General features: G+C 62.0%; 43 protein-coding genes, 1 pseudogene and 1 riboswitch (2 of these 45 cut by a window edge). Of the genes and pseudogenes, 21 read left to right on the plus strand and 23 right to left on the minus strand.

From position 1 onward, the window contains the following. Positions 1 to 834: the 3' portion of a DMT family transporter gene (locus tag B2S33_RS17975; protein WP_288650761.1), read on the plus strand. The gene continues 60 nt to the left of window position 1, outside the view; only the last 834 of its 894 coding nucleotides appear in the window; its start codon lies off the left edge, out of view; its stop codon occupies positions 832 to 834. Positions 835 to 877: 43 nt separating this feature from the next. Here the strand turns inward: B2S33_RS17975 and B2S33_RS17980 are convergent, their stop codons facing one another. Together B2S33_RS17980 and B2S33_RS17985 are read right to left on the minus strand one after the other, a co-directional pair. Further along, positions 878 to 1,597 (minus strand): TorF family putative porin, encoded by a 720-nt coding sequence (locus B2S33_RS17980; RefSeq protein ID WP_023535690.1) that lies wholly within the window; start codon positions 1,595 to 1,597, stop codon positions 878 to 880. Between the two features lie 162 nt (positions 1,598 to 1,759). Further along, complete coding sequence (locus B2S33_RS17985) at positions 1,760 to 2,800, minus strand: branched-chain amino acid aminotransferase (protein ID WP_255212319.1); 1,041 nt, start codon at positions 2,798 to 2,800, stop codon at positions 1,760 to 1,762. A gap of 232 nt (positions 2,801 to 3,032) precedes the next feature. Beyond that, positions 3,033 to 3,245, plus strand: a riboswitch (cobalamin riboswitch). A gap of 100 nt (positions 3,246 to 3,345) precedes the next feature. On the opposite strand from B2S33_RS17985, the gene cobW reads away from it, so the two are divergent. The 4 genes from cobW to B2S33_RS18005 all read left to right on the plus strand — a co-directional run bounded on the left by cobW (position 3,346) and on the right by B2S33_RS18005 (position 9,855). Then, positions 3,346 to 4,413: a cobalamin biosynthesis protein CobW gene (cobW, locus tag B2S33_RS17990; RefSeq protein WP_145280023.1), complete on the plus strand. Its 1,068-nt coding sequence runs from the start codon at positions 3,346 to 3,348 to the stop codon at positions 4,411 to 4,413. A gap of 3 nt (positions 4,414 to 4,416) precedes the next feature. Then, the gene (cobN, locus tag B2S33_RS17995; protein ID WP_288650763.1) at positions 4,417 to 8,178 is read left to right on the plus strand and encodes a cobaltochelatase subunit CobN; all 3,762 of its coding nucleotides are present in this window, start codon (positions 4,417 to 4,419) and stop codon (positions 8,176 to 8,178) included. A 1-nt stretch (position 8,179) separates the two neighbouring features. Further along, the gene (locus B2S33_RS18000) at positions 8,180 to 9,190 is read left to right on the plus strand and encodes an ATP-binding protein (RefSeq protein ID WP_027914905.1); all 1,011 of its coding nucleotides are present in this window, start codon (positions 8,180 to 8,182) and stop codon (positions 9,188 to 9,190) included. Positions 9,191 to 9,309: 119 nt separating this feature from the next. Next, positions 9,310 to 9,855, plus strand: coding sequence for a vWA domain-containing protein (locus B2S33_RS18005; protein WP_241015289.1), 546 nt, complete (start codon positions 9,310 to 9,312; stop codon positions 9,853 to 9,855). Between the two features lie 101 nt (positions 9,856 to 9,956). Here the strand turns inward: B2S33_RS18005 and B2S33_RS18010 are convergent, their stop codons facing one another. Next, a complete protein-coding gene (locus B2S33_RS18010; RefSeq protein WP_023535558.1) occupies positions 9,957 to 10,223 on the minus strand; it encodes a hypothetical protein in 267 nt (88 codons plus the stop codon). 341 nt (positions 10,224 to 10,564) lie between these two features. On the opposite strand from B2S33_RS18010, the gene B2S33_RS18015 reads away from it, so the two are divergent. Then, positions 10,565 to 11,887 carry a sigma-54 dependent transcriptional regulator gene (locus B2S33_RS18015; RefSeq protein WP_027914907.1) on the plus strand — a complete coding sequence of 441 codons (1,323 nt, stop codon included), beginning with the start codon at positions 10,565 to 10,567 and terminating at the stop codon, positions 11,885 to 11,887. Between the two features lie 25 nt (positions 11,888 to 11,912). Here the strand turns inward: B2S33_RS18015 and B2S33_RS18020 are convergent, their stop codons facing one another. Next, positions 11,913 to 13,913, minus strand: coding sequence for a peptidase U32 family protein (locus B2S33_RS18020; RefSeq protein WP_140174248.1), 2,001 nt, complete (start codon positions 13,911 to 13,913; stop codon positions 11,913 to 11,915). Positions 13,914 to 14,121: 208 nt separating this feature from the next. Between B2S33_RS18020 and B2S33_RS18025 the strand changes: the two are divergent. Both B2S33_RS18025 and B2S33_RS18030 read left to right on the plus strand, forming a co-directional pair. Next, a pseudogene (locus tag B2S33_RS18025) lies at positions 14,122 to 14,355 on the plus strand (hypothetical protein); the annotation flags it as partial. 105 nt (positions 14,356 to 14,460) lie between these two features. After that, a complete protein-coding gene (locus tag B2S33_RS18030) occupies positions 14,461 to 14,898 on the plus strand; it encodes a hypothetical protein (RefSeq protein ID WP_028687480.1) in 438 nt (145 codons plus the stop codon). A gap of 145 nt (positions 14,899 to 15,043) precedes the next feature. Here B2S33_RS18030 and B2S33_RS18035 read toward each other — a convergent pair whose 3' ends face one another. After that, complete coding sequence (locus B2S33_RS18035; RefSeq protein ID WP_027914909.1) at positions 15,044 to 15,424, minus strand: RidA family protein; 381 nt, start codon at positions 15,422 to 15,424, stop codon at positions 15,044 to 15,046. Positions 15,425 to 15,550: 126 nt separating this feature from the next. Here B2S33_RS18035 and B2S33_RS18040 point away from each other — a divergent pair, with 126 nt between their 5' ends. Together B2S33_RS18040 and B2S33_RS18045 are read left to right on the plus strand one after the other, a co-directional pair. After that, complete coding sequence (locus tag B2S33_RS18040) at positions 15,551 to 16,264, plus strand: tRNA (adenine(22)-N(1))-methyltransferase (protein ID WP_028687479.1); 714 nt, start codon at positions 15,551 to 15,553, stop codon at positions 16,262 to 16,264. A 5-nt stretch (positions 16,265 to 16,269) separates the two neighbouring features. Further along, the gene (locus B2S33_RS18045; RefSeq protein WP_028687478.1) at positions 16,270 to 17,202 is read left to right on the plus strand and encodes a LysR family transcriptional regulator; all 933 of its coding nucleotides are present in this window, start codon (positions 16,270 to 16,272) and stop codon (positions 17,200 to 17,202) included. A 49-nt stretch (positions 17,203 to 17,251) separates the two neighbouring features. Here the strand turns inward: B2S33_RS18045 and B2S33_RS18050 are convergent, their stop codons facing one another. Beyond that, entirely contained in the window at positions 17,252 to 18,403 is a 1,152-nt protein-coding gene (locus B2S33_RS18050; protein WP_027914912.1) for an acyl-CoA dehydrogenase family protein, read from the minus strand. A 16-nt stretch (positions 18,404 to 18,419) separates the two neighbouring features. Further along, a complete protein-coding gene (locus B2S33_RS18055) occupies positions 18,420 to 19,490 on the minus strand; it encodes an enoyl-CoA hydratase/isomerase family protein (RefSeq protein WP_125922297.1) in 1,071 nt (356 codons plus the stop codon). A 551-nt stretch (positions 19,491 to 20,041) separates the two neighbouring features. Between B2S33_RS18055 and B2S33_RS18060 the strand changes: the two genes are divergently transcribed. Next, a complete protein-coding gene (locus B2S33_RS18060) occupies positions 20,042 to 20,347 on the plus strand; it encodes a DUF3077 domain-containing protein (RefSeq protein ID WP_080992850.1) in 306 nt (101 codons plus the stop codon). A gap of 171 nt (positions 20,348 to 20,518) precedes the next feature. On the opposite strand, the gene mobA is transcribed toward B2S33_RS18060, so the two are convergent. From mobA to B2S33_RS18075, 3 genes are all read right to left on the minus strand, one after another. Continuing rightward, entirely contained in the window at positions 20,519 to 21,094 is a 576-nt protein-coding gene (mobA, locus tag B2S33_RS18065; RefSeq protein WP_132578795.1) for a molybdenum cofactor guanylyltransferase MobA, read from the minus strand. A 61-nt stretch (positions 21,095 to 21,155) separates the two neighbouring features. Next, on the minus strand, positions 21,156 to 24,284 hold the full coding sequence (locus B2S33_RS18070; RefSeq protein WP_110606434.1) for an efflux RND transporter permease subunit: 3,129 nt from the start codon (positions 24,282 to 24,284) through the stop codon (positions 21,156 to 21,158). An 11-nt stretch (positions 24,285 to 24,295) separates the two neighbouring features. Then, positions 24,296 to 25,471 carry an efflux RND transporter periplasmic adaptor subunit gene (locus tag B2S33_RS18075; RefSeq protein WP_288650765.1) on the minus strand — a complete coding sequence of 392 codons (1,176 nt, stop codon included), beginning with the start codon at positions 25,469 to 25,471 and terminating at the stop codon, positions 24,296 to 24,298. 208 nt (positions 25,472 to 25,679) lie between these two features. On the opposite strand from B2S33_RS18075, the gene B2S33_RS18080 reads away from it, so the two are divergent. From B2S33_RS18080 to ilvA, 4 genes are all read left to right on the plus strand, one after another. Continuing rightward, positions 25,680 to 26,375 (plus strand): response regulator transcription factor, encoded by a 696-nt coding sequence (locus B2S33_RS18080; protein ID WP_049696125.1) that lies wholly within the window; start codon positions 25,680 to 25,682, stop codon positions 26,373 to 26,375. A gap of 6 nt (positions 26,376 to 26,381) precedes the next feature. Then, positions 26,382 to 27,689: an ATP-binding protein gene (locus tag B2S33_RS18085; protein ID WP_288650766.1), complete on the plus strand. Its 1,308-nt coding sequence runs from the start codon at positions 26,382 to 26,384 to the stop codon at positions 27,687 to 27,689. Positions 27,690 to 27,770: 81 nt separating this feature from the next. Next, positions 27,771 to 28,202: a PACE efflux transporter gene (locus tag B2S33_RS18090; RefSeq protein ID WP_023535716.1), complete on the plus strand. Its 432-nt coding sequence runs from the start codon at positions 27,771 to 27,773 to the stop codon at positions 28,200 to 28,202. Positions 28,203 to 28,380: 178 nt separating this feature from the next. Further along, complete coding sequence (gene ilvA / locus B2S33_RS18095) at positions 28,381 to 29,940, plus strand: threonine ammonia-lyase, biosynthetic (RefSeq protein ID WP_288650768.1); 1,560 nt, start codon at positions 28,381 to 28,383, stop codon at positions 29,938 to 29,940. 9 nt (positions 29,941 to 29,949) lie between these two features. On the opposite strand, the gene B2S33_RS18100 is transcribed toward ilvA, so the two are convergent. From B2S33_RS18100 to B2S33_RS18110, 3 genes are all read right to left on the minus strand, one after another. After that, on the minus strand, positions 29,950 to 31,131 hold the full coding sequence (locus tag B2S33_RS18100; RefSeq protein ID WP_027914920.1) for a hypothetical protein: 1,182 nt from the start codon (positions 31,129 to 31,131) through the stop codon (positions 29,950 to 29,952). 58 nt (positions 31,132 to 31,189) lie between these two features. Continuing rightward, positions 31,190 to 32,809 carry an NADP-dependent glyceraldehyde-3-phosphate dehydrogenase gene (locus tag B2S33_RS18105; RefSeq protein ID WP_027914921.1) on the minus strand — a complete coding sequence of 540 codons (1,620 nt, stop codon included), beginning with the start codon at positions 32,807 to 32,809 and terminating at the stop codon, positions 31,190 to 31,192. Positions 32,810 to 32,950: 141 nt separating this feature from the next. Further along, positions 32,951 to 36,760 carry a dermonecrotic toxin domain-containing protein gene (locus B2S33_RS18110; RefSeq protein WP_288650769.1) on the minus strand — a complete coding sequence of 1,270 codons (3,810 nt, stop codon included), beginning with the start codon at positions 36,758 to 36,760 and terminating at the stop codon, positions 32,951 to 32,953. A 314-nt stretch (positions 36,761 to 37,074) separates the two neighbouring features. Between B2S33_RS18110 and B2S33_RS18115 the strand changes: the two genes are divergently transcribed. The 3 genes from B2S33_RS18115 (at position 37,075) to B2S33_RS18125 (ending at position 40,248) form a co-directional block, all read left to right on the plus strand. Next, positions 37,075 to 38,226: a hypothetical protein gene (locus B2S33_RS18115; RefSeq protein WP_288650770.1), complete on the plus strand. Its 1,152-nt coding sequence runs from the start codon at positions 37,075 to 37,077 to the stop codon at positions 38,224 to 38,226. Positions 38,227 to 38,292: 66 nt separating this feature from the next. After that, positions 38,293 to 39,423 carry a glycosyltransferase 61 family protein gene (locus tag B2S33_RS18120; RefSeq protein WP_027914924.1) on the plus strand — a complete coding sequence of 377 codons (1,131 nt, stop codon included), beginning with the start codon at positions 38,293 to 38,295 and terminating at the stop codon, positions 39,421 to 39,423. Between the two features lie 36 nt (positions 39,424 to 39,459). Continuing rightward, positions 39,460 to 40,248, plus strand: coding sequence for a helix-turn-helix transcriptional regulator (locus tag B2S33_RS18125; RefSeq protein ID WP_027914925.1), 789 nt, complete (start codon positions 39,460 to 39,462; stop codon positions 40,246 to 40,248). Here the strand turns inward: B2S33_RS18125 and B2S33_RS18130 are convergent. Next, a complete protein-coding gene (locus B2S33_RS18130; RefSeq protein ID WP_027914926.1) occupies positions 40,241 to 40,822 on the minus strand; it encodes a LysE family translocator in 582 nt (193 codons plus the stop codon). The genes B2S33_RS18125 and B2S33_RS18130 overlap by 8 nt on opposite strands. Positions 40,823 to 41,107: 285 nt before the next feature. Here B2S33_RS18130 and B2S33_RS18135 point away from each other — a divergent pair, with 285 nt between their 5' ends. Further along, positions 41,108 to 42,679: a TerC family protein gene (locus B2S33_RS18135; protein ID WP_288650772.1), complete on the plus strand. Its 1,572-nt coding sequence runs from the start codon at positions 41,108 to 41,110 to the stop codon at positions 42,677 to 42,679. Here B2S33_RS18135 and rarD read toward each other — a convergent pair. Further along, complete coding sequence (gene rarD, locus B2S33_RS18140) at positions 42,642 to 43,529, minus strand: EamA family transporter RarD (protein WP_027914928.1); 888 nt, start codon at positions 43,527 to 43,529, stop codon at positions 42,642 to 42,644. The two genes, B2S33_RS18135 and rarD, sit on opposite strands and share 38 nt — an antisense overlap. 33 nt (positions 43,530 to 43,562) lie before the next feature. Then, positions 43,563 to 45,149 carry an EAL domain-containing protein gene (locus B2S33_RS18145; RefSeq protein ID WP_110606439.1) on the minus strand — a complete coding sequence of 529 codons (1,587 nt, stop codon included), beginning with the start codon at positions 45,147 to 45,149 and terminating at the stop codon, positions 43,563 to 43,565. A 295-nt stretch (positions 45,150 to 45,444) separates the two neighbouring features. On the opposite strand from B2S33_RS18145, the gene hppD reads away from it, so the two are divergent. Further along, positions 45,445 to 46,521, plus strand: coding sequence for a 4-hydroxyphenylpyruvate dioxygenase (gene hppD / locus B2S33_RS18150; protein WP_027914930.1), 1,077 nt, complete (start codon positions 45,445 to 45,447; stop codon positions 46,519 to 46,521). 15 nt (positions 46,522 to 46,536) lie between these two features. Here hppD and B2S33_RS18155 read toward each other — a convergent pair whose 3' ends face one another. After that, positions 46,537 to 47,349, minus strand: a complete 813-nt coding sequence (locus B2S33_RS18155) for a CSS-motif domain-containing protein (RefSeq protein ID WP_027914931.1) — start codon at positions 47,347 to 47,349, stop codon at positions 46,537 to 46,539. 473 nt (positions 47,350 to 47,822) lie between these two features. On the opposite strand from B2S33_RS18155, the gene B2S33_RS18160 reads away from it, so the two are divergent. Next, complete coding sequence (locus tag B2S33_RS18160) at positions 47,823 to 49,715, plus strand: hybrid sensor histidine kinase/response regulator (protein ID WP_080992871.1); 1,893 nt, start codon at positions 47,823 to 47,825, stop codon at positions 49,713 to 49,715. Between the two features lie 18 nt (positions 49,716 to 49,733). Here B2S33_RS18160 and B2S33_RS18165 read toward each other — a convergent pair whose 3' ends face one another. From B2S33_RS18165 to B2S33_RS18190, 6 genes are all read right to left on the minus strand, one after another. After that, on the minus strand, positions 49,734 to 50,789 hold the full coding sequence (locus B2S33_RS18165; protein WP_027914932.1) for a hypothetical protein: 1,056 nt from the start codon (positions 50,787 to 50,789) through the stop codon (positions 49,734 to 49,736). Between the two features lie 188 nt (positions 50,790 to 50,977). Then, positions 50,978 to 52,393 (minus strand): efflux transporter outer membrane subunit, encoded by a 1,416-nt coding sequence (locus B2S33_RS18170; protein ID WP_027914933.1) that lies wholly within the window; start codon positions 52,391 to 52,393, stop codon positions 50,978 to 50,980. Continuing rightward, on the minus strand, positions 52,390 to 55,569 hold the full coding sequence (locus tag B2S33_RS18175) for an efflux RND transporter permease subunit (RefSeq protein ID WP_059183975.1): 3,180 nt from the start codon (positions 55,567 to 55,569) through the stop codon (positions 52,390 to 52,392). The genes B2S33_RS18170 and B2S33_RS18175 overlap by 4 nt, the downstream gene beginning before the upstream one ends. 12 nt (positions 55,570 to 55,581) lie before the next feature. Continuing rightward, positions 55,582 to 56,823: a multidrug efflux RND transporter periplasmic adaptor subunit MexE gene (mexE, locus tag B2S33_RS18180; protein ID WP_288650774.1), complete on the minus strand. Its 1,242-nt coding sequence runs from the start codon at positions 56,821 to 56,823 to the stop codon at positions 55,582 to 55,584. Between the two features lie 166 nt (positions 56,824 to 56,989). Further along, positions 56,990 to 57,277, minus strand: a complete 288-nt coding sequence (locus B2S33_RS18185; protein ID WP_027914936.1) for a hypothetical protein — start codon at positions 57,275 to 57,277, stop codon at positions 56,990 to 56,992. Positions 57,278 to 57,362: 85 nt separating this feature from the next. After that, positions 57,363 to 57,671, minus strand: the end of a protein-coding gene (locus tag B2S33_RS18190) for a GntP family permease (RefSeq protein ID WP_027914937.1). It continues 1,044 nt past the right edge of the window; only the last 309 of its 1,353 coding nucleotides appear in the window; its start codon lies beyond the right edge, outside the window; the stop codon is at positions 57,363 to 57,365.

Here is a 57,671-nt window from a genome sequence, read left to right on the forward strand (position 1 = left end):
ATGTTCAGCTTGATGGCCTTCGCCGCCAATTCGGTACTTTGCCGGCTGGCGCTCAAGGATGGCGCCGTCGACGCCATCACCTTCACCGCACTGCGCCTGGGCAGCGGCGCCTTGTGCCTGTGGTGGCTGGTGCGGCTGCGCAACCCCTGTTCAGGGGCTGCCGGCAGTTGGAGAGGCGGTCTGGCTTTGTTTTGCTACGCCTTTCTGTTCTCCATTGCCTACCTTGATTTGAGCGCGGGCGTAGGGGCATTGCTCTTGTTCGGTGCCGTTCAGCTGACCATGTTCGGCGTGGCGGCGGTGCGTGGAGAACGGATCAGCCTGCGCGCGTTGTCAGGCATGCTGATGGCTTTTTCAGGCCTGGTCGTTTTGCTGCTGCCTGGCAGCCACGCACCTACACTGACGAGCGCCTTGCTGATGGTAGTCGCGGGCATGGCATGGGGTCTCTATACCTTGCTGGGTCAGGGGTCGCCTCGGCCGCTGGCGGACACGGCAGGCAACTTCATTCGCAGCGTGCCCTTCCTGGCGTTGTGCACGCCGCTGATCGCTCTGGGTGCCGAGCTACGGTTCTCGATGGCCGGCGTGTTCTTCGCGGTGTGCTCTGGGATGCTGGCATCGGCGGCAGGTTATGCCGTCTGGTACAGCGTGGTGCGGCGCATCACCGCTCAACAGGCTGCCACGTTGCAACTGAGCGTCCCGGTGATCGCCGCGCTGGGTGGGGTGTGGGTGATCGGTGAGGCGCTGTCGCTACGTGCCATGGGTGCCTGCGCGATAGTGCTGGGTGGGGTGGCTATCGCTGTAACGGCTCCCCGTCTACAGGCACCGACACAGGCTTGAGGTGGCCCAATGGTCGGCAAAGCCTGAGCATGAGCAGGCTTGCCTAGAAGAAACTGCGCTGGGCCTTGAGTGTCACCACGCTCTCGCAATAGGTGTTGATCCCCGAATAAGCATCGCAGCCGCCACCGGTCAGGTTCGAGTCGCTGTAGATGAGGTTCAGGTCCAGGCCCAACCAGGGGCGCGACAGCTGCATGGACCAGTCGGAGAAACCGTTGACCTGGCTGCCGTCGCCAATCGTGAACGGGGTGCCGAGCCGATGATGTGCAAGCTTGACCGTCAGGTCGGCGTTGAGCAGGGGGACCTGCCCGAAATCGGCGTACAAGGTGCCGATCCGGTTGCTTGGATTGTCACGCAATGCCCCGCCGAAGCGGCTGCCCATGATCGAAATCCCCCCATACAGCGCATGGCTCTCTGCGCCTGCGATGTTGGGTTGGCTGTAGTGGATGACGCCGATCTCGTAACCCAAGGTACTGTCGAAGTGATGCTTGTAGCCCACGTAGTTGTCGACCCGCAGGGTGGACCCTGGCGCCACGCCCATGCTGGGTGTGTACTGCCCTACGTACCACCCGCTGGTGTGACTGAAGTCCAGGCCGCCGTGAAAGGCGCCGGTAGCGGCTGGGGAAATAAGCCCCTGGGCCATGCTGCGGGTAGGGGTCGTACTGAGGGTAAAGTCGAAGTCGCCCACTTCACGTTTGATCTGCTGGGCCAGGAGCGTGGGGCTGAACAGCAGGGCCGCGCTCAGCACTAGAAGGGGCCTGGTCATGGTCGGCTTCCTGAAGGGCTTGCAGTAGAGCCTTGAAGGATACCGGGCCTGGCCCCAGGAGGAAACCTCATGGCCTGCTCAAGTACGCAATTGCCTGTCGCGACGTGCAAAAAAAGCGCGCTCCCTGAGGAGCGCGCCTTGGACATTGCGCAGCTTCGGTGATCAGGCCACTTTCACGATCCAGCCTGCCGGCGCTTCAATGTCGCCGCTCTGAATGCCGGTCAGCTCGTTGTAGAGCTTCTGGGTAACGGGGCCGACCTTCTCAAGGTCGTGGAACACATGCAGCTTGCCGTTATACTCGATGCCGCCGATGGGGGTGATCACCGCCGCGGTACCGCAGGCACCTGCCTCGATGAAGCGATCCAGCTGGCTGATTTCCACATCCCCTTCGATGACAGTCAGGCCCAGGCGAGACTGCGCCAGCTCCATCAGGGACAAGCGGGTGATGCCGGGCAGTACCGAAGCCGACTTGGGCGTCACGAATTCGTTATTGGCCGTGATGCCGAAGAAGTTGGCCGAGCCCACTTCCTCGATCTTGGTATGGGTCAACGGGTCGAGGTAGATGGCATCGGCGAAGTTGGCCTTTTTCGCCTCATAGCCTGGCTGCAGGCTGGCCGCATAGTTGCCACCGACCTTGGCAGCGCCGGTACCTTGCGGGGCAGCCCGGTCGAAGCTGGAGATCTGGAAGTTGTGGGGCTTCATGCCGCCTTTGAAGTACGAGCCTACCGGGATGGCGAAGATGGAAAAGATGAACTCCGGCGCGGTGCGCACGCCAATGTTGTCACCCGTGCCGATGACGAATGGGCGCAGGTACAGGGCGCCTTTGCCATGGGGTGGCACGAAGCGCTCGTTGGCCTTGACGACCTGCTTGCAGGCTTCGATGAACACATCTGTAGGCACGTGGGGCATCAGTAGGCGCGCGCAGCTGCGCTGCATGCGGGCAGCATTCTGGTCGGGGCGGAACAGGTTGATCGAGCCATCCTTGCAACGGTAGGCCTTCATGCCTTCGAAGCACTGCTGGCCGTAATGCAGGGCCGTGGAGCCTTCGCTGATATGCAGCACGTTGTCTTCGGTCAGGGTGCCTTCATCCCACGCGCCATCGCGCCAGACAGACAGATAGCGTTTATCGGTCTTGATGTAGTCGAAGCCGAGCTTGTCCCAGTTAATGCTTTCGTTGCTCATGACACCCTCGTTGTCTTGCAAGTGCCCACGTTGGGGCTGCTGTTATATGCGCACACGCCACCTTAATACATCTTCGTCGGATCGGAAATGTCCTATCACTACTTGGTACCCGGCCCCGCAAGGTGCAAGTAGCTGTCGAGTCTTAGCGCATCGAGCTGCACCTGGTCGTGATACGCACTCTGTGCGAATCAGAAGATGCTCGCCGCGGCGCCCCCACAGCCTCGACAACGGTTGACCACCCGGCAGCCACTGCGTAGCCTTGGCCGTTCGAGGTTCTTCGGCCAGGCCGGAGCTAAGACGGGAACGCGGTTCAAGCCGCGGCTGCCCCCGCAACTGTAGGCACCATCGATGAGTCGACACTGCCACTGCGCCAGGCGCGGGAAGGCGTCTTCTCCCAAGCCCGGTCCTGATGACCGTGCCTGGCGCAGGTGCAAGCCAGGAGACCTGCCTCGCAACGTTTTCGACTTTAAACCGGGCGGGGTGATCCGGTGGCGAACATGCCCGGCCAGTCTGGTCGACGGCACTCGTCCTGCATGCCCGCGCCATTCTGCCAAGGGCACTGCAACATGAAAACACTGGCCAAGCTCCCCGTTACCATCGTCACCGGCTTCCTGGGCTCGGGCAAGACCACCCTGTTGCGCCACATGCTCGACAATGCCCAAGGGCGACGCATCGCCGTGATCGTCAACGAATTCGGCGAGCTGGGCATTGATGGCGACATCCTCAAGCAGTGCAGCATCGGTTGCACCGAAGAAGAGGCCAATGGCCGCGTGTACGAACTGGCCAACGGTTGCCTGTGCTGCACCGTCCAGGAAGAGTTCTTCCCGGTGATGCGCGAACTGGTGGCGCGCCGCGGCGACCTGGACCATATTCTGATCGAAACCAGCGGCCTGGCTCTGCCTAAGCCACTGGTCCAAGCCTTCCAGTGGCCTGAGATCCGCACTGCCTGCACCGTCGATGCGGTGATCACCGTGGTCGACAGCCCTGCCGTTGCCGCAGGCACTTTCGCCGCCTACCCGGACCAAGTCGACGCCCAGCGCAAGCTGGACCCGAACCTGGACCACGAGTCCCCCCTGCACGAGCTGTTCGCTGACCAACTGGCCAGCGCCGACCTGGTCGTGTTGAACAAAGCCGATCTGATTGACGCCGACGGCCTGGCCAAGGTACGTGCCGAGGTCGCTGAAGAGCTGCCAGCGGCCGTCAAAGTTATCGAAGCCAGCAGTGGCAAATTGCCGCTGGAGGTGTTGCTGGGCCTGGGCGCCGAGTCCGAGCAGCACATCGATGCCCGCCCGACCCACCACGATGCCCATCACGACGGCGATGACCATGACGATCATGACCATGATGCCTTCGATTCCATCTCCATCGACCTGCCCGAATCCGATGAGCGAGTGCTGATCGAGGCGCTCAACCAACTGGTGGTCGAGTACGGCATCCTGCGCGTCAAAGGATTCGCCGCCATTGCCGGCAAGCCGATGCGCTTGCTCATCCAGGGGGTAGGCACGCGCTTTGACAAGCACTTCGACCGCGCCTGGCGTGCCGAAGAATCGCGCATCACACGCCTGGTGCTGATCGGTCAGGACCTTGACCCTGCCCAGCTCGAAGCGCGTCTGCGCCAGGCCTTGGGCGCCTGACCCATGCACCTGCTGCGGACCCAGCCCGGCGGCTTCGTGCCGGACGACAGCATCGCCGACCTCGGCCAGACCCCTGCCGAACTGGTCATCCTCTGCAGCGGTGATTCGCACCTGGCCCTGCTCGCCGACAGCGCCGAGCAACTGCCCGGCGACTTCCCAAGCCTGCGCCTGGCCAACCCCATGCAGGTGCAGAACCACGCCTCGGTCGACCTTTATGTCGATCAGGTCTTGCAGCATGCCAAGGTCATCCTGGTGTCGCTGCACGGCGGCGTGGGGTACTGGCGCTACGGCGTGGAACAGTTGGTCACGCTCGCCGCGCGCGGCGTGCACGTGATCCTGGTGCCGGGCGACGACCGTCCCGACCCGGAACTGACCGGGCTCGGGTCCGTGCAGGGGGCGCAAGCCGAGCAGTTGTGGCACTACCTGCGCCAAGGTGGCAAGGCCAACGCACTCAACCTGTTCTATTACCTTGCCAGTCAGTGGCTGGACCGTGACTATTGCTGGTCCGAGCCGCGGGCGTTGCCCCGCACCTCGGTCTACCACCCTCAGGTGGGCAGTGGGGCGCTGGAGGACTGGTTCCCACACTGGGATACCGATTATCCGGTGGCGCCAATACTGTTTTATCGTTCGCACCTGCAGGCGGCGAACACGGCCTTCATCGATGTGTTCTGCCAGCGCCTGCAGGCAGCAGGTTTGAATCCGTTGCCCATTGCGGTGGCCAGCCTGAAGGAAAGCGCCTGCCTGGAACAGGTTGAGGCATGGCTCGACATTGTCGGCGCCGAGGTGGTGCTCAATACCACCGGTTTTGCCCTGTCCAGCCCTGAGCGTCCTAACCTGCGCCCGCTAAGACGAGACATCCCTGTGTTGCAGGCCATTTGTGCGCAGGACAACCAGCCGGGTTGGGAGGCCAGCGAGCAGGGCTTGGGCGCACGTGACCTGGCCATGCACATTGTGCTGCCCGAACTGGACGGGCGCATCATCACACGGCCGGTCAGCTTCAAGGACATGGCCTGGCACAGCGAGCGCAGCCAATCGGATGTGGTGTGCTACCGCGCGCACCCCGAGCGCATGGATTTTGTGGCCGAGCTGGCACGGCGCTGGGTGACCCTGGCGCGCCAGCCCAATGCGCACAAACGCGTGGCGTTGATTCTGGCCAACTACCCCACGCGCGATGGGCGCATCGGCAATGGCGTTGGCCTGGACACGCCGGCTGCGGCGCTCAATATCTTGCGTGCGCTGCGCACTGAAGGGTACCCGGTCAGCGAGCTGCCCGAGAGTGGCACCCAGCTGATCCATCACTTGCTGGGCGGTGTGACCAACGACCTGGACCACATCGATCAACGGCCGTGCGCCCAGAGCATGAGCCTGGTCGATTACCAGGCAGCATTCGACCGCCTGCCGGCCGCCAACCGCCAAGCGGTACTGGAACGCTGGGGGCCACCCGAGCAGGACCCGATGTTCCGCGAGGGCCGCCTGATGGTGGCAGGGGTGCGCATGGGGATGACCTTCGTCGGCATCCAGCCAGCACGTGGTTATCAGCTAGACCCCAGCGCCGTTTATCACGACCCGGACCTGGTGCCACCCCATGGGTACCTGGCGTTCTATTTCTGGCTACGGCATGGGTATGCCGCCGATGCCGTCATCCATGTCGGCAAGCACGGCAACCTGGAATGGCTGCCGGGCAAAGGGGTAGGGCTGTCCGATACGTGCTGGCCGGATGCGCTGCTCGGCCCGCTGCCCAACATCTATCCGTTCATCGTCAACGATCCGGGTGAGGGCGCGCAGGCCAAGCGGCGCACGCAAGCGGTGATCATCGATCACCTGATGCCGCCGCTGACCCGCGCCGAGACCTATGGCCCGCTGCGCCACCTGGAGCAATTGGCCGATGAATTCTACGAAGCACAGCTGCTTGATCCGCGTCGCGCCCGGGAGCTGCAACGCGACATCCTCGAACTGGTCAGGACCCATCACATCGACCGGGAATTGCAGCTCGAAGGGCAGCTTGACGATGCAACCGTCTGGTTGCCACGCCTGGACACCTACCTGTGCGACCTCAAGGAGTCGCAGATCCGCGATGGCTTGCATGTATTCGGCCAGTCGCCCGAGGGCCGGTTGCGCCTGGACACGCTGCTGGCACTGCTGCGTGTCGAGCGTGGTGATGGCCGTGGCGGCAATGCGAGTGTGTTGCGCGCCCTGGCCAAGGCACTGGTCCCCGGCTTCGATCCGCTCGACTGCAACCTTGGGCAACCCTGGGAAGGCCCACGGCCGCTGCTACTGATGAACATCAGCGACCAGGCCTGGCGCACGGCCGGCGATACGCGCGAGCGCCTCGAACTGCTGGCATTGCAGGTTATTGAGGGTGCGCTCGACGGCTCGCTGCCAGCGTTGGAGGTGGAACTTGGAGCGCCCGTCCAGGCCGTTGTCGATCATCTGCTCGCTACAGTGGCGCCGAGCCTGGACGCCTGCGGCGCCGCCGAGATGAATGGGCTGCTTGCAGCGCTAGCTGGGCGCTTCGTGCCGGCCGGTCCTAGCGGCGCACCCAGCCGTGGGCGGCTTGACGTGCTGCCCACAGGCCGCAATTTCTACACCGTCGACGTGCGTAACTTGCCGACCACGACAGCGTGGCGGCTAGGCTTTACGTCGGCCAACCTGATACTCGAACGTCATTTGCAAGATCATGGTGACCACTTGCGTCAGCTCGGGCTGTCGGTGTGGGGAACCGCGACCATGCGTACCGGTGGGGACGACATTGCCCAGGCCATGGCGCTGATGGGCGTGCGCCCAGTGTGGGCCACCGGCAGCCAGCGGGTCGACGATTTCGAGATACTGCCACTCAGCCTGCTGGATCGTCCGCGGGTGGACGTGACGCTGCGGGTGTCGGGTTTCTTCCGGGACGCCTTTGGCAGCCTGATCCGCCTGTTCGATGCTGCCGTCCAGGCCGTGGCCGGACTTGATGAGCCCGATGATCTTAATCCGTTGGCTGCGCGCGTGCGCGGTGAGCGTCTGGCCTTGCAGCAGCAGGGCCTAGACGCTGAGCAGGCGGCTCGACAGGCCGGTTGGCGCGTCTTCGGCGCCAAGCCCGGTGCCTATGGGGCTGGCATCCAGAATGCGATTGATGGGCGGCTGTGGCAGACCCGTGAAGACCTGGCCGAGGTCTACCTGAACCATGGCAGCTATGCCTATGGCGCCCAGGACGAGGGGACGCCGGCCAGGGCGCAGTTCGTCGAGCGCCTGAGCAAGGTGCAGGCAGTGCTGCAAAATCAGGACAACCACGAACATGACGTGCTGGATTCCAACGATTACTACCAGTTCCAGGGCGGCATGCTGGCGGCCACCGAAACGCTGGCCGGCGCGTCCGTCGCCAGTTACCACGGCGACCACAGCCAGGTGGACCGACCGCGCATCCGTACATTGAAGGAAGAACTCAACCGCGTGATCCGCGCGCGCGCGCTGAACCCCAAGTGGATCGATGGCGTCAAACGCCACGGCTACAAAGGGGCGTTCGAGATGGCGGCGACGGTCGACAACCTGTTCGCCTTCGACGCCACGACGCACCTGATCGACGATCACCATTACCAGTCGCTGGCCGATGCCTACGTGCTGGACCCGGCGACCCGCGACTTCATGCGCGAGCACAACCCGCAGGCGCTGCGCGACCTCACCGAGCGGCTGATCGAGGCGCAGCAACGCGGCCTCTGGCAGTCCCCCGGCGAGTACCGCGATGCCCTGGAAGAACAGCTGCTTGATGGCGAGGAACAGGCTTGAAATGAACGACGCTGCACAATTTCCCCTGGCCGCCGTAGTGGGCGCCGACGATTTGAAGTTGGCCCTGTGCCTGACGGCCATCGATCCCAGGATCGGCGGGGTGCTCATCGAAGGCCCGCGTGGCATGGCCAAGAGCACCCTGGCCCGCGGCCTGGCTGACCTGCTGGGCGATGGACCTTTCGTGACCTTGCCGCTGGGCGCCAGTGAAGAGCGCGTGGTGGGCACACTCGATTTGGATGCCGCACTCGGGCAGGGCAAGGCGCAGTTCTCCCCCGGCGTGCTGGCCCAGGCCAATGGTGGCGTGCTCTATGTCGATGAAGTCAACCTGCTGCCGGACACCTTGGTCGACCTGTTGCTCGATGTCGCCGCCAGTGGTACCAACCGCATCGAACGCGACGGCATTTCTCATCGTCACGATGCCCGCTTCGTCTTGATCGGGACCATGAACCCCGAGGAAGGCGAGTTGCGCCCCCAGCTACTCGACCGCTTCGGTCTGAATGTGGCGCTCGACGGTCTACCCGCGCCTGATGCACGGCAACAGATCATCCGGCGCCGGCTGGCCTTCGACCACGACCCCCTGGCGTTTTGTGCCCAGTGGGCACCGGCCCAGGAGGCCTTGCGCAAGCGCTGTCAGGCAGCGCGCCAGGCGCTGGACGACATTGCACTGGATGACCGGACCTTGGCCAGCATCACCGAACGCTGCTTCGCCGCTGGAGTCGATGGGCTGCGGGCCGATCTGGTGTGGCTGCGCGCGGCCCGCGCCCACTGCGCATGGCGCGGGGCGGCGGCCATCGAGGCGGCAGATATCGATGCGGTGGAAGATTTTGCCTTGCGCCATCGCAGGCAATCGCCCGCCCAGGCTACTGCGCCCGCAGCGCCCGAGCAGCCGCAGTCACAGACCGGCAACAGCTCGGCCGAGAAGGGCGGGCAGGGGGACTGGGGGGCTTTGGCCCCGCAGCCTGTGGCAAGCGGGCCAAGGCGTGAGGTGCCGAACTGGGCAAAAAAGCCCTGAGCATCCGTCAGCCGGCCAAGACGACGGGTGCGCAAGCAGGCAAGGGCGCGCGCTCAGGTGCAAGCCGCGGTCGAGCCCAGGCAGCCAGTGCTGGCCGGGTCGCCTGGTTACAAAGCCTATTGAAGGGCCGGCCCAGGCACCGCGACGATTTATGCTGGCACACCCGCAGGGGCGCACCGGCCCAGCTATGGCTGATCATCGTCGATGCCTCCGCTTCGACACGTCGTCATCAGGCGCTCGCGCACACCAAAGGACTATTGGCCACGTTATTCGACCATGCCTACCGCCAGCGGGCACGGCTGGCTTTATTGACGGCAAGTGGCAGTGCCCCACAATGGCAGCGCCATGGACTCAAAGCTTCGGCGGCGCTGCAACCCTGGCTGCAGGCGCTGGGCGCGGGAGGCGGCACGCCGTTGCTGCCGGCGCTGGAGCAAGCAAGGCAGTGGCTGGGCGCTCGGCGCAAGGCCCATCCTAACGAGGAAGTACGCTGCCTGGTGTTCACCGACGGCCGCCTGCAGCAATGGGGTACCGTCGAGCCCTTGCCGTGCTGCACATTGCTGGTGGACATGGAACTGACACCGGTCCGCCTGGGCCGTGCTCGCCTTCTGGCACAGCAATTGGCAGCGGACTATCAACACCTGCTAAGTTTCGAAGCGGTGAAGTAGCAGCGGTGTGGTGCGGCAATAAGTCGCACGCAAGAAGGGTAAACAGGGACGGCTGGAAGTGCATGTGCGTGGCAGAGCACGCACATGTCGAAGCTGTTCATTTACTTGGGCATCGACCACGGCTGCAGGTGGTAGCCTTTTTCACAAAGTTCAGCGCGTACTTCTTCGATCAGGTTAAGCCACTGGGCTTTGTCAGAATAAGTTTGCGAGGTTACCTGCTTGCTGCCGATGCGGGCGCTGGTACGGTCGATGACCGCCAGGCTCAGGTCGCCAGTGCCGTTGGGGGCGTCCCAGGCCACGCAATGGAAGGGTTCGAAGGCGTGGTCGGCGATCAGCAGTGCTTCGTTGACACGGAGCGGGGCATTCATGGTTCGGTCTCTCTGTGGTCCCAAACATTCAAGTGACGTCCGCGTTGCTTCAAGGTCGCCTCATGTATCGCGAAATGCAGCGCGGGGTTATGTGTACTGATGCTCGACAACCGGCATCGAGTCACATGGGTACAGCAAAATAATCAACGATTATTCATTTTTCGTTCTAACGCGCCCCATGTGAGGACGTTACCCATCGAAAATTCCCCCGCCAAGTTACGAAAAGCCGTATTGGCAGACAAACGGTCATAGGCACCGTCAACTTCATTGCTACTGTTATTCGGGCGCCACAACTTACTGTTTTACTTCAAGAAACCAACACTTGGCGCCAAGGATCGGTCATGCAACAAACCGCAGTGCAACGCCGCCTGCTCATCGTCGATCCTTGTGACGATTGCCAGCGCCTGACGCCTGGCTTGCTAGAGGCTGGGTGGGATGTCGACAGCTGCACCTTGGCGCAGGCATTGGAACATCGCTGCGATGTAGGCGTATTGCGCCTGGATGAGGCGCATCTCAAACACCCGGACGTGGTCAAGGACATGATCAAGCGCAGCAACACCGAGTGGATCGCGGTACTGAGCGCCGAACAACTGCGCTCCCCGGCCTTCGGGGATTTCGTCTGTGAATGGTTTTTTGATTTCCATACCTTGCCCTTCGATGAGTCGCGGGTACAGGTCACCCTGGGCCGGGCCTTTGGCATGGCGCGGCTGCGTGGCAAGGGCACGGTCAAGGCGCTCGACACCCAAGACGAGTTGCTGGGCGAGAGCCGGCCGATTCGAGAGTTGCGCAAACTGCTGGGTAAGCTGGCACCGACCGAGTCGCCTGTGCTGATCCGCGGCGAAAGCGGCACGGGGAAGGAGCTGGTGGCGCGTACGCTACACCGCCAATCGCAGCGTAGTGGCCAGCCGTTCGTGGCGATCAACTGCGGGGCCATCCCCGAGCACTTGATTCAGTCCGAACTGTTCGGGCACGAAAAGGGCGCATTTACAGGTGCCCATCAACGCAAGATCGGTCGCATCGAAGCGGCTAACGGCGGCACGCTGTTTCTCGATGAAATAGGCGACCTGCCGCTGGAGTTGCAGGCCAACCTGCTGCGCTTTCTCCAGGAAAAGCACATTGAGCGGGTGGGGGGCAGTCAGCCAGTACCGGTGGATGTGCGGGTGTTAGCCGCCACCCACGTGGATTTGGAGAGGGCCATCGAGCAGGGCCGCTTCCGGGAAGACCTGTACTACCGCCTGAACGTGCTGCAGGTGGTGACCGCTCCGTTACGCGACCGCCATGGCGATTTGCCGATGCTGGCCAACCATTTTGCCCATTTCTACAGCCTGGAAACCGGCAGGCGGCCTCGCTCCTTCAGTGAGCATGCGCTAACGGCAATGGGGCAGCACGATTGGCCCGGTAACGTGCGTGAATTGGCCAACCGGGTGCGCCGCGGGCTGGTGCTTGCCGAAGGGCGTCAGATCGAGGCCAAGGACCTGGGTTTGCAGCCATTTGCGCAACAGCCGCCGCTGGGCACCCTGGAAGAGTACAAGCACAAGGCCGAGCGCCAGGCGTTGTGCGATGTGCTGGACCGTCACAGCGACAACCTCAGCGTTGCAGCCAAGGTGCTGGGCATCTCACGGCCGACCTTCTACCGTTTGTTGCACAAGCACCAGATTCGCTGAAGGCGCAGGCGGCGTACGACGCGCCTCAGTGAGGCGCGCGGACGATGGTCTTGAGCAGATCTTCCGGGCTGATGTGGCCGACGACCTGGGCCACAGCGCTGCCAGGGGTCGGCAAGTCGATGATGTGGTTCTTCATCTTGCCGATCACATGCATCTCGCAGGGTTTACAGTCGAACTTCAGGGTCAGTACTTCATCCCCTTGAACCAGCTGCATCGGCGCCACCTTGGTGCGCACTCCGGTCACCCCTTTGGCCTGTTTGGGGCACAGGTTGAAGGAGAAGCGTAGGCAGTGCTTGGTGATCATCACCGGCACCTCACCATGCTCCTCATGGGCTTCATACGCCGCGTCGATCAACTGCACCCCATGGCGGTGATAGAAATCCCGGGCTTTCTGGTTGTAGACGTTGGCCAGGAACGACAGGTGCGACTCGGGATACACCGGCGGCGGCGAGGTTTCCGGCTTGCGCCGGCCATGGGGGTGCGCCTGGATGCGTTGCTCGGTCAGCGTCTCGATGGCCTGCCGGCGCAGGGCCTTGAGCTGCGAGTTGGGAATAAAGAACGCCTGGGGGGCATCCAACTCGATGCTGTCGGCGTGGTAGAGCGTGGTGCCGAGTTGGCCAAGCAGGTCATGCAGCTGGTCCAGTGCTTGCTCTGGCTTGTTCGCCGGGCCGAATGGGCCATCCAGGGCGACTTGCACATGCACGCCTTCCTCGCTGGTCACGTTCAGGGTCAAGCGCTCCTCGCGTAATACCGCCTGCCAACGTACGCCGATGCGGCGCTCGGCCGAGGTCCGTTGCAGGGCCTGCTGCCAGTTGTGGTCCAGATTGCGCGAAAGCGGATGGTTTGGCCTTAGCTTGTGCAGCCCGGCAGGCATCTCGTTCGGTTCCACCCGGTAGCGCCAGCGTTTTTGGCCATCTTCTTCGAACTCGCCGCGTGCCTCGGCGATGTTGGCCCTGAACCCCACCACTTCGCGCTTGACCAGCACATTGAGGCCATCGCCGTTGGTCAAGGGTACGTCGGTGACGACCTGCAGGTCGCGCTTGCCCACTTTCTCCACCACACCCACCGGCAGGCCGGTGAACGTAGGGGAGTCGAAGGCGCCGATATCGACCTTGCGGTCAGTCACGAAGTAGTCGGTGCTGCCGCGGTGGAAGGTTTTGTCCGGGTCCGGTACGAAGAAGTGCGCGGTACGGCCGCTGGAAGCGCGGGCCAGGGCAGGGCGGTCTTCCAGGATGGCGTCGAGCTCCTTGCGGTAATGGGCCGTGATGTTCTTCACATAGCCCATGTCCTTGTAGCGCCCCTCGATCTTGAACGAGCGCACGCCGGCATCGACCAGGTCGCGCAGGTTGGCGGTCTGGTTGTTGTCCTTCATCGACAGCAGGTGCTTTTCGAACGCCACCACCCGACCTTGGTCGTCCTTGAGCGTGTAGGGCAGTCGGCACGCCTGGGAGCAGTCGCCCCGGTTGGCGCTGCGACCGGTCTGGGCGTGGGAGATGTTGCATTGCCCGGAGAATGCCACGCACAGCGCACCATGGATGAAGAACTCGATGGCGGCGTCGGTTTCGGCGGCGATCGCACGGATTTGCTGCAGGTTCAGCTCGCGTGCAAGTACCAGCTGAGAAAAGCCGGCCTGGTCGAGAAACTTGGCCCGCTCCAGGGTACGAATGTCGGTCTGGGTACTGGCATGCAGCTCGATGGGTGGAATGTCGAGTTCCATGACCCCCAGGTCCTGCACGATCAGCGCATCGACGCCGGCGTCGTACAGCTGGTGAATCAGCGCGCGCGCCGGCTCCAGCTCGTTGTCATGCAAGATGGTATTGATGGTGGTGAACACGCGCGCATGGTAGCGATGGGCGAATTCGACCAACTCGGCGATATCGCCCACCTCGTTGCAGGCGTTATGACGGGCGCCAAAGCTAGGGCCGCCGATATAGATGGCATCGGCGCCATGCAGGATGGCCTCGCGGGCGATGGCCACGTCGCGGGCAGGGCTGAGCAGTTCCAGGTGATGCTTGGGAAGGGACATGTCGTTATGGTTTCGGCTGTCACGGTATAGCCGGGCATTGTACCGACGATTCGGCCGGGCGACACCATCGGGCTGCGCTGGTCGGATGAATGCCTCTTGTCAGGCTGCGCCTGTGTTTCAACGACCTGGTATTTATGGCAGTTGCCTACAGTAGGCTCTCTGGACAGAGTAGGGCTGACAAGTCCATTGATGCAGGGAGGTGTATAACATGCTCAGGCCGGCATCCGCTTCAGGGCGTTGTCGCTTAACCCTTGTCACGCCTACGGCCTATACCCCGTATGGCTATAGCGCCATCGCACGCCTTTCCCAAACGGGTTACGTTGGGGCGGTACAGGAGGGGCTGCGGGGCTGTTATGGGTTTGGCCAGGGCTATAGATACCTCAACAGTGTCATGATGAGATTTGAAACACCCGATTCGTTGAGTCCGTTCGACCAGGGCGGCCTCAACGCCTATGCGTATTGCGCAGGCGATCCAGTCAATCACGTCGACCCAACTGGACACCTATTGGAAAGATTGAAGTTTTGGAAGCGGCCCAGATCTGCTCCCATGACGCCGTTAAAGCCGGAGATCGATTTTGGATTGGCGCAGGCCAGAGCACAACTCAAGCACACGCTCGGTATTTTACTGCGCCCAGAGAAAAGCAATGATTTGCGCAGTAATTTCATGGCTACATTGCGCGATAAACGCTTTAGAGAGCCCGCAGCGCAAGCGCTTGGTACCGACTGGCTCAATCGTCTTGAATCCAATCAGAAGGTTTGGGAATTTTTTGCTTCCGGAGAGTACCTGGACAGGCACTTCACCCGAATTCTGAAGCCTGATGCTGCCATCATCACCCGCTACATTGCAACAGAAGCTACCCTTGCGGCCTCTGGAATCGGACCAGAATCTTTTGCCAAACAGCTGAAATCTTTTCGAGTCGCTTCAATGGCACAGCTCGACCGTTCCGTTTTGCTTGAACTCAAAAAAATCAGACAGCAGCTTTAGCTCATGGTCCTGCACTGATTCTGTCGGCCCAGACAAGGGCCGGCGGCGGCGTGGCATGGCTACCATAGGGCGAGGGTTGAGCACGACCACTGCGAGCCGCCGCCAACGTGCGGCATTGAGACACCTGCCAGCAGGCGGCTAAGCGTCACTTCTTGGCCGCCATTGCCGTTACTTCCACGCGCATGCCCTCGAACGCGAGCGCCGCCACGCCTACGGCAGCGCGCACCGGCCAGGGTTTAGTGAAGAAACGTTGATAGACCCGGTTGAAGGCGGCGCGGTCGGCCATATCGGTCAGGTAGATGGTCAGGTGCAGCACCCGGTCCATGCCGCTGCCGGCTTTCTCCAGGGCATCCTTCAAGGCCTGCAACGTGCATTCGCTCTGCTCGACGATATCTCCCAACGCCAGGCTACCGTCAGGGTGTACCGGGACTTGAGTGGTCACCAGCATCCCGTTGTATTCGGCGACATCGGAGGAAATTGATTCTGGGTCGCTGTCCGGGGTGTAGACGATATCTGCATGTGCCATGAGGTCTGCCTTGCGGGGTAGAAAAGCCTCAAGCCTACGCGAGCGGCCTGCGCCGGTCGAGAGGCCGGTTTTTTGCAAAGCGCGGCATTCGCGGTCAGAATCGCCGCCATTGCAGAGAGGCTTACCGTGAACGAACACACCTTGTCCATGCGCCTGGAGCGCGTGGCCACCCATGTGCCTGAAGGCGCTCGTCTGGCTGATATTGGCTCTGATCATGGCTACCTGCCCGTGGCGTTGATGCTTCGCGAGCGCATTGAGTACGCAGTGGCCGGGGAGGTCGCCAACACCCCCTTCGCGGCCGCTCAACGCAATGTGCGCAAGCAGGGGCTGGAGCGGCGCATTGCCGTGCGCTTAGCCGATGGGCTGACAGTCATCGCGCCTGATGACCGCATCACGGTCGTCAGCCTGTGCGGCATGGGCGGCGAAACCATCTGCGAGATTCTCGAAGCGGGCAGGGCACACCTGGCGGGTGTCGAGCGCCTGGTACTGCAACCCAATGGCGCCGAGCCGCAGGTGCGTCAGTGGCTGATGAGCAATGGCTACCGTATCGTCGCCGAAGATGTTCTGCGCGAGCATCGCTTCGACTACGAAATCATCGTGGCCGAACCCGGTTATGTGGCCTACAACCCTCAGCAGTTGTATTTCGGCCCCCTGTTGATGCAGGACCATGGCCAGGCATTTCACGTAAAGTGGCAACGCATGCTTGGGCAAAAGAAGCAGACCCTTGCCAACTTCGCCCAGGCCCGCGTTGCCGTACCGCCGGCCAAGGTCGCAGACTTCGAACAACAGGTGGACTGGATCACCCGGCTGCTGGCCGAACGCCCCCACACCGAGGACTAGCCTTCATGGACATGTTGCAGGCCATGCGTACCTTCGTGCGGGTGGTGGAGTGCGGTAGCTTTGCCGCGGCGGCCAACGCGCTGGACATCTCCGCTGCTCAAGTCTCGCGCATCGTGGCGGAGCTGGAGAATCAGCTGCAAACCCGATTGCTGCACCGCACCACCCGACGCTTGCGCATGAGCGAGGCCGGGGAGCGGTTTCTTGAGCGCGCACGGCAGATACTGCTATTGACCGACGAGGCAGTGGGAGAGGCGCGGGGTGCTCACCTCACGCCCCGTGGCCGGCTACGCGTGCACTGTCCGCATGGGCTTGGATTGCTGTTGATGCCGTTGGTGGCGGGCTACAACGCGCTTTGTCCCGACGTGGTCATCGAGCTTACGCTTTCCCAGCGCAACCCTGACCCGCTCGCTGAAGGGCACGATGTGGTCATCACCGTGGACCAGGCATTGCCGGACTCACAGTTGATTGCCGTCCCCTTGGGCACGATTTTCAGTATTGCCTGTGCCGCTCCCGGCTACCTGGATGAAAAAGGCGTTCCTGCCCGCCCGGACGATCTACACCAGCATCGCTGCCTGCGCATGGCCTACCCGCTGTACGAGGGTGACTGGGTGTTTCCGCAGGCAGGTGGGGATTGCGTCATTGCACCGCAGGACAGCTTCATGACCAACGTGGCGGACGCCATGCTGGTCGCCAGCGAGCTGGGCATGGGTATTGGTCTGCTGCCGTTCTACACCGCCAGCCAAGCCATGGAGCAAGGGCGCCTGTACCGGGTGCTGGCCGACTACAGGCTGCGGGAAAACGCCTTGTATGCGATTTATCCCTCGCGGCATTACCTGGACGCCAAGGTCCGAACCTGGATCGACTACCTCAAGGAACGACTGCCGCCCATTTTCGCCACCCACGCCCGCCTGGTCGAAGACCCCCGTTATTGCCGCTGACGGCAGCGGGGCACAAGCTCACGCCGCTGCAGGCCAGGTAGGCCGGGCCTTACAGCGCGTAGTGTTTCAGCTCACGTGCGATCAACATCCGCTGAATTTCGCTCGACCCTTCATAGATCTGGGTGATTCGCGCATCACGATAGTGTCGCTCGACGGGATAATCCTCAAGGTAGCCGTAGCCACCGTGGACCTGGATGGCCATCGAACACACCCGCTCAGCCATTTCCGAGGCAAACAGCTTGGCCTGTGACGCCTCGGACAGGCAGGGCCTGCCGGCGCTGCGCAGGCGCGCGGCATGCAGGATCAGCAAGCGAGCCGCATTGATCTGCACCTGCATGTCAGCCAACAAGTTCGCAATGCTCTGGTGTTCGTGGATCGGCTTGCCGAACTGGACACGTTCCCGGGCATAGCCCAGCGCCGCTTCGAAGGCAGCCCGGGCGATGCCCAGAGCCTGGGCGGCGATGCCGATTCGGCCGCCTTCGAGATTGGACAAAGCGATCGCTAGGCCTTTACCGCGCTCGCCCAGCAAGTTGCCAGCCGGAATCCGGCATTGGTCGAGTGTGACGGCGCAGGTATCGGACGCGCGAATCCCCATCTTATGTTCGGTACGATCGACCTTGAAGCCGGGGTTGTCTGTCGGTACCAGAAACGCCGACAGCCCTTTCTTGCCAAGGTCAGGATCGGTCACGGCGAACACGACGGCCAGCCCGGCGCGACGGGCATTGCTGACGAACTGCTTGCTGCCGTTGATCACCCACTGCCCGTCGATCAACTCGGCGCGGGTGCGCAGGTTATGGGCCTCGGATCCTGCCTGGGGCTCGGTCAGGCAGAAGCAGCCAATCACCTCGCCACTGGCCAGCCGCGGCAGCCAGTGCTGCTGCTGTTCGGGGCTACCGTAGGCCAACAACGGGCCGCACCCCACCGAGTTGTGGATGCTCATCAAGGCCCCGGTGGCGCCACACCCGACTGAAATCTCTTCCACCGCCAGCGCATAGGCCACGTAGTCGGTATAGCTGCCGCCGAAGGCCTCGGGGACCACCATGCCCAGCAAGCCAAGCTCACCCATGCTGCGCACGACGGCGTCATCGATCCAGCCGGCCTTTTCCCACGCCTGGGCATGGGGGGCGATCTCGCCGCGGGCGAAGTCGCGGGCCATGTCACGGATCATGATCTGCTCTTCGCTCAGTTCCACGTCTTGCATCTGCTTGCTCCCGGGCTCACAGGCCTTCGAAGAATTGGTCGACCCGCTGGCGGTCCAGCCCCTGCAATGTAGGGGGGTTCCAGCGCGGCTGCTTGTCCTTGTCGATGATCAGGGCGCGCACCCCCTCGATGATGTCGCCGTGCTGGAACCACTGGCGATCCAGGTGCAACTCCATGGCGAAGCACTCTTCCAGGCTCAACTGTCGGCCGCGTCGTAACATCTGCAACGTCACGGCCATGGCCAGTGGGGATCGGGTTTCCAACAGCTCTGCAGTGGCAACGGCCCAGGCATGGCTGTCGCCGATGCTGACGGCACGCAACTGCTCGACGATGGCTGCCATATCGGGCAGGGCGAAGAAGTGATCGATCGCTGGGCGCAGCGCAGCCAGTGGTGGCGCTTCCAGCGCCTGTGTGCCCAGGCGCGCCAGCAGGTTCTGCAAATCCTTGAGCGGATTGTCATTGAGGGATAACTGGTCCAGCTCGCGATCAAGGGTTTCGATCTTGTCGCTCGTCACATACCAGTTGGCCAGGCCGCAATACAGGGCATCGGCCGCCTGGACCTGTGTGCCGGTGACGCCGAGGTAGGTCCCCAGCTCGCCCGGCAGGCGGGACAGGAAGTAGCTGCCCCCCACGTCGGGGAAATAGCCGATGCCCACCTCTGGCATGCCCAAGCGGCTGCGCTCGGTGACCACCCGCAGCTCGCAGCCCTGCGCCAAGCCCATGCCCCCGCCGAGGGTAAAGCCGTCCATGAGCACCAGGATAGGCTTGCGGTAGCGGTGTATCAGCAAGTCCAGGGCATACTCTTCGGCGAAGAAAACCGCGTGCAGGTCGTCACCGGCTTTGTAGCTGTCATGCAGCGAGCGGATGTCACCACCGGCGCAGAAGCCCTTCGGCCCTTCGCCGCGCAGTACGACGGCGCGGATGTTCGGATCACCGGCCCACGCGTCCAGGTGCTTGCGCAAGCTGCGCACCATGTCCAAGGTCAGGGCGTTCAACCCAGCGGGGCGGTTGAGACGCAGGTGGCCGATCTGGTTGCGAACCTCGCTCAGAATGTGTTCGGTAACCGGCGTCTGAATAAGCGCTGTCATTGCGGTCTCCCTGCTTGTTATTGATTTTCCATGTGAAATCTGGAGTTCGCTGGAGGATCGCTGGATCCTGGCATGCGAATTTGCCTAGTACAATCGACAATTGTGCAGGGGCATCGTGCATTTTTGCGCCGATACCCGTTGCGTTGCCAGTCAGCGTGAATGGGAACTGCACGCTGATGGGTCACAGGCGTTCACTGTAGCGCGAACCAGGCGCCAGTAGGCGTTATCGGCGCCCTGCTAAGACACTTACAAGTGTTTCAAGCGGGGCTTTTGGCTTGAAAGCACCGTGGGAGAGGGTTAGTCTTCGCGGGCTGCTGTCAATCCAGCAGTCGGGTTTGGTAGCCCGAATTGATCAAGGCGCACAAAGCGCCCGCTTTCGCTATGGTTGGCGCATTTTTTGTGGTCGGCTGTATCGTTTTATGGCGGCTGTGCGTAGGGCGCCTCTGTGCGCGCCGGTTTCCTTGATTCCCGGTCTACCAACCTGCGCATAGCCGTCACCATTTCGTTTGGTAGCGATTGATGGCGGCTTCTGATGAATCAAGGAGCACACCATGACAAAAGGGTTACCTGATCCTCCTGCCAGTCTCACAACCGCGCCCACATCCTTCTCTACCTGCGAAAGCAGCCATCCGCCTTTGTTTTCGGTACGTCCGGGCGTCGATCTCGAAGACGCGCTCGTGCACTTGTCCACGCTGTTGCGTGGCGCCTATGCCGCTAATCTAAAGGCCATGGAGTTGGCCAATGGGACCTGTTTCGACCTGTTGCTGGGCAATGACCATGGACTGGAATCGGCGACCGCAGTAGTGGAGGCTTTGTTGAATGGGTTGGAGGCTCGGCGGCTGGTAGCTGACCGCTAGTCGAAGACGGCGGGGTGCGCCTAGGCAGTGGCGGAGTCCACTGCCTGGCTCCGCCCTGGGTGGTTAGCGAACTCCCAGGCTCAACGCGGTATCGCCGGGTCTGCGCTGCGAAGCTAGATTCCTATGGCCCTGGCGCGCCTTTAGTATCGAAAAAAATCGACAGCCCCCTTGTCAGCCCTCAAGCCACTGCGGGCTGTTGAAATTATTCAGCCGGCAATCCTCTTCAGCGCAATCAACCGCCGCCACGGGCGCGCCGAGCAAGGCTCTCTGCAAACTGCGCTCCCCAGCATTCCAGGCCTGTTCAAGCAGCGGCAGGATGGCGCGGGGCAGCACGCTGAACATCGGTTGCCAATACCCACCCTGGCGGACCATCGCGGCACTGTTCGCCGCCAAGGCGGCGCGCCGCAGGTCGTTGACCAGCACCTGATCGACCCGCGGCGCATCACAGGCGAGCACCACCACCCAGTCGTGCCGCGCTACCGCCAACCCGGCAAGCACGCCAGCCAGTGGGCCAGGGAAGCCGGCCTCGGCATCACACACGCAGTGCTCGGCGTACCGCTGGTATATCTGCTGATTGCGATTGCACGAAACGATCAGGTCATCACTGAGGCCCCGAACCACCGCATGCACGTGGGCAATCAGAGGGCGGCCTTGCCAGTCGATCAGCCCTTTATCGCGCCCGCCCATGCGTTGGCCACGGCCGCCGGCGAGCATGAGGACAGAGCAAAGGGGCAGGGTAGCAGGCATGAAAAAGGGTTCCTGGCAGTCAGTGCCAGAAACCCTCCCATTTCACGTTCCGCTTGTCCAGTCAGTGACTGCGCGGGGCTGGCTCGTCGCCAGGTTCCTGTGGCCGCCGGCGCCGGGACAAACGCATCACCACGACGAAGAATACCGGCACGAACACCACCGCCAGCGTGGCGCTCAACATGCCGCCAATGACCCCTGTACCGATGGCCTGCTGGCTTGCCGAACTGGCACCGGTGGCGATGGCCAGTGGCACCACCCCAAGGATGAACGCCAGGGACGTCATCACGATGGGCCGCAGGCGCAAGCGGGCAGCCTCGATGGCAGCCTGGGTGGCATCCATGCCCTGGTCCATCAGGCTTTTGGCAAACTCGATGATCAGAATGGCATTCTTTGCCGACAGCCCGATCAAGGTGATCAGCCCGACCTTGAAGAACACGTCGTTGGGCATGCCACGCAGCGTGACTGCCAGGACCGCGCCCAGAATCCCCAGGGGTACCACCAGCAGCACCGCCGTGGGGATCGACCAGCTTTCATACAACGCCGCCAGGCAGAGGAACACCACCAGCAGCGACAGGGCCATCAGCACCGGCGCTTGACTGCCCGAGAGCCTTTCCTGCAGCGACAACCCAGTCCATTCCAGCCCAACACCAGCCGGCAGCTGCGCCACGATTCGCTCGATCTCGGCCATGGCTTGCCCCGAGCTTTGCCCGGCCGTCGGCTCACCAGAAATGGACACCGCCGGGTAACCGTTGTAGCGCGTCAACTGGACCGGGCCGCTAACCCATCTGGGCTGGACGAAGGCGCCAAGCGGCACCATCTTGCCGGCGCTGTTGCGCACATGAATCTTCAGCAAGTCCTCCACCTGGCTGCGCTGATCGCCCTCGGCCTGCACCACCACCCGCTGCATGCGGCCCTGGTTGGGAAAGTCATTGACGTAGCTCGAACCCACCGCCACGTCCAGCACTGAGCCGATATCGGCGAACGAGACGCCCAACGCATTGGCCTGACGGCGATCGATCTCCAGCTCCACTTGTGGGCTTTCGGCCAACGATGCCTCGCGCACGTTTGTCAGTACCGCGCTCTTGCTCGCCTTGGCCAGCAGTTCATCACGGGCAGCCATGAGTTGGGCGTGACCAAGCCCGCCCCGGTCCTGCAGGCGGAATTCGAAGCCAGTGGACTCGCCAAGCCCGTCAATCGGTGGTGGCAGTACGGCGAAGGCGATGGCGTCCTTGAGTTGCGTGAATGCCATGTTCGCGCGATCGGCAATGGACTGGGCACTGTCCTCAGCGTCACGCTCGGACCAGTCCTTGAGGGTCGTGAAGGCCAGCGCCGCATTCTGGCCACTGCCGGAGAAGCTGAAACCCAGAATCACCGTGGTATTGCCCACGCCAGGCTCATCGCCGTTGTGCGCCTCGATGTGAGCCGCCACCTGCTCGGTGCGCATGCGGCTGGCGCCAGGCGGCAGCTGGATATCGGTGATGGTGTAACCCTGGTCCTCGGTCGGCAGGAAGGCCGTGGGCAGCTGACTGAAGCCGTAGCCCAGCACGCCCAGCAGCACGGCGTACACCAACAGGTAGAGCCCGCTGCGACGCAGTGCCTGCGACACCCAGCCCTCATAGCCCTTGCTCATGCCCTCGAAGCGCCGATTGAACCAACCGAAGAAACCGCCGCGCTGATGGTGCGCACCTGGGTTCACAGGCTTGAGCAAGGTGGCGCACAACGCCGGCGTCAGGCTCAGGGCAAGGAAGGCCGAGAACAGGATGGAAACGGCCATGGACACCGAGAACTGCTGGTAGATCACGCCGACCGAGCCCTTCATGAAGGCCATGGGCAGGAAGACGGCCACCAGCACCAGCGTGATACCGATGATCGCCCCGCTGATCTGGCCCATGGCCTTGCGTGTGGCCTCACGCGGCGCCAGACCCTCTTCGGCCATGATTCGCTCGACGTTCTCGACCACCACGATGGCGTCGTCCACCAAAATACCAATGGCCAGGACCATGCCGAACAGGGTCAGCACATTGACCGAGAAGCCCAGCATCAGCATCACGCCGAAGGTGCCCATCAGCGCCACGGGCACCACGAGTGTGGGAATCAACGTGTAACGCAGGTTCTGCAGGAACAGAAACATCACCGCGAACACCAGCACCATTGCCTCGAACAGCGTGCTGATGACCTGCTGTATGGAGACTTTGACGAACGGCGAGGTGTCGTAGGGAATGTCGTACTTCACGCCTTCCGGGAAATAGCGCGCCAAGTCCTTCATCTTGGCGCGCACCAGCGTGGCCGTTTCCATGGCGTTGGCACCCGGGGCCAGCTGCACACTGAATGCGGTGGCCGGCTTGCCGTTCAAGCGCGTGCCGTACTGGTACTCCTGCGCACCGATTTCTACCCGGGCCACATCACCGATGGTCACCACCGAACCGTCGGTATTGGCTCGCAGCACGATCGCCGCAAACGCTTCTGGTGTGGTCAGCTGGCCCTTGACCACCACATTGGCGGTGATCTCCTGGGTAGCGGGGCTAGGCTGGTCGCCGATGCTGCCGGGCGCCACCTGCGCGTTCTGTGCGGTGATGGCTTCGGCCACGTCGTTGGGGGTGAGATTGAGGCCGACCAGCTTGGCCGGGTCGATCCAGATGCGCATGGCGCGCTCGGAGCCATACAGCTGGGCTTTGCCGACCCCTTTGATGCGCCGGATCTCGTTCATCACGTTGCGCGCCAGAATGTCGGACAACGCGGTCTCGTCGAACTTGCCATCCTCGGAGGTGAGCGTGCCCAGCAGCAGGAAACCAGTGGACACCTTTTCAACCTGCAAGCCTTGTTGGGTGACCGGGCGTGGCAGGCGCGACTCGACCACTTTCAAGCGGTTCTGCACGTCAACCTGTGCCAGGTCTGGCACGGTGCCCGGCTCGAAGGTGGCGGTGATGGTGGCGCTGCCCAGGCTGCTTTGCGACTCGAAGTACAGCAAGTTGTCGGCGCCGTTGAGTTCCTGCTCGATGAGGCTGACCACACTTTCATCCATGGTAGCCGCCGAGGCGCCAGGGTATACGGCGTAAATTTCCACCTGCGGCGGCGCCACGTTGGGGTACTGCGCCACGGGCAGTTGAGGAATGGCCAAGGCGCCAGCCAGCAGGATGAACAGCGCCACCACCCAAGCGAAAATGGGGCGGTCAATGAAAAATTGCGGCATCGATCAGGCCCTCACTGGCCGGTGTGCTGGGTGGCGGAGGTGGCCTCGGGGGCGGGGTCGATCTGCACGCGTTCGCCTGCCTTGGCATGTTGCAGGCCTTCGACCACCACCTGGTCACCGGCAGCGAGGCCTTCGCGTACTACCCAGCGGTCGCCCTGTACGCTGCCCAGAACCACTTGCCGTTCGCTGACCTGCGATTGGCCATCCACGACCAGTACCTTCGGCACGCCTGCGCTGTCACGCAGGATCGCCCGTTGCGGCACACTCAGCCCTTGCGGTTGCACGGCCTGGGCCAGGCGCACGCGCACATAGCTGCCCGGCAGCAAGTCGAGGTTCGGGTTGGGGAACTCGCTGCGCAGGGTGATCTGGTTGGTAGAGGGGTCGACCTGGATGTCGGAGAACAACAGCTTGCCGGGCAGCGGGTAGGCACTGCCGTCGTCCTCGATCAAGGTGACACTGGCCTGGTCTGCGTCGACCCGTTGCAGCTGGCCAGCACGCAAAGCCTTGCGCAGCGCCGTGATCTCACGGGTCGACTGGGTGACGTCGACATGAATGGGGTCCAGTTGCTCGATGGTCGCCAGTGGCGTGGCTTCGTTCTGCCCGACCAATGCGCCTTCTGTCACCTGGGCACGGCCAATGCGCCCGGCGATGGGAGCGGTCACAGTGGCGTATCCCAGGTTCAGACGGGCCCGTTGCACAGCCGCCTTGGCCTCGGCCACTGCTGCGTTGGCTTGCAGCAGGCTGGCCTTGGCATTGTCGTATTCCTGGCCGCTGACGGCTTTGTCATTGACCAGCTCGCGGTAGCGCTGCTCCTGCAGGCGAGCCTGATAACGGGTAGCGTCGGCTCTGGCCAGTGCCGCCTGGGCGCTGTCCAGGTCGGCCTTGAAGGGTGCGGGGTCGATCTGAAACAACACATCGCCCTGCTTGACGTCGCTACCCTCGCGGTACACCCGTTTGAGCACTACGCCGGCCACCCGAGCCCGCACCTGGGCGGTACGCGGCGCCAGAATGCGGCCGTTGAGCTCGCTGGTGATGGCCAGCGGTTGCAGTTGCAGCGTTTCGATCCGCACTTGCGGGGCCGGGGCTTGCTGCTCGGGTTCGTCGCTAGCGCTGCAGCCGCCCAGGCCAAAGCCTACAAGCGCCAGAAGCGCCATGCGGCGCAGGGTAACAGTGAGTGTGTCGGACATTGGGATCTTCCGCTGATGATCTGCGCTATGCTACGGCACCCGGGTCATGGTTGGCTGTTAACAGCTGTACGGGGAGTGTGAAAAAGTGTGAAGCGATGGGTTGTGCACCACGATGTTTCTATAAGCTTGCGTCACTAGAACGCAGCGCTTACGAGGCAACACCGAGCCGGTGCGCTGCAAGTCCCTCCACCTGCCTGCCAAGCCACCCATGCCCACTATACTTCTGGTCGAAGACGACAGCGCCCTGGCCGAGCTGATCGCCAGTTACCTGCAACGCAACGAATTCGTCGTCCGGGTCATCGCCCGGGGTGACCATGTGCTGGACGAGTATTGCCGCGACAAACCCGACTTGGTGATTCTTGACCTGATGCTCCCAGGGCTGGACGGCCTGCAGGTGTGTCGCCAATTGCGTCAGCAGTCCCAATGCCTGCCGATCCTGATGCTCACCGCCCGCGATGACAGCCATGACCAGGTGCTGGGGCTGGAAATGGGGGCCGACGACTACGTCACCAAACCGTGCGAGCCACGGGTGTTGCTGGCCCGGGTGCGCACCTTGCTGCGCCGCAGCGCTAACGAACCCAGGCTGGACCATGACCTGATCGTGGTAGGTGGGTTATGCATCGACCTGGCCGAACGCACCGTCACCTGGCGCGGCGAGCCTGTCGAACTGTCGGGCGGGGAATTCAACCTGTTGGTCGTGCTGGCGCGCAATGCCGGGGTCGTGCTCAATCGCGATCGCATTCTTCAACAGTTGCGCGGTATCGAGTTCAACGGCACCGACCGCTCGGTGGACGTGGCCATTTCCAAGCTGCGCCGCAAGTTCGACGACAACGCAGGCGAAGCACGCAAGATCAAGACGGTCTGGGGCAAAGGTTATCTGTTCAGCCGTGTCGAGTGGGAGTGAGCTGCGATGTTCAAGATCCTGGTGCGGCTGTATCTGCTGATCATCGTGGCGTATGCCGGTGCCTTGCTGTTCATCCCCGACACCATCGTGGGGCTGTTTCAGGAACGCTTCATGGCCTACAACCTCAGCCAGACCAAAGGCGTGCAGTCGCTGATCGTACGTCAGTTCCATCAGGCGCCTCAGGCCCAGTGGCCTGCCGTGGCGAAAGCGCTGGCCGACGACTTTGCACCCTTGCAGGTCCAGCTGCTGCCCATCGACCAGGCCCACTTGAATGAAACGGAGCGCGCGCGGCTGGCGCAAGGGGAGTCGGCAGTGCGCCTGGCCCAATGGGGCTACTACGAAACCCTGCTGGCGCCGTTGGACAGCCACTGGCTGGTACGCTTGGATTCGCCGCCTGATCCCTTGGACATCAACGTCCTGTCATGGGGCGTGACGGTGTTGATCGGGGCCGCGATGCTGGGTTGCCTGTTGCTTTGGGTATGGCCGCACTGGCGTGACCTGGAGCGCCTGAAGGAAACCGCTCGGCGTCTGGGGCAGGGGCAGATGTCCGAGCGCACGCATATCTCGGTGCATTCGAACATCGGCGAACTGGCCAGGGTATTCGACACCATGGCTAGCGACCTTGAGCGCCATGTCAATCAGCAGCGCGAGCTGCTCAATGCCGTATCTCACGAGCTGCGCACGCCCCTGACGCGCCTGGATTTCGGCTTGGTGCTGCTCTTCGACGAAGTGCCTGCGGCCAGCCGCAAGCGCTTGCTGGAGCTGGTCGGGCATGTGCGAGAGCTGGATGAATTGGTGTTGGAGTTGTTGTCCTACAGCCGGTTGTACAATGCCGACCAGGCGCGCGAACGAGTGGAGGTGTCGTTGCTCGAGCTGGTGGACAGCGTGCTAGGCGGCTTTGCCGAGGAGTTGGACGGGCGGGGCATCCAGTGGGAGGTGCATGCCGACGCCGAGTTGCCGCGCTTCGTGCTCGATCCGCGCCTGACGGCCCGAGCGGTGCAGAATCTGGTGCGCAACGCCATGCGCTACTGTGAGCAGCGCCTGGTACTGCGCTTGCGCCTGGAGCCCGACGGGGCTTGCTCGCTGACGGTGGAGGATGATGGCATTGGTATCCCTGTCGAGGAGCGTGAGCGAATCTTCCAGCCGTTCTATCGCCTGGATCGCAGCCGGGACCGCAGCACGGGTGGATTCGGCTTGGGGCTGGCGATCAGCCGGCGGGCCATTGAGGGGCAGGGCGGGACCCTGACGGTCGCCCAGTCCCCATTGGGCGGTGCGCAATTTCGTATCCGCTTGCCCGCCGGGCAGGTGACCTGAAGGCTGATGCCTGGTAGTAAGCCTCTTCTTTTAACCGGCGGGATCTTGTAGCGTGTCGGGTCGTCATTCAGGGAGCTGAACATGCAAGGCAAGGCCCGCAAGATCGTCCAGGCCATTCTCTACGAGGCCATCGCCGTGGCGTGTGTTGCCCCTGCCCTGGAACTTGCGTTCGGGGCGGGGATGGCGCAGTCCACTGTGCTGTCGGTATTGATGTCAGGCGTCGCGATGAGCTGGAACATGCTCTACAACTGGGTGTTCGAGCGCTGGGAGGCGCGCCAGCCTCAGCGCAAGCGCACGCTGTTGCGCCGCTTGCTGCATGCGCTTGGCTTCGAGGGTGGCCTGGTGGTGATCCTGCTCCCGCTGGTGGCTTATTGGTTGCAAGTCAGCCTGCTGGCAGCGCTCTTGACCAATCTGGCCCTGTTCGCTTTTTTCTTCGTCTACGCCTTCGTGTTCCAGTGGGGCTTCGACAAGGTATTCGACGTGCCGTTGTCGGCGCAGCAGGCCAAGTGTTGACGCGCGACCAAGCCTCGGGCTAACGTTCGGCACATGAACCGCTATCAGCCTGCCTTCGCCAGCATTATTACCGCCATCATCAGATTGGCGGGCTAGCGCGAGCATGCACCAAACCCGCCCTGGAGGCGGGTTTTTCCATCTGACTCCTGGGCACCGTTAACCGGCCAAGGAGTCGATGATGTCCAACCTGTGTTGCGCCCCGCGAGCAATCACCCCTGAGCAACTGCTGTCCGAGCAGGTTCGGCGAATTTTGGCAGCGCCCGTGTATGACCTGGCCATCGAAACGCCGTTACAAGAGGCCGGTGGGTTGTCCGATAGGCTGGGTAATCGGGTACTGCTTAAACGCGAAGACCTGCAACCCACATTCTCGTTCAAGATCCGTGGGGCGTACACGCGATTGTCGAGGTTGACCACCCGTCAGCGTCAGGCCGGTGTAGTGACCGCTTCGGCGGGCAACCATGCCCAGGGCGTGGCCATGGCCGCCGCGCATCTGGGCATGACGGCCACGATCGTCATGCCGTCCACGACGCCTTCGCTCAAGGTCCAGGGCGTGCGCGCCCGCGGTGGCCAGGTGGTGCTGCACGGTGACAGCTTCCCTCATGCCCTGGCACATGCCTTGAAGCTGGCCGAGCTGGAAGGAGCCACCTTCGTGCCACCCTTCGATGACCCGGATGTGATTGCCGGTCAAGGTACGGTCGGCATGGAGATCCTCAGGCAGTGTCCTGGGCCGCTACAGGCTGTCTTCGTTCCGGTAGGCGGAGGTGGCTTGATTGCCGGAATCGCGGCCTACATCAAGTACCTGCGCCCCGAGGTCAGGGTGATCGGTGTGGAGCCTGAGGATGCCAACTGCCTGCAGGCCGCCCTGCAGGCTGGCGAGCGGGTGGTGCTCCCGCATGTCGGCACCTTCGCCGACGGGGTGGCCGTGGCCCAGGTGGGCGCCCACTGCTTCGAGCTATGCCGGCATTTTGTGGACGAGGTGCTGACTGTAAGCAGCGACGCGTTGTGTGCCGCGATCAAGGACATCTACGATGACACCCGCTCGATCACCGAGCCCTCGGGGGCCCTGGCGGTCGCGGGCATGAAGCAGTATGTGGACCGCGAGGGCGTTCGCGGGAAGACGCTGGTGGCCATCGATTCTGGGGCCAACATCAACTTCGATCGGCTGCGCCATGTGGCAGAGCGCGCCGAACTGGGTGAACAGCGCGAAGCGGTGATCGCGGTGACCATCCCCGACCAGCCTGGGAGCTTCCGGGCGTTCTGCCAAGCGTTGGGCAAGCGCCAGGTCACGGAATTCAACTACCGCTGCCAGCCGGGCAAACCTGCAAGGCTGTTCGTGGGTGTGCAAACGCACCCATTGCAGGATCCACGCGATCATCTGTTGAACGGTTTGCAGGCTCAAGGCTATGAGGTTGTGGACCTGACCGACAATGAGCTGGCCAAGCTGCATGTGCGCCATACCGTGGGTGGGCCTTTGGCGCCTGGAAGTAACGAGCAGGTGCTGCGTTTCGAGTTTCCAGAGCGCCCCGGGGCACTGCCGGCGTTTCTGGAGCGCCTGGGCCAGCGCTGGAACATCAGCCTGTTCCATTACCGCAACCACGGTGCAGCCCATGCGCGGGTGTTCGCTGGGCTGCAGGTGCCTGCCGATGAGCGTGCCGGGTTATCTTCGGCGCTGGACCAGATGGGTTATCGCTACTGGGACGAAACGGATAACCCGGCTTATCGCCTGTTCCTCGGCTGAGGCGGCGGATCACCGCTCGCGCATGAAGAAACCGGCCACGAACTTGCGGAAGGTTTCAGGGCTCTTGAAGTCGGCATACCGTTTGAAGTTCTCGGTATCCGGCTCGGGCCCGATGGGTTGTTCGAGCAGCGAAATGGACAGTACACGGTCTTGGTCGGACGTCATCACCAGTTCATCCATGAGCTGCCCGCCGACCACCGGGCGGCGCATCTGCACCTTGACGCCCTTGCTGGCCATCCAGTCCACCAGCGATACCAATGCCTTGAGCGGCTCGCGCTCTTCATCGCGATAGACCGGAAACAGATGGCCGCGCGACAGCACCGGTACGCTGGCCACGTGGATCAGTTCATAGAAGTGACTGCCGGGAGTCGTAGGCGAATAGAGTGCCAGCGTCAGCAACGGGCCGCAGGTGCGCTGACCACCCCAGTACAGATGATGGCCCTGGAAATCGAAACCCTCTTCACTGCGGTAGTGAAAGACCTTGCGGCCCTTGATCTGGTCGATGCAGTCGAGCAGTAGTCCATGACGACGATGGTTGCCAAAGATCGTTGCTTCACGCAGACGGGCCTTGAGCATCATCATGTGCTTCATGTCCAGGCGCGTTTCCAGGTAGTTGCTGGCCGGCACCCGTTCCACCAGCGGATAGCGACTGGCCACGGCGCGCAGTTGAGCGAATTGCCCGGTCAGGTCCTGCTTCAAATGCGTGGCGTAGAGGTTGAGGCCGCTGGTCTCGATCCACGTCAACAACAAGGCCAGCAAACGCTGTTGTTCGCGGCGCTCGCCTGGCTCGTTGGTGCTTGCGCTTGCCCCCGTGCGGAAGTCGCCGATCAGCCGCAGCGGTGTGTCGGGAGGCAGCCAGGCCACCGGCTGAACAGGTGCCTGAGCACGCTCGGCCGCTTCCTGTTCATCCTTGGTGAAGGGGCAGCCCGGCGCATGTTCGGCCGTGCCTGGGTTGTTCTTGAGAAACAACGTACCGGTGTTGCCATTGAGGGTGACATTGAGCACAGGCAGGGCGTCGGTGCGGCAGTCGCAGGCCAGCCATTGATTGGCGTTGCGCACCTTCATCAGCATCTGGTTGGCCTGCAGCAGGCGGGGCCCGGTCAAGCCGCCGGTGGCAAATTCCACCAGCAGCGCGTCTTCGGCGGGCGTCAGGCTGCGCACCTGGGCGGCGGTCTTGTCGATGATACGCATTGAGCGGCTCCGTGCTATGAGCTTCAAGCTTCCAGCAAAGCGGTGCCGCTTTCAACCGTCAGAAGATGTAGTCGGTAGTCAGGAAACTCGACCGTCGATTACGGATGATGTCACTGAACAAGGCCTTGTTGTCGTCCTGGAAGCGCGTGGCCACCAGGGTGCGTATGGAAAAGACCCGCAGGGCATCGTGCACCGACAGGGTGCCCTCGGCGCTGTTTTTGCGGCCATTGAACGGATAGGTGTCCGGGCCTCGCTGGCATTGGGTGTTGATGTTGATGCGACCGACCTGGTTGGCGAAGATGTCGATCAGGCTGCCGACGGTGGCAGGGTCGCTGCCGAACAGGCTCAACTGCTGGCCATAGTCCGAGTCCAGGACGTAGTCGATGACCGTCTGCAGATCGCGGTAGGGGACGATCGGCACGACTGGCCCGAACTGTTCTTCCTGGTACACGCGCATCTGCGCCGACACCGGATACAACAGGGCGGGGTAGAAGAACGAACCCCGGCTGCGGCCCCCGTGCTCGTTGATCACCCGTGCTCCCTTGGCGGTCGCATCGTGCACCAGGCCGTCGAGGTAATCGATCTTCCCGGGTTCGGGCAGCGGTGTCAGGGTGACGCCAGGCTCCCAGGGCATGCCCGGCTTGAGGGTGGCGAGCTTGCGCGTGAATTTGTCCAGAAATGCATCGGCCACATCTTCATGGACGAACAGAATCTTGAGCGCCGTGCAACGCTGGCCGTTGAACGACAGGGCGCCCGTCAGAGCCTGGTCGACGGCGTTGTCCAAGTCGACCTGAGGCAACACAATGCCGGGGTTCTTCGCGTCCAGGCCCAGTGCCGCGCGCAGCCGATGTGGTCGTGGGTGCAGCTTTTTGAGGTCGCTGGCAGCCTTGTGGGTGCCGATGAAGGCGAAGACGTCGATCTTGCCGCTGGCCATCACTGCGCTGACGGTCTCACGCCCCTTGCCGTAGATGACATTGATGACACCGGGCGGGAAGCTGTCGCGGAAGGCTTCGAGCAGCGGGCGGATCAGCAAAACGCCGAACTTGGCGGGCTTGAACACCACGGTGTTGCCCATGATCAAGGCCGGTATCAGGGTGGTGAAGGTTTCGTTGAGAGGGTAGTTGTACGGGCCCATGCACAGCGCCACGCCCAACGGCGCGCGGCGTATCTGGCCCAGGGTGCCCTGTTCGAGTTCGAAGCGGCTGGAGCGTCTGTCCAGGTCCTTGAGGGCATTGATGGTTTCAGTGATGTAGTCGCAGGTGCGGTCGAATTCCTTTTCCGAATCCGCAAGGTTCTTGCCGATTTCCCACATCAGTAGCTTGACCACGGCCTGGCGCTGCTCGCGCATGCGCGCCAGGAAGGCCTCCACATGGCCGATGCGCTCTGCCACGCGCATGTTCGGCCATGCACCGCGCCCCTTGTCATAAGCTTGAACCGCAGCATCCAGTGCGGTCATGGCCGTGTCGGCGTCCAGCAGCGGTGCGTGGCCCAGCACCACCTGTTGCTCCTGGCCGTTGTCCTTTAGCCAAATGGGGCTACGGACTGTGGCCAACGGCCCGTCCCAATGGCGCAGTTCACCGCCCACGAGGTAGTCACGTTGTTCAAGGGGAGCGCCCAGTTGCCACGCTGGAGGTACGTCGGCGGCGTTGGGGTAAAGGTTGTCGAGCAAGGATTCCATGAAACTGTACCTCACAGTGGCCGGGAAGGGTTTAGCACAGTGAAACGGTTCAGCGACGAGCATGCGCCTGAGGCGACCAGAATACCAGCGCACAGCAAGCGCTTGAGCAGTGCGCCGGTCGCCCGGCGCCTGATCAGGGTGTCACAGGTCGAGCTCGAACAATCTCTCTGCTGGTTGTTCCAACAGGGCCTGCCGGTCTGGCCCTGCGTTATCGATCACAGACAGCCGACGCCAGAACTCCCGGCGCGCTCGTTCGGGGTAGGTGAGGAAAGGATCGTCGTCCAGCAGCGCCCTGAGGTCGCGCCGATATTGCAATGGCAAGCGGCGCCACAGGCTGTATTCATGCGGGCCTGCAAGTTCGAAGAATTCAGTGTAGTCGCCCTCGTTCACTAACAGATCCACGTCATGAATCTCATTGTACGTTTCGATCTGACTCAGTATCGGCTCTGCCAGCCAACTGCTTTCCATGGACAGGGTGTCAGCTACGGGAATGGGCAAAGTGAAGTCCTCGGGTAACTGCACGAACTGGTTGTTCGTCAGGTCAACGGCGAGCGGCTCCGTTAATTGCGCCAACCCCTGTGGCAACTCGGTCAGCGAGCATCCCGACAGGAACAGCGATCTGATGTCGGGATGCAGGCGCAGATCGGGCGCGACCAGCAGCGGGTTTTCACTCAGATCAAGTACGGCCAGGCCGGGGTATCGTTGCAGGGTAATTTGATCCGTAGGGTCCCAGGTAATCCGGTTGCGGTCCACATCCAGCCAGCGCAGGCGCTGACCGAAGGCCAGGCGAGGCAGGTGGTCGAAGCGGCAATCGCTGAGCAGTAACCGCGTGAGGTTCGGGAGTCGCTGGTGGAAGACCGCAGGCAGTTGGCTGAGTGCGGGGTTGCCGCACAACGTCAGGTGCTCGATGTGATGGAAGTCATCCCTCAGTGGCAAGCTGGCCAAGTCATCATGAGTCAGGCCCAGCCCGGAGAGATCGAGGCTGTACAGACAACCGCCGCCATCGAGTACCGTGCACGAAACCCGTCGCCAGGCATTGATGATGGGCTGCACGGCAAGGTGGCGTTGATGTGGGCGCTGGGGGTTGGGGGCGGCCCACTGGGCCAGATCACGACGCAAGTTCTCTAGGCGCGCTTGTAGGTCGCGCAAGCGTTGGGTGGGTGAGCGCATGTCATGCAGGTTGTCCTCGTCTTCCCCTTCATTGAGCCAGTCGGCAAATTCTGCGTCGGTCGCAGTGGGGTAGAGACGCCGATAGGCCGCGCTCAACGAGGTGGTCTGGCGTGGCGCTGCCGGCAGCGGTTCGAGCGGCTTTCCACCCCGCAACCAACCCCGTGTTACCAGGCGTTGGCTGCGTTGCCCATAGAGCCTGGGGGCGAGCGTGGCGCGGTTTGCCCTGACCCAGGTCATCACCCGACGGCGAAGGTGGACGCCGTCAGGGTGCTCGATACCCAGCAGGTCGCGACGGGCGCGGGGCAGTGCCTGTTCGATGGCGCGGCAAAGATCGATACTCACCACGCCGGGCGCAGGACGCTCTCCCAAGAAAGCTTCATAGCCTTGGCTTGATTTGATCACACGAATGAGCTGACCTGTGCCGGTATGAGCGAGGGTGGGACCGTCAGGGTTGCCGGCACGCAGTTCCAGACGTATGTCGGCTTGCCAGTCCGACATGGCCTCCAGTGCGCTGAATAGCAGGCGCTCGGTCTCAGCGTTGGCGAGCGCCGGCTGCACCAGGCCCTCCAGCGCCCGAACCAGAGGTAACTCGCTATGCACCTGTTCTACCGATTGTCGAATCCTGGCAGGCAGTGTTCCTTCTTGCTCCCAGGTCAACGCTTGGGCGGCCTCCAGCTGGCCCAGCAGTTGCCTGGCCAAAGGCGGCGTGAGACGCGGGTAGGTGGTAAGCAAGCGGTCCACGCCGGGATCGTGCGGCATGCTTGGGCTGTAGCGCTGCTCGAACCACTGCGACGCGCCTTGTACATCCATCGAGGGGCGTTCGGCGATTATGCGCAGACGCTGTAGAACGTCCAACAGCAGCGGCGGCGCCGGTTGCCCGCGAAGGTGCAGGTCTCGCAGGTTGTCGGCGTCGATGCCAGTCACATCGCACGCTTGCTGGATTTGCTCAGCTGTAAAGGCCTCGAACGGCTCACCCAGGCGCTCTACCAGCGTTACCAGCGGCCACTCGCCTAGCGGCTCGTGCTGGGCGCGCCAAGCGCCTTGACCGTTGTGCTCAAGGGGGGGCTGCCAGGCATCTGGCCGCTCGGGGTGAACAATTTGCCAGCGCGACAGTGAAGGGTCCAGCCGTTGCTCATAGAGGTGTCCGTCCATCTTGATGAAGTATCGGCCATCATGCAGATACTGGCCCTGCGCATTGGGCCGCAACTGCGTTGGCAGCACTTCCTTGGAACGGTAAGGGGCCAAGTCCTGGTTCCAGAGCCTGAATGTGCCGTCGCTGCCGCGTACCTCTTGCAGCGTCGTACCGGACAGTTTGCCGAACAATCGTGGCAACGCGTGTCCGGCTGCGGCGAAACCGCCCAGCAAAGCAAGGTTTATCCCAACCGACTCGATGTGCTCGAGCGCCAGGTGACGATCCCCGGCTTCCCAGGCTTCATACCCTTCGAAAGCTTCGCCCAGGAGCTGGCAGGCAGTGACGGCCAACATGAAAGTGCCCACCCCAGGTACGAAAAAGCTGGCGATGTTGAGCAGGTCCCAGCCGCGACTTTCCCACGTCGCCAGACGTTGGGCTCTGGCGCTGGCGTCGAACTGTGCAGTAGGAACGGCGAGCAAACTGGCTTCGTGCTGCAAACGTGCCCAGTGCCGGACGTAGCAGTCGCTGAACGGGTCTCCCTCGATGGGCTGACGAGCCGGGCGCAGGTCTGCGTCCAAGGCGCGCTCCCAGGGTTTGTCGGCCGGAGTGTTGCCAGCCGCGTCGAGGTTTTGCTGCAACAGATCGAAGAAATGTTCGCGTTGGTCTTGGGCTACATACCCTGTGAACGCTTCACGTGCTGCAGGCTCGAGCAACAGGATGGCCAGCGCTTCATGCACGGCTGCCAGGTCCTTGCAGCTGCGCAATGCAGGCTCGTGGTTGGGCAGGTACACGCCTAGGCCGTTCTGCCCCAGCTCGATCAGCATGACTTCGTAAAGATCGGTCCCGAACAAGCTCAGCCGCCAGCACGTCAAAGGCTCTCCCTGCAGCAGGCGGTCAAGGTCATCGCGAGCGCTGCCGCTGATCAAGTGCCTGAGCACGGCCAAGTCTGCCGCCATCTGCAGACGCGCTTTGAACACCTGCAACATGTGCGCTTTTACGGCCGGGCTGTCGAAATAGCCTTGAAGATGACCATGGTAGGCACTTCCCAAATCAAGCGCTCGCGTCAGGGTGGCGAAAGCGGCCGGCGTGAGGGGCAAGGGTGTTACTTGGTAACGCTCCGAGTCGATGGGAAATTGTGCAGCCGGCTCTTGCATGCCAATCGGCGCCGTGCCCGTCACCGTGATGGGCGTTATGTGAATATCCTTGCTCAGGGCGATTGCACTCTGGGAAGAGAACACTTCATCCTCCGCAAAGTTCTGCAATGCAGCCCTTACGATGTTTTCCCGTCGGTGGCTAAACACATAGCGCAGGCCGACCCATCGCCAACTTTGCTCGACGCGCAGCAACTCGCAGGCGTTGACGTCCACATCTAACCCCTGACGCTGCAAGCACTGCTGTAGTGCACGTTCGGCGAGTTCTGCCACTTGCTCAAGGCCGCGCATCGCCCGACCTAGCGCTGCCTGCGCGCTGATCAATCTTCGATGACTGGCGGCAACGGTTTCCCTCAGATCCGGAGGGGCATTGCAGAACCAGTCTTGCGTTTGCCAAGTGGGGTGTTGAGTGTGCTTGAGGGCCTGCCATTGGTGCGCGGTGGCCCGTGCAGCCCAATGAGGCAAAGTCACAGGTGAAACTGAGTTGCTTTCAGACATGTGGTGCGAGCTCCTTGTATTGAGGCGCTATCACACGTCATGGGTGACTGATGCGGTGGTGCTGGGTTATTACCCAGGCGCCATGACTCATAGCCTGGCCCAATCGGGGCCAGGTGGCGCCGTGGATTATTGGCGCCATAAAACATATGGCCTTTATATCGGCTCGCTACTTGCCAAACACTTTGGCAGCACCTTAAATTGTTACTGAATATGAATCTTAAAGTAATGCAATGCTCAATTAATCAATAGGTTAGTCGTGCCTGACATTTTATATGTCTGCAAGAACGCAAAACTTTCAGTGGACGTTGAACCTGATGAAACAGACGCTCTCGGCAGTGGCTCGTCGCTCACTGTCACCTTCTCAGCGCTATCGGTTAAGGCATTTGGCAAGCCAGGCGCGTGAGCTTGCCGCCCGTGCTTGTGTATGGCGTTGGGAAATCAGTCGGTTTCGCCTGCAACACGAAAGTGCCCATGACATCCTTTACGTGGGCCGCAAACAGCAACGCGACATGGCGAAGTTGCTGATGACCGGACTGGCCAGCCCCCCCTCTGCAATGATCAGCCCTGCTGAACCCACCACGCGACGACCTGTGGTGATGGTCAGCGAAGTGCCCACCGCAGGCGCGCTGACGGTGCCTCACTATGTGAGTGCCGTCGTGCCATTGGGGCGCCCCCTTGAGGACATCACCGCGCGCTATGACAGCGAGTTGCGCCGCAGCATTCGCAAACACCGGCCCCTTTATCACATGCGCCAGGCGCTGTCTGACGAAGACATCGAGACTGCGGACCGGGAGTTTCTGCGCCCCTATGCCACAGCCCGCAAGGGTCTTCTTGCGTCGCAGATACCGACCGATGAAGTCTTCAGAATCGCCAGGCAGGTCGGCAGGCTCGACCTCATCGTCCAGGATGATCAAGTGATCGGTTGTCACCTGGGTTGTGAAGTGGTTCGCGCCGGCAAGCGCTACTGGAGCACGGTGCGTTTCGGCTATTGCGAAGCCGTGTTCTCCGATGCCAAGCGCCTGCGTGAAGTCAACTCGATTACAACTTACATGGCGATGGAGTGGGCGCTTGGGCAGGGCTTCGATTACTACGACATCGGCCTGTGTCTGGCGCGGCCTGACGACGGGCTGTTGAAATGGAAGCGCCGCAGAGGCGGCGACGTCGACTCGCTGGGCAACCACGCCCACCTCTTCGTACGCCTGCCTAAATCCGGTATCGCTCATTTTCTCTGGGAGACACCCCTGTTCGCCGTCGAAGGTGACAAGCTGACGCTGCACCTCGGCGTGCCTGACGGTGCGAGCGAACAGGCGCTGGCCAGTCGTTATCACGAAATGGTCTTCGGCGGGCTCAGCAAGATCTACTTGTACGGGGCCACGGGAGCGGGCGATCAGCTGATCGCGGCGCTCAGGCAGCGTTATGCAGGCCTGCCATCAGCGCCGGCGATGGAGATCATCACCTGTACCTGAGTGCGGTCCAGGCAACGCATGGGCCAGGCGGCCACCTTAATCGACAGTTTTGCGGGGAGACGTTCAATGGCAGGTGATAGCTTGCAGCCCAGCACTTTGCCCGCGGCCCTGTCGTCGCGCTCATGGACCCTGGCCGCTTATCAGTACATGGTGCGCAAGCGCCTGCTCAGGCAGCCCTCGCCAGACATCAGGAGCATTGCCGAGCGTTCGTGGGACATTGCGCCGGGCGAGATGTCCATAACCCCGCCCGCGATATTCTTGCCAGGCCAGCTCGAACGCGTCACAGGCTGGGAAGGCAAGCGGTTCTATCCCTTCGTGCACCCGCGCTCGACCATGGAAGGCGGCATTCGGACTGCGCATGGATCGACCCGCGGCTACTTGTGCAGGGACGTGTGGTTGATCGACGGCGCGTTGTACAAGGGCAGGGCTGCCCAGTGGCTGTCGCACAGGCACAGCGCGTTCCCCCCCCTGAGCGTTGAGCATGAAATCGATCGCGGGGCCATCTACTGCACCCATAACGGCAATGCATGGTTTGGCACCTGGTTGATGGAGGACTGCCCGACCTATGCACTGGCCTGCAACGAGGGCATGCCCGTCACTACCGCGCCCTCTGCAAAGTACCCAATCTTCACCCAGGCCCCTGCCTATGAAGCATGGCTTGGCATGCAGCCGCATCGCCTGCGCACGGCGTTCTTTCGCGAACTGGTGCTGTTCGACGACCAGAGCAACAACCGCGACCGCCATGCCCGCTATCGGGCGATGGGCGACAAACTTCGGGCACATGTGGCCCATTGCCCGCATCCAGGTGTCTTTCTGCTGCGCGGAGGCGACGGTGATCTGCGTTTGCTGCGCAACGAACTGGCACTGGCTGAGCACTTGCGCGTTACCCGAGGGTTCCGCGTGGTCGATCCGTTGAAAAGCGACGTGCCTTCGATCGTCGCAGCCTGCGCCGGGGCGCATGTGGTCATAGGGGTGGAGGGTAGCCAACTGGTTCACGGTGTGAACGTGCTGGAGGCGGGCGGGTGTCTGCTGACCCTCCAGCCCCCGAACCGCTTCGTCAGCTACTACAAATACCTCACCGACCGCGACCATCAGCATTTCGGGTTCGTGGTTGGCGTGCCCGACGGGGACGGCTTTCGTATCGACATCCAGGAGGTAGAGCGAACGCTGGACCTGTTTCCCTCTCCGGCGGTGTAGTATCGGCCGATTGCATGGGAAGGGGATAAGGCGGCGATGCTTGAGGTATCTCGGTTCTGGCGTGATTCGGCACTGCCTTTCGTCGAGGCGCGAGTGGTCGGAGACGGGCGTCAGGTATGCCATGCCGCTCATTCCCACGAGAGTTTTTCACTCGGGGTAATCACCGGCGGGCGCAGTACTTACGTCAGCGGTCATGACCAGTTCGAGGTGGCGGCCGGCAGCACGGTGTTGATCAACCCGGGTGTGATTCACGCGTGCAATCCTGTCTCGGGTCTGCCGTGGTCGTACATCATGCTGTTCATCGACACGCCATGGTTGGCATCGGTGGGCTTAACCTTGCCGAGCCAACGTTACAGCGCAGCCCCGGGCCTGTACCAGCAAGTGCTATCGGTGTGCGCTGCGCTGTTTGACCCTGATGCGGCTGATCGCGAGCAACGACTTAGAGCGATGCTGTGCGACCTGCCCAGGTTCCTTGGCCAAGAACCGGCGTCAGAGGATGGAATCAACCCACGCCTTGAAGCGGCCGCAGCGTTTATCCGCGCCCATCGAAGCGACCCGCTGACGCTTGAGGACATCGCCACGGCCTGCGGCTTGTCGCGTGCCTACCTGATCCGCGCCTTTGGCAAGCGCTTCGGCTTGACGCCCCACGGTTACCTGCTTGATCAGCGTGTGCAATTGGCCCGCTCGCACTTGCGCCACGGGCAATCGATCGCCGAGGCTGCCCAGTCCGCAGGCTTTGCCGACCAGTCGCACTTGCAGCGGGCATTCAAGCGTCATCTGGCGGCCACCCCCGGGCATTATCGGCAAACCACAGCGTTTAGATGACCAGCCCCAACGCGCTGGCGACCAACAAAGCGGCAAGCGTACGATTCAACAGGCGCAGCGGCCGCGGGCTCTGCAGGTGCTGGCCCGCCACGCTGCCTGCCCAAGCCCAGCAGGCCACGGACACGAAGCATATCGGTGCGTATATCCAGGTAAAGATCCACAGCGCTTGTTGCTCGCCAGCCGTGTAGGCGCCCACCCCGGCCACGGCGGCAAGCCACGCCTTGGGGTTCAACCACTGCATGGTTGCGCCGCACCAGGCTGAAGGGGGTGCGCAGGCATGACCGGCCCCCAGTGCGCCGTCGTCACTGGCGAGCCGCAAGGCCATGTAAAGCAGAAACAGCACCCCACCTGCCTGGAGTACACCCTGTAGCGGCCCCCAATGTCCCAGCAACTGGTGCAGGCCGTTCCCCACCAGGAGCAGGAGCACACAAAAACCGAATGTCGCGCCTGCTGCGTGGCCAAGGCTTGCGCGCAGGCCGTGTCGAACGCCGCTGGCCAGGGCCACCACATTGACTGGCCCAGGCGAAATGGAGGCCGCCAGTGCGAAGGCAGCCATGGACAATGCTAGATTCATGGGAACGTACTCGTGGGTCATTTACCGCACATCATCCAGGCGCAACGTCAGTCAGGTATTGAACAAAAGTGCCTACCTGGTGCCAGGGGAGCGCACCGGCCGTGCACGGGCATAGCTGCTAACGGTTTGTAATAGTTTTGCGCTTACCGAAAAACCTGCTGTGCTTGTAGGATCATCTTCCCTAATTGTTATTCAGGTCACTATGAGCACCTTCGCGGAGCCTCCCAGTCCCCGGCCTTGCTGGCCACATCGTTCAACCCCTTCAATTTTGACGAGTACTCGCTGATGGAATGGCTGGCTGATCCGACGGCCTGGCTAGGCCTGCTCACGCTTATCGTCCTGGAATTGGTGCTGGGTATCGACAACCTGGTATTCATCGCCATCCTGGCAGACAAGCTTCCCCCTCATCAGCGCGACCGCGCGCGCATCATTGGCCTGAGCCTGGCGCTGATCATGCGCTTGGGCCTACTGGCGAGCATCTCCTGGATGGTCACCCTTACGGCGCCGCTGTTCGAGGTGTTCGACAAGAGTTTCTCCGGGCGCGACTTGATCATGCTGTTTGGTGGTGTGTTCCTGCTCTTCAAGGCGACCATGGAATTGCATGAGCGGCTCGAGGGCCATGTTGCCCAGGCCAGCGGCCCCGTTCGTCACGCCGCCTTCTGGCCAATCGTGGCGCAGATCGTGGTACTCGATGCGGTCTTCTCCCTGGATGCGGTGATCACCGCCGTCGGCATGGTCGAACACCTGTCCATCATGATGATCGCGGTGATTTTCTCCATCGGTATCATGATTGTGGCCAGCAAGCCGCTGACCCGGTTCGTCAATGCCCACCCGACGGTCATCATGCTGTGCCTGGGCTTTTTGATGATGATCGGTTTCAGTCTGACCGCAGAAGGCCTGGGCTTCCATATCCCCAAAGGCTATCTGTACGCAGCGATCGGTTTCTCGATTCTGATCGAGCTGTTCAACCAGCTGGCCAGGGCGCGGCGCAAGCGCAGCCTGCAGCAGCATCGACCTTTGCGTGAACGTACGGCGCATGCGGTGTTGCGCCTGCTGGGCGGTCGTCGCGTCGAAGCTGACGAAGTTGGGGAAGAAATCGCCGACATGCTAGAGGGCAATGGCGAACAGGTGCTGTTCGATCGTCGTGAGCGGATCATGATCAGCGGCGTGCTGAACCTGGCCGAACGCCCGATCCGGACAGTCATGACCGTGCGCTCGGAAGTCGACGTGATCGATCTGGCCCAACCGGCCGACGCCATCACGCGAGCCTTGATCAATTCGCCTTACTCGCGGCTGCCGCTGATCCGTAACGGTCGGGTGGACGAGCCACTGGGCTTCGTGCACAAGAAGGAGCTGTTCAAGGAGCTGCTGTCGGGCAATCAGCCTGACCTGGAAGGCATGGCCCGGGCACCGTTGAACCTGCTGGACAGTTTCAGCATCCTCAATGCACTCGAACAGATGCGCAGCCAATCCACCCACATTGCTTTCGTGGTCAACGAGTTCGGTGATTTCACGGGTGTGCTGACCATGACCGACATTCTTGAATCCATCGCCGGTGAGCTACCTGACGCCAGTGAAGTGGAGGGGCCTGGGATCATCCAGGATGGGGAGGGCTTCGTCGTCAGCGGCGCAGTGAACCTGGCTCAGGTGCAGGCTCGAACGGGCTTCGCCGCCCGTGCGACCGAGGACTACCAGACCCTGGCGGGCCTGGTGATGAGCTTGCTCGATCGCCTTCCGGTAGTAGGCGATCGTCTTGCCTGGAATGACTGGACGCTGATCGTCGAGGCGGTAGAAGAGCGTCGGGTGCGTCAGGTGCGCCTCAAACAGAACGCCGACGGTGACGCAGCATGTGCTTGAATCCTTCGATGACCAGCACCACCACGGCCCCCCAGATGGGCAGGTAGGTCAGCCATTGGTCTGCACCGATGGTTTCGCCCAACAGCAAGGCTACGCCGACCAGCAAGACAGGCTCGACGTAGCTGAGCAACCCGAACAGGCTGAACGGCAATAGCCTGCTGGCCATGACGTAGGCGATCAACGCAGACGCGCTGATCGCTCCCAGCACGGGAATGAGTACGTAAAGGCCGGGATGGGCCTGCATGTCGGCGCTGGAAAGCGGCCCTTGCACCACGAAGTAGAGGGCCCAAGGCAACAGCAGGCACATGTCGCACCACAGCCCGCCCAGATGATCCGTGCCGCAGCGGCGCCGGAGCACGAAATAAATGGGGTAGCCGACCACCACTACCAAGGTTTCCCAGGCGAAACTGCCATGCTGATATAGTTCATGGCCCACACCAAGCGCCGCACAGCCCACTGCAATTTTCTGCAAGTGCGACAATTGCTCGCCGTAGACCAACCGGCCCGTGAGCACCATGGCCAGGGGCAACATGAAGTACCCCATCGACACTTCCAGACTGCGTCCGTGCAGCGGCGCCCACAGGAACAGCCACAGTTGCACGCCCATCAGCCAGGACGTACCCACCATACCCAGCAGCAGCTGTGGTGTACGCCGGACCCTGCGCAGCAGTTCGCCCACCCTTGCCCAGTCCTTGGACACCAGCATGAACAGGGTCAGGCATGGCAGCGTGAGCAGGGTGCGCCAGCCGAAGATTTCCTCGCCGTCCAGTGGCTTGAGCAGCGATGTATAGAAGTACATCACGGCGAACAGGCAGGACGCCGTGACCGATGTAACAATCCCTTTTGACACAAGTGCCTCGTATGCAGGAGATGAGCGTTGAGATCAGCCGCGCATGATCTCAGGGGGCGTGCTCTGCGGCAACCGCGAAGCGGCGGGCTGCGCCGCCAGCGCCTGCAGAAACTGAGCGGCAGGCATGGGTTTGGCGTATAGATAACCCTGCTGGAAGTGAACCCCATGTTGTTCGAGGTAATCACGCTGAACCGCCGTTTCGACGCCTTCGGCTACGATGCCAAGACCCAACTTGACCGACAGCTCGATGATGGTTTCGAGAATGGCAACGGACAACGCGTCCCCGCCGATCAAGGCGACGAAGCTCTGGTCGATCTTCAGGTAATCCACCTTGAACTGCCTGAGGTAGTTGAGGCTCGACTGGCCCGTGCCGAAATCGTCGAGGGCGATCATTACGCCGATCTCATGCAACTGCTCGAACAGCTCCAGCGTCGTGGGCGAGGGTTCGAGCAACTTGCGTTCGGTCAACTCCAGGGTGAGGATGACCCGACCGGGTGGGAAGTGGGCCAGGAATGCGCGGCAGTCATCCAGAAGCTCAAGGCTGCGGCAGTGGTCGGCCGTGATGTTGATGCCGATGTGGAACCCGTCCTCCATCAGGGCGACATAGGGCGCCAGGCTGCTCGCCGTATGCTTCATCAGCGAACGGGTCATCGCCACGATCTGACCGCTGTGCTCGGCATAGGGAATGAACAGGTCGGGCCTAACCAGACCTTCACTCGGGTGATTCCAGCGCATCAGCACTTCTGCACCGGCCCAGCGGTAATCCCCTCGACGAACCACAGGCTGGAAGTAGGGCATGAACTCGTCGGCCTCCAATGCCCTGCGCAGCTCGGCACGCGGCGAGGTGGCCCGCCTGATCTGCCAGCGACAGACAACGCCGGCAACAACGCCCAGCACCGCCAGTAAGCCCAGAAGCGCCAGATAGTGGCTGCGCCAAAGCCGGCTCGACTGGTGCGCCATATAGCCGCCTTCAACGCTGAACGGATAATGTGCAGACGCCATGAACACGGGGGCGCTAACCGCAACCGGTGCCGGCCCCCGGTGAACGATGCCGTCTCGGCCCATCCAGGCGTTTCCCACGCGCAGGTACAGTGCGTGGCCTGCACCCAGCAGACGCAGCGCCATCAGCAGATGATCGCCATCGACCGTGGTGATTGCCGCGCGGTCTTTGTCACTGGCGCGATAGACCAGCAGCGGGTGCCCAGGTGTGACGGAATTGCCGTCCATCAACCACAAGTGCCCATCGACATAGTCGCTGGCTGTTACCGGTTCATCGAACGTCCCGAACAACGAACTGCAGTACAACCGATCCTGCTTGACCAGGTTGGTCGAGCGAATGAAGGCGTTGCGGGTCACTTCGCCACGTAACAGCAGCTGCGCCTCGGTACACGGCGTACCCGCCGAGGGTAGCAACGCGATCGCCGTACGCGAGGCGCCGTCGAGGATGCGCTCGACATGCTCGATGACTTGCTCGGCAGTCGCTCGGCTGCCGGCTTGCAGATCACGCTCAATCTGCCAGTTCATAACGGTCAGGCCGCATGCGATAGGGAATGCGCCGACCATCCAGGGCAGCAGGGTTCGCCAGCCGAAGCCTGAGCGCGATTTTCTAGAAAGGGGCATAGTGGCAACTGATCGAAGGAGACGTTACAAAGCATAGCCCTGTGCCCAGGGGTGAGGAACTAATGCGGGACAAAACAAATTACGCTGTGTAGAATCGGTTTACGAAAAAAACAATAAGGCGCCTTTGTTCCGAAGGCGTCACACCTGCTGAGTACGGGTCCTATGACATACCCTGGCTTCAGATTGATCATTGGTGACTTCCTCGCGCGCAGTGTGCGGGGCATTCCGTGCTCCCCGCCGGCGCTGTTCGACATCCCAGGCAAACATTGAATTCGCTGCAGATGAGGACACGCACATGGCTGATATTTTCGACAATCCTATGGGTTTGATGGGCTTTGAGTTCATCGAGCTGGCTTCGCCTACTCCCGGGGTTCTGGAGCCTGTATTCCAGATGCTGGGCTTCACCAAGGTGGCCACCCACCGCTCCAAGGATGTGCACCTGTATCGACAGGGCGACATCAACCTGATCTTGAACAATGAACCCAGAAGCGTAGCTTCGTATTTCGCCGCTGAGCATGGCCCGTCCATTTGCGGCATGGCGTTTCGTGTGCGCAACGCTCACGATGCTTACGCCCGCGCCCTGGAGCTGGGCGCACAGCCCGTCGAGATCGAGACGGGCCCGATGGAACTGCGTCTTCCGGCGATCAAGGGCATCGGCGGTGCCCCGCTTTACCTTATCGACCGTTTTGAAGAAGGTAGCTCGATCTATGACATCGACTTCAACTTCATCGACGGCGTGGATCGCCACCCGACCGGTGCAGGCCTGAAGGTCATCGACCACCTGACCCATAACGTCTATCGCGGGCGCATGGCCTATTGGGCTGGGTTCTACGAGAAGTTGTTCAACTTCCGCGAAATACGCTACTTCGATATCAAGGGGGAATACACAGGTCTGACCTCCAAGGCGATGACTGCGCCCGATGGCATGATCCGGATTCCGCTCAACGAAGAGTCGTCCAAGGGTGCGGGGCAGATCGAAGAGTTCCTGATGCAGTTCAATGGCGAAGGCATTCAGCATGTCGCGTTCTCGACCGACGACCTGGTCAAGACCTGGGATGCGCTCAAAGGTCTGGGCATGCGCTTCATGACCCCGCCGCCGCAGACTTACTACGAGATGCTTCCCGAACGCCTGCCTGACCATGGTGAGCCGGTGGATCAGCTTCAGGCACGTGGCATTTTGCTGGACGGTGCAGCACAAGCCGGGGACAAACGACTGTTGTTGCAGATATTCTCCGAAACGCTGCTGGGGCCGGTGTTCTTCGAGTTCATCCAGCGCAAGGGTGACGACGGATTCGGAGAAGGCAACTTCAAGGCGCTGTTCGAATCCATCGAGCGTGACCAGGTTCGCCGCGGCGTGCTCAGCGTCGAGTAAATACCGGCGGTGCCGTCATGGTCCTGGGCGATCGACGGCACTGTTTCGCTGCCTGCCGCGCATTTTGCTCAACACCATGTAGATCACCGAGCCCGTCATGAGCCCCACCAGCATCAATGAAGGGAGCATCTTGAACACGGCAGTGCGCAGTTCCTGGGCGGCGTAACCCGCGGGATAGCCAGCGACCACCCGGTAAGGGTACTGGGTGGACCCCAGTTCATGGGTGAATTCCGCGACGGAAGGCCTTGTACCGTTCAGGCTATCGCCATCCTTCCAGACAGAGTGCTTGTCAAACTCCAACACCAGCGCGAGTCCGTCCTTGAAAGCGTCAAGTTCAGTGCGTAATTGCACTGGAAAGCTTGTTGCGATCACGCCTTTTTTCTCACCTTGCACGTACATGTTCATCAGCAAGTAACCCTTCGCATCCTGCATCAGGTGGTTGAACGTCAACAGTTGCCCGGTCGAGGCGATTTCAGTCAGCAGCTCATGCGAGTCCGAGGCGGAGCCGCAATAGGCCTTGCCGTCATCAATCACAGCCAGCGACCTGAGCATCGAACGGCTGGTCACCTGGTCGACAAGGGCGCGTCTGATGCTACTGCAAGGCTGACCAGCCAGTGGCAGCGTGCTCATGGCCACCTCTTGTACGCGGTCCAAGGCTTGATCGACGCTGAAAACCGCCTCCCGAACCGACACTTCAGCGTTGTCCGCAAGCTTGGCCTCCTGCTGATAGTTGATGACCAGTAGTCCTGAAAAGACAGGTACCAGACCTACAGCCATCAGCAGTACCAACTCAAGCAGGCTCCGCCCCGCATGCATGAACTTGTCCATCGATCATCGTTCCTCAAGCCTCGCGCTGCCCAGGGTAGGCAGCTGGCTCAAGCCTAGGGCGTTGTCGAAAGCACCACTGTAGGGGGATAGCCGAGAAGGTGTGGGATTTGGTTAGGCTGAACGTAGCTGCCATCCGTATTCATAAGCGGTGCAGCAACAGATGAATGGGCTTGCGCCGGCACATCCGGGGCAGGAGTGTCTGCGTGTCGCGCTGGCCTATGCTAACGTGGCACGGCGCATGGAGCTTGCGTGCAGGCCCATCACTAAGGCCACCGGCTTTCGCTTAACGACGGAGAACCACATTGGTCGGCAAAGAAGGACCTGGAGTCTCAACGAGATCGGTCGCAACTAGACTCTCCAAACGGACACGCCCAAGCGATTTCAAGGAACAAGTAATCCGCTTCGATTGGTCGCATACGCCTCTGGGGGCCTTGCCCCACTGGCCTGCCTGCTTGCGCATCGCAGTCGACACCATGTCTCGCTCGCCGTTTGCGTGTGCTGTGGTGTGGGGCAGTCAACTGACGGTCATACCCAACGACGCCTATGTGGCGCTCAAGGGATCGCCAATCACGTTAGGTGCGCGTTTCGATACGCTGTGGCACGACGACTGGGAAAGTCTGGGCCCGTCTGTGTTCGACGCGCTAGCGGGCCGTTCCAGTTTCATCGAACATCCGCCAGTCCACATCGCTCGCTGCGATCACGCTGACGGCATCTGGTGCGCCTTGGGTTATACCCCCCTGAACGATGAGTTAGGGGAGGTCGCAGGGTTTGTCCATACGATCATCGAAACCACGGCGACCAAGGGGGGCCGTGAGCATTGGCGAAGCCAGGCCATGTCGTTGGAGAGGCAGATTGCATCTCATGCCAGCGAGCTGGAAAGAATCTGGCAGCTGTCAAACGACGCCATGATGACGGTCACCTCCGACCTCAAGCTGCACAATGCCAATCCCACCTGGCTAAGCATTCTCGGATGGGAGCTGGAGCAGGTGCGGCACTTGCCCATCTTGTCCCTGGTCCACCCTGCAGACCTTGCACAGGTCCAGCTAGCGATTGAATCGCTGCTGCGTCGTAACGATACCCATCAGATCGAGACGCGCCTGCGGCACCGTGAAGGCCACTACCACTGGTTTAGATGGCGTGCGCGAGTGGGTGCGAGATTGGTGACCATCGTAGGGCGAGACATCACCGGAACACGCGAAGAGGCCATGCGCCAATCCCGCATGTTGATGCGTAACACCGAGCGCATGGAGGCGGTGGGACAATTGGCCGGCGGCATGGGCAACGAGATGAACAACCTGCTGTCGGGTATTGGGGGTGGGCTTGAGCTACTGCAGCTGCGACTCCAGGAAGGGCGCCTGGAACGTATCGAGGAGTATGTGAAGCTTTCTCGTGATTCGGTACTACGCGCCATGGAACTGACCCATCGCCTGCTCGCCTTTTCTCGTGATCGGCCTTCGGCGCCGAGACCGTTTCACCTCAATCGCCAACTGCGCCTGAGCGAGCCGCTGCTGCTGAGCGCTCTGGGCCCCGAGATGCACATCGACTGGCAACTGGACGTCGCATCCTGGGTCGTAGCCTTGGACATTGCGGCGTTCGAAAACGCATTGCTGTGCCTGTGCGCCAATGCGCGCGAGGCAAGCCTAGGCAAGGGCACCGTGAGGGTTCGCAGCGTCAACGAACGGCTGAGCGTGCCCTTTCCGGATGAAACAGGGTTGCCTGCCGGCGACTATGTGGCCCTGCATATAGCCGATGAAGGTCATGGCATGCCGGCCAGCGACGTGGCCAGGGCTTTCGAACCCTTCTTCACCAGCAAGCCTCCAGGTCGGGGGGCTGGGCTGGGGCTATCAATGGTCTACGGTTTCGTTCGTCAATCGGGTGGCTATGCGTGGATCGAGTCTACGGTGGGCGAGGGGACCAAGGTAAGCATGCTGTTCCCACGCTGCTTTGAGGCCGTTCACGAAACGCTCGCCGGTCGCAAGAGCTCAAGCCGGGTAGGGAGCGGCGAGCGCGTACTGCTGGTCGATGATGAATCGAACCTGCGTACGGTGATGCGCGAATACTTGATTGAATCTGGCTTCGATGTAACCGATGTCGCGGATGCCAACAGTGCTCTGCAGCGCTTTCGCCAGGATGAACCTTTCGAGCTGGTGATTACTGACATCGGGTTGCCCGGCAGCTTCAGTGGCAGGCAAGTGGCCAAGGCCATGCGCATGCTCAAGCCAGACCAGAAGATCCTGTTCATCACGGGCTATGCCTTGCAGGAAATCGACTCCGACGCCACTGAGCAGCCCGGAACGGCGCTTCTGCGCAAGCCATTCCAGCTGGCGCAGTTGGCGGAGCAGGCATTGGAGATGATCGACAGCTGACGCAGGGTGGCCGCGAGTCTAAAGGTCTTTCTGCAGGAATGGATCATCAGGGTTCTGGCGCTCGAGTTCGGCGAGCAGCACCTGGACATTCTGCAACTGTCCGGACGCTTTCCAGTACTCGATCAACAGGACTCTGGCTTGCCGATTGGCTGGCGCTCTGCTCAAGATGGCTTCCAGCTGTCTCTGAGCCGCATCCAGCTGTTCAAGGTCATGCAAGGTCGTGGCAAGGGTCAGACGATACTCGGCATTGTCCGGCTCCAGTTCGACCGCCCGCGACAGCGCCAATAGCGCGTATTCCTGCTGGTCGTGACGAATCAGCCAACGGCCGAGTTCATGCTGCAAGAACGCCGAATCGGGTGTCACTGCCAACGCATCGGCCAGCACCTGACGTGCAACATCGTGCGCCCCTTGGCGCTCGAGCACGGTCACCTTCAACGCCACGGCATCGAGGTTGCTGTTATCGCCCGCCAATGCCCGCTCGATGGCAGCGGCCGCCTTGGCATACTCGTCCTCGTGCAGGTACAGGCGGGCCAGCTGGACCTGTGCATCGACGTCCTGGGGCTGGGCGAGCAGAACCTGCTCCTGCGCCCCAATGGCTTCGTGCAAGGCACGCAGATACAGGCCCATGCTGTCAGCGTCCACGTCCAACAGCGCCCCTACGGCCGCAAAACGAACGCTCTGATCGCTGTCTTCAAGCAGGGGGCCAAGTATCAGGCTCCGCTGAGGCCCAGGCAGCAGGCGGCTGATCGCGGACACGGCGGCGCGACGAACGATGGCATCGGCATGGTCCAGATCTGCCTGGGCCAGCTTGAAGGCTAGCGCAGACGGGTAATTGGGCAGCTCGGCATACAGGGCCGCTCGGCGGATGGCCGGTAGGTCATGGCGCTGAAGCTGTTGGTACAAGACCCGTGCAGCGCCGGGCTGACCGTCATGGGCCTGGCGCAGTGCCTTCACGTAGCTATGCGGGGGCAGTGCTGGCTGATCAGGCTCCACGTCGCGCCACAGATAACCGAACAGCGCTGACAGCATCATCAACGCCAGCAGTGCAATCAGGTAGCGGGTACGTCTTGGCATCGGACGGTCCGTGTGTCAGGAGAGGCAAAGCTTGGGCCAGCCTTCGGTTAAATGCAACCGGGCTGGGTACGCCTGTGGCAGGCTTTGCCTGAAACCCGCAGGCCCGAGCAAAAAAAGCCCCGCAGAACTCGATCTGCGGGGCAAACGGCCGGTCCGGGACCAACCAAAGGAGCTTGTTGAGCTGCGGTTCAGTGCGAGCTGGCTACCGTGTCAGGTTGCCAGCCGCCACCGAGTGCCTTGTAAATTGAAACGATTCCCCGATAGAGGTCGACCTCGCCAAGGGCCTGTGCATCCTCCGCACTCAGGCGCTCGCGCTCGGCATCGAGCAGCACCAGGTAATCGACTGACCCCTCGCGGTAGCGGATCGACGCCAGGTCGGCCGCTTTGCGGCTGGCCTCGCTCTGGCGCATCAGCGACAGCAGCCGCTGCTGGATCTTGTCGTAGTCGCTGAACGCATTGGCCGACTCTTCCAACGCCAGCAATACCTGCTGCTCATAGTTAGCCAGCGCGCCTTGCGCGTCGGCTTTGGCGCCGCGCAGGCGTGCCCTCACGCTGCCCAAGTCAAAGGCCGCCCAAGTAATGCTGGGCCCCAACCCCCAGGCGCCCGCTGCCGAGGAGCCGAGCTGGGAGCCGCGCGCTGCGGTGAAGCCCAGGAAACCGCTCAGGCTCACCCGGGGAAACAGATCTGCCGTCGCCACCCCGACGTTTGCGGTGGCCGCAGCGAGCTGGCGTTCGGCGCTGCGTATGTCGGGGCGTCGGCGCAGCAGTTCACCAGGGTCACCGACAGGCAAGGCCTTGGCGATGGCTGGCAGTGCTTTGGGGGACAGGTCAACGCCGATTGCGTCAGGTCGACGGCCCAGCAAGGTGGCGATGCGATGCCGTGATCTGGCCTGTTGGGCCTGCAACTGCGGCACACTGGCTTCGACCCCTGCCAAGCGCGCGTCGGCCCGTACCACGTCCAGTTCATTACCCACCCCGGCATCGCGCAGCGTTTCAGTGATGGTGCGCGATTGTTGCTGGGTCTTGAGGTTCGCCAAGGCTATGTGTTCACGCAGTTGCGCGCCGCGCAGCTGACCGTAGGCGTCGACCAGCTCGGCGATTAGGCTGACCTGAAGTTGCTGAAGGTCAGCCGCCGCTGCTGCTTCCTGAGCCTGGCTGGCTTCGATCTGGCGCGTAATCCGCCCGAACAGGTCGACTTCCCACGCCATGTCCAGGCCCAGGTCGTAGCGCTCGGCATTGACCCGATGGTCAGTCTGGCCAGGCACCTGGCCTTTGCCCACTTCACTGCTGGCACGGCTGGTCACGACCGGGAACAGATCGTTTTCGGCATCGTCCCGAATCGCCCTGGCCGACTTGAGTCGTGCGAAAGCGACCCGTAGATCTCGGTTACCTTCCAACGAGGCCTGCACCAGTTGGTTCAGGGTCGGGTCGTCGAACTGTTTCCACCAAAGGCTCTCGAAACGGGTGCGGTCATAGGCCTTGGCCTGGGCATCGACGTCCAGCTGAGCTGGGGCAGTAGCCGGCGCGTGGTAATCAGGCCCCACCGCGCAGGCCGCCAGGGCCAGGCTGAGCAGGCTCGGTGTCAGGTGTTTGAACAGGTTCATGCAGGGTTCTCCAGCGGATGGATGCGCTCGGCCTTGCGGGCCTGACGTCGCTCGACAAAACGGCGGATCAGGAAGAAGAACACCGGGGTCAGGAACAGGCCGAACACCGTGACGCCGATCATCCCGGAGAACACCGCCACGCCCATGGCATGACGCATCTCCGAGCCTGCTCCCGAGCTGAACACCAGCGGTACGACACCCATGATGAACGCGATGGACGTCATCAGGATGGGGCGCAAACGCAGACGGCAGGCTTCCAGCACCGCAGCCAGAGGATCGAGGCCTTTGGCCTGCTCGTCCTTGGCGAACTCCACGATCAGGATGGCGTTCTTGCAGGCAAGCCCGACCAGAACGATGAGCCCGATCTGGGTGAAGATGTTGTTGTCACCACCGGAGACAATGACGCCAGTAATGGCCGAGAGCAGCGTCATCGGCACGATCAGGATCACCGCCAAGGGCAGGCTCCAGCTCTCGTACTGGGCGGCCAGTACCAGGAACGCCAACAACACGCACAACGGGAACACGAACAGCGCAGTGTTGCCCGAGAGGATCTGCTGGTAGGTCAGGTCCGTCCACTCGAAGGTCATGCCGTTGGGCAATTCCTGCTTCAGGAGTTTCTCGATGGCTGCTTCTGCCTGGCCTGAGCTGTACCCAGGCGCCGCTGCGCCATTGATTTCTGCAGTGATGAAGCCGTTGTAGTGCATCACGCGATCGGGCCCGGAGGTGTCGGTGACCTTGAGGAACGTGGCCAATGGGATCATCTCGCCCCGGTTGTTGCGCACCTTCAATTGGCCAATCTGCTCGGCGTCGAGTCGGAACTGCTGCTCGGCCTGCACGTTGACCTGGTAGGTACGTCCGAATCGGTTGAAGTCATTGGTATACAGCGACCCCAGGTACACTTGCAGAGTGTCGAAGATATCGTTGATGGCCACGCCGTGGGTCTTGGCTTTCTCGCGATCGATGGCCGCATCGACCTGCGGCACGTTGACCTGGTAGCTGGTGAACAGTCCCGCAAGCTCAGGCACCTCATGGCTCTTGGCAATGATGTTCTGGGTTTCCTTGTACAGCGCTTCGTAACCCAGGTTGCCACGGTCCTCGATCTGCAGGCGGAAGCCACCGATGGTGCCGAGCCCTTGCACGGGCGGCGGTGGGAAGATCGCGATGTAGGCGTCCTGAATGTCGGCGAACTGGGCGTTCAAGGCTGCGGCGATGGCAGCGGCCGACTGGCTGGGGTCCTTGCGCTCGTCGAAGGGCTTGAGAGGCGTGAACACGATGCCGCTGTTGGGGCTGTTGGTGAAGCCATTGATGGACAGGCCCGGGAACGCGACAGAGTCCGCCACGCCCGGTTGCTTGAGGGCAATCTCGCTCATGCGCTTGATCACCGCTTCGGTGCGATCAAGGCTGGCGGCATCCGGCAATTGGGCAAACGCCACCAAGTACTGCTTGTCCTGGGCAGGCACGAAACCGGTCGGCGTGGAGGAGAAACCCAGATAGGTCAGGCCCATCAAACCGGCATAGACGAACAGGGCGATGCCACTGGAACGGATCACTCGGCGGACACCGCCCACGTAGCGATGGCTGGCGCGGTCGAAGAAGCGGTTGAAGGGCGCAAAAAGCCAGCTACCCAGCAACCTGTCCAACAGCCGCGAGAATTTGTCCCTGGGCGCATGGTGGTCCTTGAGCAGTACCGCCGCCAAGGCAGGGGACAGGGTCAGCGAGTTGAACGCCGAGATCACCGTGGAGATCGCAATGGTCAGGGCAAACTGCTTGTAGAACTGTCCAGTCAGCCCCGAGATGAACGCTGCGGGTACGAACACCGCGCACAGCACCAAGGCGGTGGCGATGATCGGGCCTGTCACCTCGCTCATGGCTTTTTGCGTGGCTTCGAGCGGTTTGAGACCCAGCCCGATGTTGCGCTCGACGTTCTCCACTACCACGATGGCGTCATCGACCACGATGCCGATTGCCAGCACCAACCCGAACAAGGAAAGGGCATTGAGCGAGAAGCCGAACAGGTGCATCACGGCGAAGGTGCCGATCAGCGATACCGGTACGGCCAGTAGCGGAATGATCGATGCACGCCAGGTCTGCAGGAACAGGATGACCACCAGCACCACCAGTACCAATGCTTCGAACAGCGTGTGCACCACCGCCTCGATCGAGCCGCGCACGAACACGGTAGGGTCGTAGACGATGCTGTAGTCCATGCCCTCGGGGAAGTCTTTCTTCAATTCCGCCATCTTGGCGCGTACTTCATCGGAGATGTCGATGGCGTTCGAGCCCGGGCGCTGGAAGATCGGGATGGCCACGGCAGGCTGGTTGTTGAGCAGCGAGCGCAGCGCGTACTGGCTAGAGCCCAGTTCGACACGAGCGATGTCCTTCAGGCGCGTGATCTCACCGTCCGCACCGGCACGGATGATGATGTTCTCGAATTCTTCCTCATTGACCAGGCGGCCCTGGGTGTTGATCGAGAGCTGGAAGCTGGTGGAGCCCGGCGCCGGCGGAGCACCCAGCTGACCCGCGGCCACCTGGCGGTTCTGCTCGCGAATTGCAGTGACCACATCGGTAGCCGTCAGGTTGCGCGAGGCGGTCTTGTTCGGATCCAGCCAGACGCGCAGGGAGTAGTCGCCCATGCCAAACAGCTGCACATCACCCACACCACCCAACCGTGCCAGCTCGTCCTTGATGTTCAGGATGGCGTAGTTGGACAGGTAGAGCATGTCATAGCGGTTGTCCGGTGAAGTCAGGTGCACGACCATGGTCAGGTCGGGCGACGCCTTGTCCACCGTGATACCGATACGTGTCACTTCCTCGGGCAGCTTGGGCTGCGTGCGGGTCACACGGTTCTGCACCTGCACCTGGGCATTGTCCAGGTCGGTCCCCAGGGCGAAGGTGATGGTCAAGGTCAGCTTGCCATCGGCGGTGGATTGCGAGGACATGTAGAGCATGTTCTCGACCCCGGTAATGGCTTGCTCCAGGGGCGCGGCAACGGTTTCGCCGATGACCTTGGGGTTGGCACCCGGGAAGTTGGCGCGTACCACAACCGTAGGCGGTACGACCTCGGGGTATTCACTGATGGGCAACTGGAACAGCGAAATGGAGCCTGCGATCAGCAGCACCAGTGACAGCACCGCCGCGAAGATGGGCCGTGTGATGAAGAATTTGGAGAAGTTCATCGGTGGGGTTCCTCAACCGCGCGGCGCAGGCGCGCTGGCGCCCTGATTGGTGTTGCCGGCCACTTTGGCCGTGCGGGTGCTCGCCTCCAGAGCCTGACGTTGCTCGGCGAGCGCGGCCAGTGTCTGCTCGCTGGCCATTGGCGCTTCTTCAGGGGTGACCTGGGAGCCTGGACGCACTCGCTGCAGGCCCCTGACCACAATGCGGTCGTCCTTGCCCAGCCCGCTGCGCACGATGCGCAAACCCTCAAGCTTTGGCCCCAACTCGACAGCGCGATAGGCCGCCTTGTTGTCTTTGTCCATGACCAGCACGAACTTCTTGCCAAGGTCGGTGCCCACCGCTTCGTCGTTGATCAGCACCGCATCGTATTGAGCGCTGCCGACCAGCTTCAGGCGTGCATACAGGCCAGGGGTGAATTCACCGCGTTTGTTGTCGAACACGGCCCGGCCACGAATGGTGCCGGTGCGCGGGTTGACCTGGTTGTCGACGAAGTTCATCTGCCCCAGGTGCGGGTTGCCAGTCTCGTTGGTCAGGCCGAGGTAGACCGGGGTGCTTTGCCCGCGCTGGCCTTGGCGGGCCAGCTGTGTGTACTTGAGGTAGACGCGTTCGTCAGCATCGAAATAGGCGTACACCTTGTCAGTGGAGACCACGCTGGTCAGGGGCGTGACATTGGCAGTGACGATGTTGCCGGCGGTGAACTGCGCGCGGCTCACGCGGCCGTTGATAGGGGAGGTGACACGGGTGAAGCTCAGGTTCAAACGTGCCAGGTCAAGTTGGGCCTGGATGGCATCTACGCCGGCGCGTGCTTCGGCCGCAGCACTGTTGCGTGACTCAGCCAGTTCGGCGGAGATGGCGTTACTGTCTCGTAGACGCTCGCCCCGGCGAGCTTCATTGGCGCTTCGGATGGCGCTGGCCTTGGCTTGCTGCAGCTGGGCCTCAAGGCGGCGGACTTCAGCCTGGAAGGGCCGAGGGTCGATCTGGAACAACAGGTCACCCTTGCGTACCTGGGCGCCTTCGGTGAACGCCACTTGGTCGATCTGGCCCGACACACGGGGGCGCACCTCGACGGTTTCCGGCGCTTCCAGGCGCCCGGTGAACTCGTCCCATTCGTTGATCGGCTGTTCGATCACCTTGGCCACGGTGACCTTCGGAGCTGCCGGGGCCTGCGCGGCATCGGGGGTTTTGCTGCAAGCGCCGAGCGCTACCACTGCGAGGGCTGCAAGTGGAACACCGAAAGGTTTGAGTGACTGCTCCATGGAGAACTCCGCCAATATATTAGGAATGGGCGGAGTGTGAGTGTGTTGCGTGCGGGGAACGAATCGAATGGGCTGAAGGTTATTATCATGGTGAATGATATGAACCCATCGGCTATCGCCACCTGGTGATGAAGGAGCCGCTCAGCGGTGGGGCGCCCCCAATGAGTCAGGGCTGGCTTGCACCCTTGCTTGATGCGCCTTCCGAGCCAGTGCCGTCCATGCCCGGTAAATCCTGGTTGTCGTTCTGCTGCGCCGGCGGGCTGTCTGGATCATTGCCCTGTAGCCTTGGATCGGTATCACGGGGCATGGGCTTCTCGATCGGGTTGAGCGTGCTGTCTGCACCCGGCTTGGGTGCCTGGTTGTGCGGGTCATCCGGGTAGGTAGGCCCGGTGCCGGCCGCCAGGGCCAGGGGCGAGGCAAGCAGGGCAAGCAACAGGAAGCTGGGACGATTCATGGCAATCTCCTTTGCAACGGGCAGGGCAGGTTCGTAACCTTTGGCCTTGCCCGGCCGTTCAAAGTGCCAGCACTCCGATCAACGGTCACACCACCAGCGACAGCGCCATGATGAATACAATGCCGACCACCGACAGCAGGGTCTCCATCATGCTCCAAGTCTTGAAGGTCTCGGCCACAGTCATGTTGAAGTACTGCTTGACCAGCCAGAAACCGGCATCGTTGACATGGGACAGGATCAGCGACCCGGCACCGGTCGCCAGCACCAGCAGTTCACGGTTGACCCCAGGCACCAGGTCGATCACAGGTGCCACGATTCCCGCACCGGTAATGGTCGCCACGGTGGCAGAGCCCGTGGCAATTCGAATCACTGCGGCGACCAGCCAGGCCAGCAG

The organism is Pseudomonas sp. UBA5568, from assembly GCF_002425525.1.
Taxonomy (GTDB): Bacteria; Pseudomonadota; Gammaproteobacteria; order Pseudomonadales; family Pseudomonadaceae; genus Aquipseudomonas; species Aquipseudomonas fulva.

Bases quoted from the DNA above. Each gene is read 5' to 3' on its own strand.
- cobW (WP_145280023.1), top strand. From the start codon at position 3,346: ATGAAAACACTGGCCAAGCTCCCCGTTACCATCGTCACCGGCTTCCTG.
- B2S33_RS18120 (WP_027914924.1), top strand. From the start codon at position 38,293: ATGGCAGGTGATAGCTTGCAGCCCAGCACTTTGCCCGCGGCCCTGTCG.
- B2S33_RS18100 (WP_027914920.1), bottom strand. From the start codon at position 31,131: ATGCGTATCATCGACAAGACCGCCGCCCAGGTGCGCAGCCTGACGCCC.
- B2S33_RS18000 (WP_027914905.1), top strand. From the start codon at position 8,180: ATGAACGACGCTGCACAATTTCCCCTGGCCGCCGTAGTGGGCGCCGAC.
- B2S33_RS18090 (WP_023535716.1), top strand. From the start codon at position 27,771: ATGCAAGGCAAGGCCCGCAAGATCGTCCAGGCCATTCTCTACGAGGCC.
- B2S33_RS18075 (WP_288650765.1), bottom strand. From the start codon at position 25,471: ATGTCCGACACACTCACTGTTACCCTGCGCCGCATGGCGCTTCTGGCG.
- B2S33_RS18155 (WP_027914931.1), bottom strand. From the start codon at position 47,349: ATGGACAAGTTCATGCATGCGGGGCGGAGCCTGCTTGAGTTGGTACTG.
- B2S33_RS18135 (WP_288650772.1), top strand. From the start codon at position 41,108: ATGGAATGGCTGGCTGATCCGACGGCCTGGCTAGGCCTGCTCACGCTT.
- B2S33_RS18055 (WP_125922297.1), bottom strand. From the start codon at position 19,490: ATGACAGCGCTTATTCAGACGCCGGTTACCGAACACATTCTGAGCGAG.
- B2S33_RS18030 (WP_028687480.1), top strand. From the start codon at position 14,461: ATGACGCCGTTAAAGCCGGAGATCGATTTTGGATTGGCGCAGGCCAGA.
- B2S33_RS18010 (WP_023535558.1), bottom strand. From the start codon at position 10,223: ATGAATGCCCCGCTCCGTGTCAACGAAGCACTGCTGATCGCCGACCAC.
- B2S33_RS18085 (WP_288650766.1), top strand. From the start codon at position 26,382: ATGTTCAAGATCCTGGTGCGGCTGTATCTGCTGATCATCGTGGCGTAT.
- B2S33_RS18125 (WP_027914925.1), top strand. From the start codon at position 39,460: ATGCTTGAGGTATCTCGGTTCTGGCGTGATTCGGCACTGCCTTTCGTC.
- B2S33_RS18035 (WP_027914909.1), bottom strand. From the start codon at position 15,424: ATGGCACATGCAGATATCGTCTACACCCCGGACAGCGACCCAGAATCA.
- B2S33_RS18045 (WP_028687478.1), top strand. From the start codon at position 16,270: ATGGACATGTTGCAGGCCATGCGTACCTTCGTGCGGGTGGTGGAGTGC.
- ilvA (WP_288650768.1), top strand. From the start codon at position 28,381: ATGTCCAACCTGTGTTGCGCCCCGCGAGCAATCACCCCTGAGCAACTG.
- B2S33_RS18020 (WP_140174248.1), bottom strand. From the start codon at position 13,913: ATGTCCCTTCCCAAGCATCACCTGGAACTGCTCAGCCCTGCCCGCGAC.
- B2S33_RS18015 (WP_027914907.1), top strand. From the start codon at position 10,565: ATGCAACAAACCGCAGTGCAACGCCGCCTGCTCATCGTCGATCCTTGT.
- B2S33_RS18050 (WP_027914912.1), bottom strand. From the start codon at position 18,403: ATGCAAGACGTGGAACTGAGCGAAGAGCAGATCATGATCCGTGACATG.
- B2S33_RS18160 (WP_080992871.1), top strand. From the start codon at position 47,823: ATGTCTCGCTCGCCGTTTGCGTGTGCTGTGGTGTGGGGCAGTCAACTG.
- B2S33_RS18185 (WP_027914936.1), bottom strand. From the start codon at position 57,277: ATGAATCGTCCCAGCTTCCTGTTGCTTGCCCTGCTTGCCTCGCCCCTG.
- mobA (WP_132578795.1), bottom strand. From the start codon at position 21,094: ATGCCTGCTACCCTGCCCCTTTGCTCTGTCCTCATGCTCGCCGGCGGC.
- cobN (WP_288650763.1), top strand. From the start codon at position 4,417: ATGCACCTGCTGCGGACCCAGCCCGGCGGCTTCGTGCCGGACGACAGC.
- B2S33_RS18070 (WP_110606434.1), bottom strand. From the start codon at position 24,284: ATGCCGCAATTTTTCATTGACCGCCCCATTTTCGCTTGGGTGGTGGCG.
- mexE (WP_288650774.1), bottom strand. From the start codon at position 56,823: ATGGAGCAGTCACTCAAACCTTTCGGTGTTCCACTTGCAGCCCTCGCA.
- B2S33_RS18060 (WP_080992850.1), top strand. From the start codon at position 20,042: ATGACAAAAGGGTTACCTGATCCTCCTGCCAGTCTCACAACCGCGCCC.
- B2S33_RS18145 (WP_110606439.1), bottom strand. From the start codon at position 45,149: ATGCCCCTTTCTAGAAAATCGCGCTCAGGCTTCGGCTGGCGAACCCTG.
- B2S33_RS18170 (WP_027914933.1), bottom strand. From the start codon at position 52,393: ATGAACCTGTTCAAACACCTGACACCGAGCCTGCTCAGCCTGGCCCTG.
- B2S33_RS18080 (WP_049696125.1), top strand. From the start codon at position 25,680: ATGCCCACTATACTTCTGGTCGAAGACGACAGCGCCCTGGCCGAGCTG.
- B2S33_RS18175 (WP_059183975.1), bottom strand. From the start codon at position 55,569: ATGAACTTCTCCAAATTCTTCATCACACGGCCCATCTTCGCGGCGGTG.
- B2S33_RS18165 (WP_027914932.1), bottom strand. From the start codon at position 50,789: ATGCCAAGACGTACCCGCTACCTGATTGCACTGCTGGCGTTGATGATG.
- B2S33_RS18115 (WP_288650770.1), top strand. From the start codon at position 37,075: ATGAAACAGACGCTCTCGGCAGTGGCTCGTCGCTCACTGTCACCTTCT.
- B2S33_RS18105 (WP_027914921.1), bottom strand. From the start codon at position 32,809: ATGGAATCCTTGCTCGACAACCTTTACCCCAACGCCGCCGACGTACCT.
- B2S33_RS18110 (WP_288650769.1), bottom strand. From the start codon at position 36,760: ATGTCTGAAAGCAACTCAGTTTCACCTGTGACTTTGCCTCATTGGGCT.
- B2S33_RS18130 (WP_027914926.1), bottom strand. From the start codon at position 40,822: ATGAATCTAGCATTGTCCATGGCTGCCTTCGCACTGGCGGCCTCCATT.
- B2S33_RS17980 (WP_023535690.1), bottom strand. From the start codon at position 1,597: ATGACCAGGCCCCTTCTAGTGCTGAGCGCGGCCCTGCTGTTCAGCCCC.
- hppD (WP_027914930.1), top strand. From the start codon at position 45,445: ATGGCTGATATTTTCGACAATCCTATGGGTTTGATGGGCTTTGAGTTC.